Consider the following 40,961-nt stretch of genomic DNA (forward strand, 5'->3'; position numbering starts at 1 on the left):
GTTAAGCCTGCCTGCGCCGATGGTACTGTTACTTACGGGAGAGTAGGTCGTCGCCAGTTTTTATTAAAAGCCTCAAGTGAACAACTTGAGGCTTTTTTTGTGGGTATACTTTTTTGTAAAATGTACAAAGTAAAATGTAAGCTACCACATCTCCAGACTATGTTTTATAAAACAAGAAGCTTGCTTTCATCCAACAAGAGCTTCTAATTAGTCAACTAGAAGCTTCTTCTTGATAAAAAGGAAGCTTCCTTTTTGCAACTAACTCAGAACTTACAACCAGCGTTAGGGAGAGTAGTCTAAATCCTTTTGTAGAAATTGGATTTTCTTACTTGTAATAGAATTTTATTCTACAAAAGATTGCAACGGATAGCCCGACCGAGCGATTTACATTTCTTGTTATTGAATTATTAAGAGATAATTGAGGGAGATTGTATAAATACGAGGAATAGAGCGAGTGAATGCCCAAATAAATTTTTCAATAGAAATATACTTTTATTGATAGGTTCATACTTAAGTATATGTGGAATATGGATTTGATTTCATAAAAAAAATATAAAATATAAACTATGTTCAAAATTATTAGAAGTTTATCATTTGAAATTTAATAGCTTTACAGCTTAATATTACTTAATTGGATCAGAAAATATTAGATCACATTTTAGATAAGGATTGGGAACAGGCTTTTAAACTTCTTGTAAAAGATTATCATCAGAGAGTTTATTGGCAAATTCGTCGTATGGTTTTGATTCATGAAGACGCAGATGATATTGCTCAAAATGTTTTTATAAAAATCTATCAAAATTTGAATTCATTCAAAAATGAATCAAAATTATCGACATGGATTTTTAGGATTACTTATAACGAAACCATCAATTTTATTCATAAAAATGCTAAAGAACAAAATGTTTCGTTTGAAGATTATTCGATGAATATTGCAGATGATTTATCTACGGATGAGTATTTTACAGGTGATGAAATTGAGTTGAAACTACAAAAAGCGATTGCAAGTTTGCCAGAAAAGCAGCGCGTAGTATTTATGATGAAATATTATGATGAAATGAAATATGAACAAATTTCTGAAATTTCAGGAACATCTGTTGGTGCGCTAAAGGCGTCTTATCATCATGCAGTTACAAAAATTAAAGAATTTTTAGAGGATGAAGATTAAACCTTTTTAACTTTTTTTTGTCTTATGAATGATATGAAAGAAAATGGATTAAAAAATAATTTTAAGGTTCCAGAGAATTATTTTAAGAATTTAGAAGATGAAATTTATTTTAAAAGCTTAAAACAAAAGGAAAATTATACAACCCCTACTAATTATTTTGACGATTTAGAACAGTCAATTTTATCGAAAACTATTGATAAAAAAGAAACAAAAGTTGTACATTTCAATATTTGGTGGGCTGCTGCTTGTATATTGCTATTAGCATTGGTTGTAACTCCTTTTGTGATTAATTCTACAGAAAAATCTACAGAAGTTGTGGATACAAAAACAGAAAATCATGTTTACGAGAAGATCTATGATTCGTATATAGTGAGTGATCAAAACAAAAAATCGTCCAATGTAACATTAGACGATTCTGATTTTGCTTTATATGATTATTAAGAAATTCTAAATAATTTCTGCACTTAAACCTCGGTTCAATAATTCTGTGCATCGAGGTTTTAAATCTTCTAATTCACCCGTCAAGACTTCGCATTTACCTTTGTAGTGAATCAAAATAGAACATTGTTCCGCTTGCTCTGGCGTGTGTTCACAAACATCAATCAACGATTCGATTACCCAATCAAAAGTATTCACATCATCATTGTAAACAATAATTTGATATTTGTGTGATTCCTGTTCCAATACATCAACAGCCGAATCTTTTTCCGTTTCCCACATGGGTTGCGTTGCGTATTTTGTCATATCATTTTATTTTTTGAAATGTAGCGCAATCCACTCATTTCGTTGTTTTTTAGATACAAATTTCAAACCATTTTCTGTACAAAAAGCTAAGATATCATCAAAATCTTGCTCCATCAATCCACTTAAAAATAAATCACCATTTTCATTCAAAACATTGATGTAAGAAGGAATTTGACTGATTAAAATATTTTTGTTGATATTCGCTAAAATAATGTCAAACTGTTTGCTTCCCAAAAGTGAATTATCACCCATTTTCGCATCTAAACTAACACCATTTCGTTTTCCATTTTCGATAGAATTTTCCACAGCCCACTCGTCAATATCGATACATTCTGCATAATTTGCACCACGTTTCATTCCTAAAATTGCAAGAATTGACGTTCCACAGCCCATGTCCAAAATATCTTTTCCTGTAAATTCAGTTTCCAAGATATATTCTACCATCAAATGTGTTGTAGAGTGATGTCCAGTCCCAAAAGACATTTTTGGTTGAATGATAATTTCGTACGGAATATTTTCAACTGTTTCGTGAAATTCTGCACGAATCAAACATTGGTCATTCACTAAAATTGGCGTGAAATTTTCTTCCCAAGTTGCATTCCAATTTTGTTGTTCAATTTCTTGACGCGTATAAGAAAAATCAATATTCTCGATAGAATCAATCACTTCTTTTACTTGGTCAATATTTTCGTCAGTTTTTGGCATGTAAGCATCAAAACCTTCTTCGTTTTCAACAAAACTTTCAAAGGGTAGTTCAGAAATCATTGCAATAATAATTTCATTAAAAGGCTCTACTTCCGCAACTTTAAATTTATATTCGATATAATTTGTCATAAAAAAATGTAGAAAACATCAAATTGTTTTCCAGCGCAAATTTACGATTTTTATAATTAATGATAAAGGAGATTATTTATCAAATGGAAAGTCCTTCAAACCAACCATCATTTCACGTTTTCCTGGAGGCCCAGGACGTTTTTGTACAATATAGCCCAAATCTTTCAAACCTCTTTTTATGGTTCCTTTCGCTGCATAAGTGGTAAAAATGGCAGATTTTTTAGTTAAAGAATCAACAATTTCTAACAATTCTTTTTCCCATAATTCTGGTTGAACACGAGAACCAAATGCATCAAAATAAACTAAATCAAAATTATTTTCGTTGATATTTTTCAGATTGAAAAAATCTTCTTCCACTTTCTTAACTTCAAAATATGGAGAAATTTTATTCCAATTTTCCCAATTTGAATGAAATAATTGTTGATAATAATCTAAAAACTCTTCTTTTCGATGTTCAAATTCCGGATAAAGTTTGAAAACATTTTCGAAATAATTCACCAATTCAAATTCTTCATCAGAAACTGGAAATTTTTCAATTCCAACATATTGCACTGGAGTTTTATGTTTTTCAGCTTCCATCAAAGTAATGAAAGAATTAAGTCCCGTACCTAATCCAATTTCTATAATTTTTATAGGATTTTTTGTTTCTGTAAAATGATGAAATCCATTTTTTATAAATACATGAAAAGCCTCTTGTACAGCGCCATGCTTAGAATGATAAGATTCATCCCAATCTTCAATATAGATAGTTTTAGATCCATCTTCCGTTTCTTGAATAATTCTTTTCATCGTCGAAAGTTATGATATTTATTATGAAAAAGTGCAAATAAAATGTACCTTTGATAAGCACAAACAAAATATATCATAAAATGATTATAGAAAAAATTGCTGAATCAAAATTTAACGATTCAGTTTTTAACTCTACTACTTTTGGGAAAGAGTTTACAGATCACATGTTGATCGCGCATTACAAAGATGGTAAATGGGATGAGCCAAAAATTGTTCCTTACGGACCAATTTCAATGACTCCAGCAGCGATGTCTTTCCATTATGGTCAAACAATTTTTGAAGGAATGAAAGCCTACAAAAATGATAACGAAGAAGTGTTTATTTTCCGTCCAGAGAAAAACTTCGAGCGTTTTAATTTATCTGCGGCACGTCTTAATATGCCTCAAATTCCGAAAGAAATTTTTATTGATGGTTTAGAAGCTATTATTGATATCGATCGTCAATGGGTACCAAAAGATTACGGAACGTCATTATATATTCGTCCAGTAATGTTCGCAACAGAAGAAGCAGTTTCTGCTAGGGCATCTAACGAATATATTTTTGCTATTTTATTAGCTTATGCTCCTAATTATTACGATAAACCTTTATCAGTAAAAATTGCTGATTATTATAGTCGTTCAGCTCAGGGAGGTGTTGGTTTTGCAAAATGTGGAGGAAACTATGCTGGATCTTTCTTTCCAACTTCTGAAGCTCAAAAAGATGGTTATGATCAAGTAATTTGGACAGATTCTATCGAGCATAAATACATTGAAGAAGCAGGAACAATGAATGTGATGGTACGTATCGGAAATAAAATTTTAACAGCGCCAACGTCTGAGCGTATTTTGAACGGAGTAACACGTGATTCTGTTTTAACTTTAGCAAAAGATAGTGGATATGAAGTAGAAGTACGTCCTGTAGAAGTACAAGAATTGTATGATGCTTACAAATCAGGAGAATTAAAAGAAGTATTTGGATGTGGAACTGCTGTTGTAATTACACAATACGATGCAGTTGGATTTGGTGAAGAGCGTGCTCAATTACCAACTTTAGCTGAAGAAGATTCTTTTGCATTACAATTGAAAAAGAAATTAAAAGATATTCAATACGGATTAGCAGAAGATCCTTATGGATGGAGAATTAAAATCGAAAAACAAGCTTAATTTTGTTTAAGTAAATTTTTTGAAAATATAAGCTGACAATTTGATTGTCAGCTTTTTTTGGCACGATATTTAATAATATGTTATACAAAGTACTATATTTGCAAAATGAATGGACTACAGAAATTTTTAATCATCTGTTCAGGGAGTAGTCTTGAACTCTTGAAAAAAACACCAACAGATATCAACAAACATGTTGGTATTGGAGGTGTCATATTATTTACAGGAATTTTGGCGGCTTTGTCTGCTGGATATGCGCTGAATACTGTTTTTGATAATATATATGCAGCAACAGGTTTTGGTTTGTTGTGGGGATTAATGATTTTTAATCTTGACCGATATATTGTCACATCAATGAAAAAGTCAGGTGGATTTTTTCGTCAGTTTTTTATTGCTTTGCCACGTATTTTGGTTGCAATTTTATTAGGTATTGTGATTTCGAAACCGTTAGAATTAAAAATTTTCGAGAAAGAAATTAACAAGCAATTAAATATTATTGTCAATCGAAATAAAACGGAATTACAAAAAGGAATTGATGCGCGTTATGCTGAATTGGGAACGCCTTTTTCGAATGAACGAAAAGAAATTTATGCAGAAATTGATAAATTAAGAAATGAGTATAATTCAGCTTCTACCGAGTTGGAAAAAGAAGTTGTTGGTACACAAACTGAAACAACAACTGGACGCGAAGGTTATGGACCAAATGCGAAACGAAAAGCAGAATTGAAAAAACAAAAAGCTGCCGAAATCGAAACTTATATTCAACAATCTGCGCCTCGTTTAGCTGAAATTAATAAAGAATTAGATCGATTGAATGTTGCAAAAGAAAAAGAAATTGATGCGGCTAAACCAACCGAAGAGAATTACAATGGTTTTGCTGCACGTATGCAGGCTTTAGACGAATTGTCAGTTAATAATCCAATTTTAGGGACTGCAGCTATTTTTATAGCTCTTGTGTTTATCTCGTTAGAAACTGCGCCAGTTTTAGTGAAATTAATTGCACCAAAAGGACCTTATGATTTTCTCTTAGAAAAACATGAACATTCGTTCAAGATTTTTAGCAAAGAATCGATTCAGGTTATGGATATCAAATCTGAAAAACGTGTGAAACATGAGTTAGAAAAAGTATAAAATTGTAAAAAAGTAACTTCCGTTTGAAGTTACTTTTTTAATTTTGTAATAGATATGGAAACTTATAAAATAGAAATTTACGGAGAAGACGAAAACCAAATTCAACGAATGGAAGAGGTGATTGCTCCAATAAAAGATATACAGGATTATTTTTGGAAAATTCTTTGGGTTGATGGTGAAAGTGAAACGGACGAATATTCGGTTTTCGAATTGCAAGAAGTGATTGATCAACAAGACGGAATTTTTGTGGAATATGATCAGTTAGAAAGTTTGTGTTATAAAATGGAACATGTAACGGAGGCGTTGATTATTGGAGATAGAAAAGAAAATAATTTGCATGTAAATATTGAGGATGAAAATTTATACGACAACGAAGTTGTGTTTGAATTTGTGAAAGATTCACATTGGCAAATTTTGACTTCGGATATCAATATTGTTGATACGTTCAAAGTTTTCTTTCCAAATAGTAAAATCATTGATTAAAAATAAAAGCCTTTTTAGTGGCTTTTATTTTATATTTGATTCAATTTCTGAAAAATTTGTAAGGTTTCTTTTGCTTCTTTTACATCGTGAACACGCAAAATTTTTGCACCTTTTTGTAACGCAACCATATTTAGTACAGAAGTTCCGTTTAAAGCTTCTTGCGGAGTTGTTTCGAATAAATTATAAATCATCGATTTTCGCGAAATTCCGACTAATAAAGGAAAACCTTCAAAACCTAAAGCTTCCATTTTACTGAATAATTCGTAATTATGATCCAATGTTTTTGCAAATCCAAAACCAGGGTCCAAAATAATATCATTTACTTTTGCAGCTTTTAATTGAGCAATTTTCTGCGAAAAATATTCGTTTACTTCCAGCGTAATATCTGCATATTCAGGATTATTTTGCATCGTTTTCGGTGTTCCTTTCATGTGCATCAAAATGTACGGAACTCGAAGTTCTTTTATTGCATCAAACATGTTTTCGTCCAATTCCCAACCCGAAACATCATTTATAATAGCAGCGCCAGCTTTTACAGCTTCGCGTGCCACATTTCCTCGAAAAGTATCAATCGAAATAATCAATTCTGGATATTCTTCAATAATTTTTTCGATAATTGGTGCAGTTCTATCAATTTCTTCTTGCTCCGAAATATTTTCTGCTCCAGGTTTTGTAGAATAACCACCAATATCAATCATATCAGCACCTTCGGACAAATGTTTTTCAACTTTTTCTAAAATCAAATTCATCGATTGATTACTGCCTCCATCATAAAAAGAGTTTGGCGTTGTATTCAAAATTCCCATAATTTTAGGCTCGTTCAAATCAATCAAACGACCATTACAATTAATTGTCATATCTTAGAAGTTCTTTAAGCAATTTCAATTATTTTTGAAATCGAAACGAAATTATGAAAAATACCTCAATTCAATTTAAAGAAATCATCTCTGTTTGTCGAGATTTATATACAAAAAAATTACAAGATTACGGTCCGGCTTGGCGTGTATTGCGTTTACCGTCTTTAACAGATCAAATTTTTATCAAGGTAAACCGTATTCGTACGTTGCAAGAAGCAGCGGAGCGTTTGGTTGATGAAGACGAAGAAGGAGAATTTGTGGCAATCGTTAATTATTCGATTATGGCATTGATTCAGTTGGAACTTGGTTTTGCAGATCAGCCAGATTTGACAGACGAACAAGCTATCGAATTTTATGATAAATATGCAACAATTGCGCACGATTTGATGATGAAAAAAAATCATGATTACGGTGAAGCTTGGAGAGATATGCGTGTAAGTTCGATCACAGATTTAATTTATCAGAAAGTTTTGCGCACAAAAAGTATAGAAGATAATAAAGGAAAAACAATTGTGTCTGAAGGTTTAGATGCAAATTATTTGGATATGATTAATTATTCGATTTTCGCAATGATTTTAATTAACGAAAAGAAAGCTTCATGAGGTATTTAGTTCAATTTGCCCGAATTATAGTTGGAGTTATTTTTATAATTTCTGGATTTGTAAAAAATGTAGATCCAATTGGGTTAAGTTTCAAATTAGAAGAATATTTTTCGCCAACAGTTCTTAACATTCCATTTTTAGAAGGTTTGAGTTTGCCTTTGGCAACTTTCTTTTCACTTTTTGAAATAGTTTTAGGCGTTTTATTATTGCTTGGCGTTTGGAAAAGATTTACAACAATAGCTTTATTGTTAACGATTATTTTCTTTACATTTTTGACATTTTATTCAGCTTATTTCAACAAAGTAACCGATTGTGGATGTTTTGGTGATGCACTAAAGTTAGAACCTTGGACATCATTTTACAAAGATGTTGTGCTTTTGGTGTTGATCATTATTTTAGTGATTGGTCAAAAATATATCAAACCATTATTTGTCGAAAAAGCGAATTACGTAATCAATTTTATAACAATTTTAGGTTCTGCAATTATTGCTTATATCGGAATTAATCATTTACCAATTATCGATTTTAGACCTTATGCAGTTGGCAAAAATTTAATTGAAGGAATGAAATCTCCGCAAGAGTTAGGTTTGAAACCAACAACGTATAAAACGATTTACACCATGAGAAATAGTGTAGATGGAAAAGTGGTAGAAATTGATGATGCGCAATATATTGCCGATGATAAGTGGTATAAACATGGAACGCCTTGGGTGATTGAAGCGGATAAAACACGTACAATTGTAGAGAAAAAAGGGTACGAACCACCAATTCATGATTTTAATTTTGATTGCAATGGTGTTGATAAAACGTCTGAAATTTTAAATGCCCCGAAAGCGATTGTTTTTGTCATTCCATTTGTTGAAAAAATAAATGATAAACAACTTGTGAAATTAAATACTTTAGGAAAAGAAGCGAAAGCAAAAGGTTTTATTGTAACAGCGGTTTCGAATAATCCAATTAAAGGTTTAGAATTGGAAAATTGTTTTATGGATCAAACGACGATGAAAACAATTATTCGTTCAAATCCTGGAGTGATGATTTTAGAAAAAGGAACCGTAAAAGCGAAATATCATGACAACGATTTTCCTTCAATTAATCAATTAGAAGAATTATTTTAAAAAAGTGATTAATTATATTTTAAATAAAATTTTCTACGGATTTCTGACACTTTTTGGTGTAGTGACTGTAGTTTTTCTATTGTTTTCGGTTCTTCCTGGCGATCCTGCGCGTATGATGCTTGATCAAAAAGAAGATCCTGAACAATTGGCTCAAATTAGAAAAAACTTAGGTTTAGATCAACCTTTGTGGAAACAATATGCTTTTTATATTAATGATTTGTCACCGATTTCTTTTCATAATATTGACGAAAACAATACAACATATACTTCAATAAGTTCTGATAAATACAATTACACAAAATTGATGGATTTCGGAACAAATGAAATGGTTTTGAAAACGCCTTATTTACGTGAATCTTTTCAAAAACAAGGAAAAAGCGTCAGTACAATTATTGGCGAAACTTTACCAAATACAATGGTTTTGGCAATTGCAGCCATCATTATTGCAACGATAATTGGTGTTGCGTTGGGAATTGTTTCTGCTTTGATGAAAGATACATGGATTGACAGAGTTTTGTTGGTAGTAACAAGCTTTGGTATGAGTATTCCGTCTTTCTTTTCGGCAATTATCATTGCCTATATTTTTGCTTTTTTGATGCACGATATTACAGGGCTGAATATGATTGGAAGTCTATATGAAGTGGATGATTTGGGAGAAGGAAAACATTTGATGTTGAAAAATTTAATTCTTCCAGCAATTACATTAGGTTCGCGTCCGTTAGCGGTTTTTACGCAATTAACACGAAATTCGTTGTTAGAAGTTTTGAACCAAGATTATATCCGAACAGCTTTTGCAAAAGGACTTTCTAGAAAAACGGTGATTACAAAACATGCATTACGAAATGCACTTAATCCAGTTGTTACAGCAATTTCGGGTTGGTTCGCTTCCATGTTGGCAGGTTCTGTTTTTGTGGAATTTGTTTTTGGCTGGAATGGTTTAGGAAAAGAAATAGTAAATGCACTAAATACATTAGATTTACCAATTGTGATGGGAGCTGTTTTAGTTATTGCGGTGATGTTTATTGTAATTAATATTCTGGTTGATATACTTTACGGAATTCTAGATCCGCGCGTTCGCATAAAATAAATCAGGTATAATTTCGCAAGAAATAATTATCTTGCAATAAATATTAAAACCAAAATCAAATAAAATACACTTTTTTATGCGTGATAGAATAGTAGCAGGAAACTGGAAAATGAACTTAAATTATGAAGAAGCAATTCATTTAGCAACAAACCTTAATGCTTGGGTGGCAGATAATCATCCAATTGCACAAGTTATAATTGCGCCTTCTTCTATTTATTTACAAACATTGTTAGAAGCTGTAGATGAGCAATATGTTAAGATTTCTTCGCAAGATATTTCTGCTCACGAAAAAGGAGCGTATACAGGAGATATTTCAGCAGAACAATTGGATAGTATCGGATTAGATTTCGCTATTATTGGGCATTCTGAGCGTAGAGAATATCAAGGAGAAACAGATATTGTAATTGCTGAGAAATTAAAACAAGCTTTTAAACATCAAATTAATCCAATTCTTTGTGTAGGAGAAAAATTAGAAGAACGTGAAGCTGAGAAACATTTTGAGGTTGTAAAAACCCAATTAATGGATGCTTTAGTTGCTCAAAAACCAGAAGATCTTTCTCGTTTGATTATTGCTTACGAACCAGTTTGGGCAATTGGAACTGGAAAAACAGCTACACCAGAGCAAGCGCAAGAAATTCATGCATTTATTCGTAAAGTTTTGAATGATGAATTTGGCGTAGAAGTCGCGAATGATACAAGTATTTTGTACGGAGGAAGTGTAAATGCACAGAATGCGAACGAAATTTTTGCTCAACCAGATATTGACGGCGGTCTTGTTGGTGGTGCTTCATTAAAATATGATGATTTTGTGCAGATAATTGCTGCATGTAAATAATATAAAAGCTCAACTTAGTTGAGCTTTTTTTATGTTTTATATTTTCTAAATTTTGAAAAATAATAAATTTAACTCCTCTGAATCCCTTATAAAATAAGTCAATTAAGAAAACTATAACATTTATTAGGATTAATTAAGAGTTTTCGGAACAGTGTCTGCAAAGTTCTAAAATGTACTAACTATTTAAAAAGTATCATTTTTAAACAAAACACATTTATTATGAAAAAATTGACGCAAGTATTAGGAGTCGTAGCAATAGGGTTAGTTTCTTTCTCTTTTACTACAAAAAATGAAATAAAAGTTCCTACAACAGAAATTACAAATAAAGTTGTAGAAGATGCACCAAAAGTTGTCATTTTAGATATTGTAGATAATATCGCTGTAGAATCAGGAACAAATATCGCATCAGAATTTAAAACAAAGTTAGAATCTTTGAATAAAGAAAATGTTCAGGTTCTTTTATGGAAAGATTTAACGAAAGGATTAAAAGATGAAGAGAAAAGATCAATCATCGATAGTTTAAAACCTGAGTTAATCATGACATTAAATTTTGAAAAAACTGATGATAATACAAATAAAGTTGCCGCAGTTGTTTTTAAACAAAATGTTGCATTTAACGAAACAGTTAAAGTAGCAAAAGAGTTAACAGAAAACTTAAATTCAACAGCTGTTAAAAATGACGGAGTTTATCAAAACGAATCAAATTATATTCAAGATAATGCTGCACCATCAATTTTCTTAAGCGTAAAAGTGAAGAATGAACCAACTTCTAACGCAGAAATTGTTGATAAACTTTCTAATTTCATCGAAACAGCGAAAGTTGAAGATGGCACAACTCCAGTTGAAATAACATCAGAAGTAGTAGTAGATTCAGCGGCAGCTACGGTAGACTCAGCTACAACAACAATAGAAGCGGCGGTACAAGATGTAAAAGCAGCTACGAAAGATGCAAAAACAAAAGTAAAAAAATCTAAAAAATAGAATCCGTTTTTTCGAATATTTCATTTTTATTAATGAAGAAAAAGTAACATTTTGTAATGAAATGTTACTTTTTTTTGTTTTTAATTACAGATAAGTTAAGTTTGCTCAAACACTTCCAATTCAATGTCAAAACAAGGTTATATCGCGCGTTATTTCAATATTGTTCGTAAATTATCACAACAAAAATATTGTTCTTATGAAGATTTAGAGCGTTTTTTGGAACGAGAATTTGAAATGCTTCAACTTAATGATGATACATTAGAGTTTAATTTCTCTAAACGTACATTACAGCGCGATATTCAAGAAATCAGAAATATATTGGGAATTGATATAATGTATAGTCGCAGTCAGCGTGGATATTATATTATTCAAGACGATTATAGCTCTGATTTATTTCTGAAAACTTTAGAAGAAATTAATAGTTTTTCTGCTTTGAAATTGACAAATTCGCTCGAATCTATTGTGTATTTGGAAAAAAGAAAGCCAAAACGCGCCGAATTTTTACCAGATATTGTACAAGCAATTCAAGGAAAAAAGAAAATTGAATTTCATTATCAAAAATTTGGAGAGGAAAAAGAAACGATTCGTAAAGTTTCGCCAATTGCAATTAGAGAGCACAATAACCGATGGTATTTGATTGCGGATGATAAAGGAATTGTCAAAAATTTTGGTTTGGAACGAATGAATAGAGTTTCGATTTTTAGAGATAAAATTGACGATAATATCGAGTTTAATTACAATGATAAGTACAAATATTCGTTCGGGATTATTGTTCCAAGTTCAGAAAAACCAGAAAAAATAGTGCTTTCTGTGACCAAAAAACAAGCAGCGTATTTAGAATCTTTGCCTTTGCATGAATCCCAACAAATTTTAGAAATTAAAAACGATGAAGTTTTAATTGGATTAGAATTATTTTTGACCGAAGATTTTATCAGCGAAATTCTTTCTATGAGTCGTTCAGTTACAATTATCGAACCTAAAAAATTGAAAGAAAAAGTCAAAACAATTTTAAAAGAAACGTTGGAGAAATATAATTAGCGAGTTTCGAATTTCGAAACTCACTTTATTTTTTTACATTTCTTCAAATTCTAAATCGAAATTCATTCCCAAAATAGCTTTACCAGTAACTTTTTCTCCATTTTCAGGATTGATTAAGCCAGCCATTTTTCCAGTTTTTTGTTTGGTTAACAAATCCAAAATTTGTTTATCAGTTAATTTTTTACCCATAAACTCGAACGGAATTTTGAATCCACATGCTGCAAAGTTTGCACAACCATAAGCGGCTTTTCCTTTGACTAATTTATGTGTTTTACATTTTGGACAAGTTGCATCTTCCAGATTAATTTCTTCTTTCGGTTTACGTTCCTTTTTAGGTTTTTCAGCTATTTGAACTGAATTCTGATGAGAAGCGATTGGTCTGAAGTAACTATTTTTTACATCAAATGTTAGTTTCGAAACCATTTCAATCAATTCTTGCTTAAATTGTTCTAATTCGTATTCACCTTTTTCAATCAAACGAAGTTTTCGTTCCCAAACACCTGTCAATTCAGGAGATTTTAATAATTCATTTTGAATGGTATCAATCAAATCAATACCAGTTTGTGTGGCGATAATATTACGTTTTTTCTTTTCGATGTATTTTCTACGAAACAAGGTCTCGATAATATTTGCACGCGTTGAAGGTCGACCAATTCCATTTTCTTTCATCAATTCGCGCATTTCTTCATCATCTACTTGTCGTCCAGCAGTTTCCATTCCTCGTAATAGAGTCGCTTCTGTATAATGTTTTGGCGGAGTTGTTTTTCCTTTGTGAATAAATGGTTCGTGAGGACCTTTTTCACCAATCTCAAAAATCGGCATTATCTTTTCCTCATCTTTTTCGTCTTCCTTTTTATCTTTTGCATAGACTTCGCGCCAACCCATTTCGAGAATTTGTTTTCCCGTTGCTTTAAAATTTATAGCAGAAAGTTGACCGTCTTTTCCATTATTTTCAACTTTTCCTTCGACAGTTGTGTTGGCAACTTTACATTCTGGATAAAAAACAGCAATAAAACGTCGTGCAACCAAATCATAGATACGTTTTTCTTCGTTCGATAAACCTTGTGGAAAGATTTCGGTAGGAATAATAGCGTGGTGATCGGTTACTTTTGTATTATCAAAAACTGCTTTTGACATCGGAATTGGTTGCGTCATCAAAGGAGCAATCAAATTTTGATAAGCGGTTAATTTATTTAAAATTCCAGGAACTTTAGGGTGAATATCTTCCGAAAGATAAGTGGTATCAACACGAGGATAGGTCACAAATTTTTTCTCGTAAAGACTTTGTATATATTTTAAGGTATTTTCTGCCGAAAACGCATATTTTTTATTCGCTTCTACTTGTAAAGCAGTTAAATCGAATAGGCGAGGATTTTTTTCACGACCCTCTTTTACATCGAAATCAATGATTTCAAACTCTCGATTTTTGATGAAATCTAAACCTTGTTTGGCTTTTTCTTCAGATTTTAAACGAGGTATTGTCGCATTAAACTCTACTTCTTTGAAAATCGTTTTCAATTCCCAATATTCCTCAATAATAAACGCATTGATTTCTTTTTGACGCTGTACAATCATTGCTAATGTAGGTGTTTGCACACGACCAATAGAAAGAACTGTTTTTGGCGGCGCAAATTTTTTGGTAAATAATCGTGTAGCGTTCATTCCTAGTAACCAATCGCCAATTGCACGCGCTTGTCCTGCAGAAAAAAGATTGAAATATTTTTCTCCATCTTTCAAATTATCAAAACCTTCTTTAATTGCTTCTTCTGTCAACGAAGAAATCCATAAACGCTTCATTGGCGCTTTAGCACGCGCTTTAAGTAAAACCCAACGTTGTATCAATTCTCCTTCTTGACCAGCATCACCACAGTTTATAATCTCTTCAACTTGACTAGCTGTTACAAGTCTTTTGATAATATTAAATTGTTTCGAAACTCCTTTGTCAGCGATTAATTTTATTCCAAAACTTGACGGAATCATAGGTAAATAATTCAGATCCCAACTTTTCCATTCGGGAGTATAATCTTGCGGTTCCTTTAATGTACATAGGTGACCAAAAGTCCAAGTAACTTGAAATCCGTTTCCTTCATAGTATCCATCATGCTTCTGATTAGCACCAATTACTTTGGCGATATCTTTAGCAACACTTGGTTTTTCGGCAATACAAACTTTCATAGCAATTATAATATTGAAGTGCAAAAGTCAAAATAATAATTTAATTCTTAAAAAAAAATATAAATATGTATAAATATTGAATAAATTTGCGATAGGTTAATTTTTGTGAAGATTGAATATTTTTCAAAATTTATAAAGTTGTGAGGTTTTATTAGAACTGATGAGATAAAAAATAAATTATCATTTCGGTGAAAAATACTATTGATTTCAAATAAATTCGAAATTTAACGTCATAACAACATAAAAAATTTAGAAGATTTAAAAAATTTTCACTTAATTTACACCCACATTAATAAAAATCATAATATTTAAAAGAATTAGTAAATGGAAAAGAATGTAACAGTACCAGCTAAAACTAAAAAGGGAGGTCTTAACCCTGTGATTACTATGATCATTTTAATTGCTATCGCAATGGGGATCTTTTATGGTGTTTTTGGTCAACCAGGTAACTTTGAAGGAGGAGATACAGAAAGAGGAAATCCTTTAAACTTTTTAGGAATTATTTTTAAAGGAGGGGTAATTATTCCATTCTTAATCTCGTTTTTCTTTATGGTATTGGTATTCTCTATCGACCGTGTTATCGCTTTAAACAAAGCAAAAGGAACAGGATCTGCTGAGAAATTTGTAAACGACATTCGTGCTTTATTAAACAAAAATGAAATTAACAAAGCAATCGAATTATGTGACAAACAAAAAGGTGCCGTAGGAAACGTAGTGAAAGAAGGTTTGACAACTTACAAAGCGTTAGAAAACGACACAACTTTAAACAAAGAGCAAAAATTAGCTCAATTAGGTAAAACGTTAGAAGAAGCGACTACATTAGAAATGCCAACGTTAGAGAAAAACATGACAATTATTTCTACAATTGCTTCTGTTGGTACGTTAATTGCCTTAATGGGTACTGTAATCGGGATGATTAAAGCATTCTTCGCATTAGGTGAAGGAGGAGGATCTCCAGATGCTGCACAATTATCAGTAGGTATTGCTGAGGCCTTAATTAATACAGGTATGGGGATTGGTGCTTCTGCATTCGCTATTATTATGTATGCTTTCTTAACTTCTAAAATTGATGATTTAACATTCAAAATTGACGAAGTAGGAATGAGTATTCAACAATCTTTCTCTGCTCACAATTAATATTCATTGACGAAGCCTTAGAAGGATAGTATAAGGAAAAATCAAACAACAAACAATTTAGAATATTAATTAATAATACAGAGAAAATGGCAAGAGTAAAACCAAAAAGAAGAGGTCCTTCGATGGACTTAACAGCTATGTCTGACATGGCTTGGCTTTTGTTAACTTTCTTTATTTTGACATCTAACTTTAGAGAACCTGAAGTTGTTCCTGTCGTAACACCGACATCTGTTTCGAACCAAAAAATGGCTACAGAAAACATGATGATCATTAAAATTGATGATAAAGGAAAATTCTTATTCGGATTAGAAGAAAAAGATCGTATTCCTACATTAGAAAGAATGGGTGATAAGTACGGAGTGAAGTTTACAGATGCTGAAAAGAATGCATTCAAAAGCATAGTAGAGTTTGGTGTACCAATGAATGAAATGAGAAATTATTTGAATCAGCCTGCTGATAAACAACAATCATATCATCCAGGTATTCCATTAGATACGATACCGAATAAAAATCAAGAATTAATTGATTGGGTATTTGAAGCAAAAGAAGTGAACCCAGATATTTTCTTAGCAATTAAAGGTGATCAAAAATCTGAATACAAAAAATTCAAAACTTTGATTCAACAATTGCAAATGAAAAATATGAATAAGTTCCAGTTAATTACATCTCAAGAATAATTATTAAGAAATTAGAAAATGGCACAAATAGAAAGTCACGATGACGGTGGCGGAAAGAAAGTCCGTTCCAAAAAGAATTCGACGAAAGTCGATATGGCTCCTTTGGTTGATTTAGGTTTCTTATTAATTACTTTCTTTATGTTTGCGGCGACATCGATCAAACCAAATGTAATGAACTTGAATATGCCTCCAAAAATTGACAAATTAGATCCAACTGATAAACCAGAAATAAAATTGAATAATTCTATATCAATTTTAATTGGAAAGGATAATAAGTTATTTTGGCATCAACAAGATCAGGCAGGATTAAACGGAGGAACTCTAAATGAAACTGACTACTCTAAAATTCGTGATGTTATTACAGCAGCACAAGGTAGAGCAGATAAAGATAAGTTTACTGTAATTATCAAACCTATGGATGATGCTACGTATGATAATTTAGTAACTATCTTAGATGAAATGGAAATTACAAAGTCTACTCGTTACGGAATCGTACCTGTTGCACCTTTTGAACAAAAAGTGTTCGACGAAAAAGTAGGTAAATAATTAGTTTAATTGTTAAATTTAAAAGAATTAAAATGTCAGAAAATAACAACAAACTAAAATCCTTAGACGAGATTGTATTTGAAGGTAGAAATAAAGCGTATGGAGCTTATGACATGAGAATGTCTGAGAAGAGTACATTATTGAAAGCTTTCATTCGTGGATTTATAGTAATTGCGATTTTAGCTTTTGGTCTTATTGCTTCTGCAACAGGTTTGTTTGAAAGTAAAAAGTCAGAAGACGTAGTCGTAGATGTTCAGCTTGAGGATTTGAATATTCCTGAGCCTCCAAAAGAGGAAGAAGTGGTTGAACCAGAGCCACCAAAGCCAGAGCCAGAACAAAGATATCAAGAAGAAACAGCTCAGGTTAGAGTGGTTATGCCAGAACCTAAAGCTCAGCCTAAAAAAGAAGAGCCTATTGTCGAAGTAAAGGAAATGGCCGATAAAGATTTAGGTTTAGTAGATAGAGAAGGGCCAAAATCAACAACACAAACTGGAGGTGCTAATGAAGTAAATACTAAAAAAGAAGCACCAAAGGATACACCAAGTACTCCTAATCCAGGGAAAGGTACAGAACCTGCTGCTCCATCTACAGTAACTGCTCGTACAGCGGCTGTAATGGCGGTATATCCTGGTTGTGAGAAAGATGCTGCAAAAGGTAAACAAGCTGCAACAGATTGTTTATCTAGAAAGTTATCACAAGATTTAACTGATGAGTTGCAAGATTTTGCAAATGACGCTGCTGGTCAAGGTTTATCTGGTGTAGTAGCTGCTAAACTTTCTTTCCAAATTGACACTGAAGGTAGAATCGTTGGAATTTCTCCAATGGGTGATGCTAAGTTAGGTCCTGAAGCTAAAAAAGCTTTAGAGCGTATTACACAACGTCAACAAAGAAGAGGGAAAACGATCAAACCTGCTCAAACAGAAGATGGTCGTGCTGCGAAGTTGAATTTCAACATTCCAGTTAAAATGCAAATTGAGTAAAACTTAATTTCATATATAAAAAAAGAGGCTAAAATTAATTAGCCTCTTTTTTTGTGTTTAATTTTTAGACATATATTTATAATAAAATCTTCGTAGGTTTTAATTATCAGTTTTGATAAAATTAAAAAGCATCTTCAATTGTATGAAGATGCTTTTTTGATTATAAGAGTTTATTCTTAATTTAAAACGTAAAATCTTTTAATAAACTTGTATATCGTTCAATCCCGTGTTCTATTTCGGATAAATAAATATATTCGTCAGGTGTATGAGAACGAGCTGAATCTCCAGGTCCCATTTTTACCGTTTCAAAATTCATCATTGCTTGATCTGACATTGTTGGTGAACCATAAGTTGTACAACCTAATTCGATTCCTTTTTGTACAATTGGATGATTTTCTGAAATACGTGAAGAATTTAAACGTAACGAACGGGCTTTAACTTCTGCTTTAGGCAAACAACTTGAAATAATATCAACGACTTCTTGATTCGAGTACAATTCGTTTACACGACAATCTACAACCAAACGACATTCATCTGGTACAACATTGTGTTGCTTTCCTGCTTCGATTTGTGTAACCGTCATTTTTACTGGCCCTAACATATCAGAAACTCTTTCGAATTGATAAGTTTTGAACCAATTCATCACATCAATCGCTTCGTAAATTGCATTTACACCTTCGTTTCTTGCAGCATGTCCAGTTTTTCCTTTTACAATTACGTCCATTACAACTAAACCACGTTCTGCAATTGCCATGTCCATTTGCGTAGGTTCCCCTACAATTCCCAAATCGATTTTTGGTAAATTAGGTAAAATACTTGCAACATTTAATTGCCCTGAACTTTCTTCTTCAGCTGTGATTGCGACAATCAGATTAAATGGTAAATCATCATTCAAAAAATTGATATAAGTAGCTAATAAACTTACCGCAGAAGCTCCTGCATCGTTACTTCCTAAACCTACTAATTTATCACCTTCGATTGTAGCTTTCAATGGATCATATGTCCAAGAAGAGCCAAATTTTACAGTGTCGTGATGAGAGTTTAATAAAATTGTTTTTTTGTTCTCATCAAAATTTGGATGAATACTCCAAACATTGTTATTCTGACGATGAGCCGTAGCACCATGATCAGTTAAAAACTTGAAAATAATATCGGCCGTTTTATCTTCTTCGCTCGAAAAAGATTGAGTTTCGATTAATTGACACAACAAATCGACAGCTTTCTTTTTGAGAACAGCTAATTCTAACATAAAATTGTTTTAATCTCTGAGTTAATGTTGCGCGCGTGCACCAAACATACATTTTTTACACCCGCATTGATTACTTTGAATGAATTGTCTAATTTTGGAATCATTCCTTCGAAAATTACACCTTCTTCTTTTAACTGCAAATATAAAGTTTCGTTAATTTTTGGAATCAATGTTGTGTCATCATTTACATCGCGAAGTACACCAATTTTATCAAAACAGAAATTTAATTCTACTTCATTTTCTTGTGACATAGCAACCGCAATTGTAGAGGCAATAGTATCTGCATTGGTATTCAACAATTGTCCATCTCCATCATGTGTAATCGCACAAACTACTGGTGTGATATTGTTATTAATTAATAATTGAAATAATTCTTTGTTTACGCTTTCATCATTCAAATCTCCAACAAAACCATAATCGATAGTTTTCACAGGACGCTTAGAACCTTTGATTGCATTACCATCTGCACCAGATAATCCTAATGCATTGCATCCAAATTCTTGTAATTTAGAAACGATAGATTTGTTCAAATTTCCAGCATATAATCCTGTCACAACATCCAATGTTGGTTTGTCTGTAATGCGACGACCTTCGATCATTTTTGGTTCGATTCCCAATTGATTTAACATCTTCGAAGCACCTTTTCCTCCTCCATGAACCAAAATTTTAGGTTCTTTAATTTCGGAAAACGTTTGTAGGAATTGTTCTAATTCTTGCTCTTTATCGATAATTCCGCCTCCTATTTTAATAATTTTCAACATTTTAATAAATATGTAAATTTTGTTTGCTTTTTTTTGGTGATACAAAAATATAATATTTAACTTTGCATCTCAGTATAATAACTGAATATCTTGTTGATTAATGGAAGAAATTACTGAAATTGTTCTTCTCAATTATGAGAGTGGCTTTCGCAATGAAAGCGCACCTTTTGGTTCTCATATTTTACTTAAGTGTGATGACAAAAGGTCATCTTTTCTCAATTCCTCTTTATTAATCGACTTTCCCTTAAATTATGTATGTTAGAATAGCAAATGCAGATGATGCCAAGTACACAGAATTGTTGTGCGAATGGTACGAAGAATCAGCTCGTATGAGAAAAACGGGTATTGCTAAACGAAATCCAGTTTATCTTGAACGCAAAATGCGTAATGGAAATGCTGTGATTGCTTTTGATGATGATGATCAAATAGCAGGGTTTAGCTACATAGAAACGTACGAAGAAGAAAAATTCGTCGTAAACTCAGGTTTAATTGTTCGTACAGATTTAAGGAGTTCAGGAATTGGACGCGAAATAAAACAGGCTGTTTTTGAATTGTCACGTACAAAATTCCCGAAATCAAAAATCTTTAGTATTACAACTTCTTTAGCTGTAATGCGTATGAACACAAAATTAGGATACAAGCCAGTAACATTTTCGGAATTAACACAATCTGATGAATTTTGGAATGGATGTAAAAGTTGTAAAAACTATCACATCTTGATTGAAAATGATCGCGAGCGTTGTATTTGTACAGGATTGGTTTATGATAACCTTGATGACGAGTACGCTAAGCGCGCATTAGAAAATCAATCAAAAAAAGAAGATGAATAAATATACGAACTAAGGTTTTTTTTTGTCTAAAATGAGTATATTTGCATGAAATTCCGAATAAATATTCAAAATGAGTAATAAAAAATACAGATTCCAGATTATAAAAGATTTAATAACAGATCAAGAAATAAGTAATCAAGACGAATTATTAAAAAAATTAATCGATTTAGAGATCACAGTTACTCAAGCCACTTTATCGAGAGATTTGCGCGAATTGAAAGTTTCAAAAGTTCCTAATAGTTCGGGACAATACATCTATCGCCTTACAGAAAGTGATGTTCCAACGGCAACCGTTACACATAACGAAAATGCAAGTTTGATTTTCTCTAAAAATTTGGGAGTTATCAAAACAAAACCAGGTTATGCAAACAGAATTGCTTTTGAGATTGACAACACACATTTCAATACAATAATTGGAACAATTGCTGGAGACGATACGGTATTAATCGTAATGAAAGAAGAGAGTAGCCGAGAAGAGGTTACCAATGAATTAAGAAGAATTATTCCCAATATAAACAAATAAACAAACAATGAGCAACAAAGCAGTTTTAGCTTACAGTGGAGGTTTAGATACATCGTACTGTTTGGTTAACTTAACAAAAGATCAAGGAATGGAAGTGCATACAGTAATTGTAAATACTGGTGGATTTTCGGCAGAAGAGTTAAAAGATATCGAAGAACGTGCCTACGAATTAGGATCTTCTAAACACGTTACAATTGATATTACAGACAAATATTACAACGATTGTGTTCGCTACTTAATCTACGGAAACATCTTGAAAAATAACACTTACCCATTATCAGTAAGTGCAGAACGTATGTTTCAGTCAATTGCAATTGCTCAGTATGCAAAAGATGTAGATGCAGAATACATTGTACATGGATCTACAGGAGCAGGAAATGATCAAATTCGTTTTGATGTTGCTTTTGCAGTTATCTCACCACAATCTAAAATCATTACACCAATTCGTGACGAAAAATTATCTCGTCAACAAGAGGTTGAATATTTACAAGCAAATGGTGTAAACTATAGTTGGGAAAAAGCTAAATACTCTATTAACAGAGGGATTTGGGGAACATCTGTTGGTGGAGTTGAAACATTAACATCTAACCAAGCGTTGCCAGAAGATGCTTATCCAACACAATTATCAAGAACAGAACCATCTGTTATCGAAATTGAATTTGAGAAAGGTATTCCAACTGCTTTAGATGGAGAAAAATTATCTCCAGTAGCTTTAATTCAAAAATTAAACGAAATCGGAGGTGAATACGCAATTGGTCGCGACATCCACGTAGGAGATACAATTTTAGGTATCAAAGGACGTGTAGGTTTCGAAGCGCCAGCAGCTTATTTATTAATCAAAGCACACCACTTATTAGAAAAACATACACTTACAAGATGGCAATTGTTGCACAAAGATTCGTTATCAAACTGGTACGGAACTTTATTACACGAAGCTCAATACTTGGATCCAGTAATGCGTGATATCGAAGCATTCTTAGAATCTTCTCAAAATCATGTAACAGGAAAAGTGAAAGTACAATTAAATCCTTATCATTTCTCAATGATTGGAATAGAATCGCCTTATGATATGATGCAATCTAAAGTCGCTACTTATGGAGAAGAAAACGAAGCTTGGGACAGTAGAGATGCAAGAGGTTTCATCAAAATATTCGGTAATCAATTAAAGATTGTTCATAGTTTCGATTAATTGATTCTTTAAAGTGGATTCCAACGAGTCCACTTTATTTTAGAAATATAGTATAGGTATTATACCTTAAAAAAAACACGCGCAAAACATAACAAATGACAAACAAAATTAACGTAAGCATTGTAGGAGGTGCTGGCTACACAGCAGGCGAACTGCTAAGAATATTGATACATCATCCGATGGTTAATATTTCGTCTGTGTACAGTACATCAAATGCAGGCAACCCCGTTACCAAAGTGCACGACGATTTGTTTGGAGAAACTGACATCGTATTTTCGAATAAAATAGACGAAAATGCTGATGTCGTTTTTTTATGCCTTGGTCACGGAAAATCGGCAGAGTTTTTACAGAACAATAAATACTCAGCGAACACAAAAATTATTGATTTGAGTAACGATTTTCGATTAAATGCGAACCACATTTTCGAAGATAGAACGTTTGTTTACGGTTTACCAGAATTAGACCGCGAAGCAATCAAAACAGCTCAAAATATTGCAAATCCAGGTTGTTTTGCAACAGCTATTCAATTAGCATTGTTACCATTGGCAGCGAAAAATGAAATCAAAAATGATATTCATATCAATGCTGTAACGGGTTCTACAGGTGCTGGACAAAGTTTATCAGCTTCTACGCACTTTAGTTGGCGAAACAATAACGTTTCTTTCTACAAAGAATTTACGCATCAACACGAAGGAGAAATTTACCAAACATTGAATCAATTAGAAAAAGATTTCAATAACAAAGTATATTTCTTACCAATGCGAGGAGATTTTGCGCGCGGAATTTTAGCAGGTGTTTATTTAAAATCTGATTTATCAGAAGAAGAAGCAAAAAATATCTTCAACGAATATTACAAAAACGAACCTTTTACACATGTTTCTGACGCACCAATTGCATTGAAACAAGTCGTAAATACCAACAAATGTTTTTTACATATCCAGAAACAAGACGATGTATTGTTAATCACTTCTATCATCGATAATCTAACAAAAGGAGCTTCTGGACAAGCCGTAGAAAACATGAACTTGATGTTCGGTTGGGAAGAAAACTTAGGACTTAATCTTAAAACGGTGGCGTTTTAAAAAGTTGTGAGTATTGAGTTATAAGTTTTGAGTATGCAAGATTATAGAAAATTACAAGTTTGGAATCGTTCACATCTCTTGGTTTTAGATTTATATAAAATTGTAAATCAATTTCCAAAAGAAGAACAATTTGGATTAATTTCTCAAATTAAAAGAGCATCATCTTCTATACCAGCAAATATTGCAGAAGGTTGTGGAAGAAACTCAAATAAAGACTTTGCTCAATTTTTAAATATTTCTTTAGGCTCTTTGAATGAAGTCACATATTTTATTTTGCTAGCTAAAGATTTGAATTATATAAATATTGAAGAATATTCAAAATTAACAGATGAGTGTAATGAAATTAAAGCAATGCTAATTGGATTAATAAATAAAATTAGAACAATAGCTTAACTCATTACTCAAAACTCATCACTTAAAACTTATTAAATGAAACTATTCGACGTATATCCATTAATGAATGTAACTCCGGTAAAAGCTAAAGATTGTATTCTTTGGGACGAAAACGGAAAAGAATATTTGGACCTTTATGGAGGTCACGCAGTGATTTCTATCGGTCACTCTCATCCATATTATGTTGAGAAATTAACAGAACAAATTAATAATATCGGGTTTTATTCAAACTCAGTTAATATTCCGATTCAGCAAGAATTGGCAGAAAAATTAGGTAAAGTATCAGGTTATGAAGATTATACTTTATTCTTGATTAACTCTGGAGCAGAAGCTAACGAAAATGCAGTGAAATTAGCGTCTTTTCATACAGGAAAAGATCGTGTAATTGCGTTCAAAGATGCTTTTCATGGACGTACTTCTGGAACAGTTGCGTTAACAGATAATCCAAAAATTGTAGCACCTTATAATGCTCATCACAAAGTATCTTTCGTAGAATATAATATTGATGAAGTGAAAGAAGTAATTGCTGGAGGAGATGTTGCTGCTGTTATTTACGAACCAATTCAAGGAGTTGGAGGAATCATTTTACCTTCTGACGAATTTGTACAAGAATTAAGAAAAGTTTGTACAGAAAACGGAGTGGTTTTAATCGCAGATGAAATTCAATGTGGTTATGGACGCTCTGGGAAATTCTTTGCGCATCAACATTCAGGGATCAAAGCAGATTTGATAACAATGGCAAAAGGAATGGGGAACGGATTTCCAATCGGTGGAGTTTTAATCTCTCCAGAATTTAAAGCTTCTTACGGATTATTAGGAACTACTTTCGGAGGAAATCATTTAGCTTGTGCTGCTGCAGTGGCCGTTTTAGATGTGATTGAGCAAGAAAACTTAATCGAAAATGCAAAAGAAATTGGAGAATATGTTGGAATCCAATTGAATAAATTTCCAAAAATTAAAGAAGTTCGTGGACGTGGTTCAATGATTGGTATCGAGTTTGATTTCCCAATCGGCGAATTAAAAAACAACTTAGTTACAAAACACAATATTTTTGTAGGCTACGCAGGTACAAACGTTATTCGTTTATTGCCACCTTTAACAGTAACAAAACAATACATAGATAAATTCATATCAGCTTTAGAAACTGAAATTAACATTATCATCAATGGATAAGACAGTAAAATTAGTATTCCAAGACGGATTAGAAATCGAAGGAAAATCTTTCGGTGCGTATACTTCTGCCGCAGGAGAAGTAGTATTCAACACAGCTTTGGTTGGATATAATGAAAGTTTGACTGACCCTTCTTACAAAGGTCAGATTATGGTGATGACAGCTCCAATGATCGGTAACTATGGTGTTCCTGATGATAAAGCAATGATTAATGAAATTGAAGCTTGGATGGAATCGAACCAAATTCAAGTAACTGGATTGGTTGTTTCTTATTATGCTGATGATTATTCGCATTGGAACGCTATTCAAAAATTAGGAACTTGGTTAGAAAGTCAAAATATTCCTGGTATTTATGGAGTTGATACACGTATGATTACAAAAAAATTACGTGAGCAAGGTTCTACTTTAGGAAAAATTGTTGCTGATACAGATGTTGCATATTACGATCCAAACGAAGATAATTTAGTAGATCAAGTTTCTTGTAAAGAAGTAATTCGTTACAACGAAGGTGCTGATATCAAAATTGTTTTGATTGATTGTGGAGTGAAAAATAACATCATCCGTTGTTTTGTAAATCGTGATGTTGAGGTAATTCGAGTTCCTTGGGATTATGATTATTCAACATTAGAATATGATGGATTATTTATCTCGAATGGACCTGGTGATCCAGCTTTGTGTGTTCCTACGATTAATAATATCAAAGAATCTTTGAAAGCAGATAAACCAATTTTCGGAATTTGCTTAGGTAATCAGTTGGTAAGTTTAGCGGCTGGTGCATCTACTTTTAAATTAAAATACGGACACCGTTCGCACAATCAACCTGTACAATTAGTTGGAACTAAAAGATGTTTTATTACATCTCAAAACCACGGTTTCGCAGTAGATGATTCTAAATTACCAGAAGGATTCAAAACATTCTTTACGAACTTAAATGATGGTACGTGTGAAGGAATTCGTCACGAATCAAAACCAATTTTTACAGTTCAATTCCACCCAGAAGCAATGGGAGGACCAGTTGATACAGAATATTTATTTGATGAGTTCATCGAAGAAGTAAAAAAATATAAAAACGCTAACGCATAATCAGAATCACGATGTTAAAAAAAGATATTAAAAAAGTATTAGTATTAGGATCAGGAGCATTAAAAATTGGTCAAGCTGGTGAGTTTGATTATTCTGGTTCGCAAGCGTTAAAAGCGTTAAAAGAAGAAGGAATTAAAACAGTTTTAATTAATCCAAATATTGCAACTGTTCAAACTTCTGAAGGAATTGCAGACGAAGTTTACTTCTTACCTGTAACGCCTTACTTTGTGGAAGAAGTCATTAAAAAAGAAAAACCAGACGGAGTTTTAGTTGCCTTTGGAGGACAAACAGCTTTAAACTGTGCGGTTGAATTAAATAAAGAAAATATATTCGAGAAATATGGTGTTGAGGTTTTAGGAACTCAAATTCCAGTAATTGAAGCAACGGAAGATCGTGATATTTTCATCGAAAAATTAGACCAAATTGGTGTTTTAACTGCTCGTTCAGAAGCAGTAGAAACTGTAGAAGACGCAATGGCAGCTGGTAAACGCATCGGTTTCCCATTAATCATTCGTGCGGCGTACGCTTTAGGAGGTTTAGGTTCTGGTTTCGCAAATAACGAAGAAGAATTATTAGATTTAGTTGAAAAAGCATTCAATTATTCTTCTCAAGTTTTAGTGGAAGAGTCATTAAAAGGATGGAAAGAAATTGAGTACGAAGTAGTTCGTGATTCTTACGATAACTGTATCACAGTTTGTAACATGGAGAACTTCGATCCGATTGGAGTTCATACTGGAGAGTCAATCGTTATTGCACCTTCTCAAACTTTATCAAATTCAGAATATCATAAATTACGTGAAGTTGCCATTCGCACAATTCGCCATCTTGGTGTAGTTGGAGAATGTAACATTCAATATGCTTTCGATACTGTTTCAGAAGAATATCGTGTAATCGAAGTTAACGCTCGCTTATCTCGTTCGTCAGCTTTGGCGTCAAAAGCAACAGGTTATCCTTTAGCTTTCGTGGCTGCTAAATTAGCTTTAGGTTATTCTTTAGATGAGTTGAAAAATAGTGTAACGCAAACGACATCTGCGATGTTCGAACCTGCGTTAGATTATTGTGTAGTGAAATTGCCTCGTTGGGATTTAAATAAATTCTACGGTGTTCGTCGTAACATTGGTTCTGCAATGAAATCTGTTGGAGAAGTTATGGCTGTTGGACGTTCTTTCGAAGAAGCAATTCAGAAAGGAGTTCGTATGTTAGACATCGGACACAGAGGTTTCGTAGCAAACGGATTTAAGATTCCAGAAGGTGAATCTTTGGATACGTGGTTAGCTGAGCCAAATGACGAGCGTTTATACGCGATTACTGAAGCTTTCAAAGCGGGATATTCGATTGAAAAAATTCACGATTTAACAAAAATCGATTTATGGTTTTTACAACGTTTAGAAAGAATTTTTAATGTATCAAAAGAATTTGAAGCATTAGAAAGATTTGAACAAGTTGAAGCAGATTTAGTAAAACGTGCAAAATTATTAGGATTCTCGGATCAACAAATTGCAGTTTTAGTAAAAGGAGATCAAAACGTACACAGAAACGAATTAACAGTTCGTGAATTACGTAAAAACTTCGGAATTAAACCTGTTGTAAAACAAATTGATACGTTAGCAGCAGAATTCCCAGCACAAACAAATTATTTATATGTAACCTATCACGGAACTGAAAATGATTTGGAGCCAGAAACTGAGAAAGCAGTTTGTATTTTAGGATCTGGAGTTTATCGTATTGGTTCGTCTGTAGAGTTTGACTGGTGTTCTGTAAATGCAGCGCATACAGCATCAAAAAATGGTTACAAAACAATTATCATCAACTATAATCCAGAAACGGTTTCGACAGATTATGATGAGTCAGATCGTTTATACTTCGAAGAATTGTCTTTTGAACGTGTAATGGATATTTTAGATTTTGAACAACCTAAAGGAACAATTATTTCGACAGGAGGTCAAATTCCGAATAACTTAGCGATGAAATTGTACGATCAATCAATTAATATTTTAGGAACTTCTCCTTTAAGAATTGATGATGCAGAAAATCGTCACAAATTCTCAGAAATATTAGATGAATTAGGAATCGATCAACCACGTTGGAAAGAGCTTTCTTCTTTAGAAGCGATTCACAAATTTGTGGAAGAAGTTAATTTCCCAGTGTTAATTCGTCCTTCTTATGTCTTATCTGGAGCTGCGATGAACGTAGTTTCGAATACACATGAGCTAGATGCTTTCTTGAAATTAGCGAAAGAAGTTTCTCCTGATTATCCAGTTGTAGTTTCAGAATTCGTACAAGGAGCAAAAGAAATTGAGTTGGATGCAGTTTGTCAAAATGGAGAAATTGTAGATTACGCAGTTTCTGAACACGTAGAATTTGCGGGAGTTCACTCAGGAGATGCAACAATGTATTATCCACCACAAAAAGTGTACATCGAAACAATTCGTCAAATGCGTAAAGTTGCAGCGAAAATTGCAAAACGTTTCGAAATTTCTGGACCAATGAACATTCAGTTTTTATCAAAAAATAATACAGTTCGTGTTATCGAAACTAATATTCGTGCTTCTCGTTCGTTTCCATTCGTATCGAAAGTTGCAGGAAATAATTTAATCGAAAAAGCAACAAAAGTTTTATTAGGATTAGAAGTAGAAAAAGGACATTCAGAAGTCGTTTACGATTTAGATTATGTAGGAGTGAAAGCTTCTCAGTTCTCATTTACACGTTTAGCAGGAGCTGACCCAGTTTTATCAGTTGACATGTCTTCGACAGGAGAAGTAGGGTGTATCGGTGATACAGCAGAAGAAGCTTTATTAAAATCAATGTTATCTGTTGGATATGAAATTCCTGAGAAAACCGTTTTAATTTCTGGTGGACCAATTGCTTCTAAAGTTGCTTTATTAGAGCCTGCGAAACAATTAATCGCAAAAGGTTACAAAATTTATGCAACAGAAGGAACGCACAAATTTTTTACAGAAAATGATGTGTATTCTACGCTTGTTTACTGGCCTTCTGATAAAAAAGAGCCAAATGTAATGTCTTATTTACATGACAAGAAAATTGATATGGTGATCAACATTCCGAAAAACTTAACAAAAGCGGAATTAGACAACGATTATCAAATTCGTCGTACAGCTGTAGATTTCAATATTCCGTTGGTAACAAATGCACGTTTAGCTTCGGCTTTCATTAATGCATTTACAAAATTATCGATGGATGATTTAAAAATCAAAACTTGGAATGAATACCGTAATAAATAGAAATTAGAATCTAGATATTAGAAGTTAGAAAGCCTCGCATTTGCGAGGCTTTTTTTATGTTATTTTTTTGAATTTGTCATTCCGACAAAAGAAGGAATCTAAATTTAATGCGAAGCTGAAACGAGTTCAACTTAAGTTATCCTGAACTTGTTTCAGGAACACATCATACGTGATTGCCTAATAATCTTGATTAAACATGAAGAAATGAATACATAATAATTCCAATAACAATTATTGAGAAAATAAACGTATTAATTCCTAAAAGTATAGCACCTTTAATTGTTGTAATGATAAATCCTTGGTTATAGAGTTTTTTCAATGCAAGGAAAAAGTAAACAATAATATATAAAACAATCAATGTATTAATCAAAGCTATTATGGCTGATACAGCATTACTATCAATATAATTTGAAAGTTTATTCAAAAGAAAAATTACTAAAATAGATAAAAGAATTACCGTAAAATAATGCAGTGTAAAAATTCCGTGATCAAAATACCACCATTTCTTTTTGTTGTAAAAAATCCATAAGAAGAAAGCAAACAAAGGCATGTATACAAACAAAACTTTCGGAATGACATGCAAAGATTTCTCAACAATAGCTTCTCCTAATTGATCGTCAGAAACCTTTCTTTTTCTCAACTCTTGGTATTTTTCAATAAAGGGAGATAATATTGGAACGTTATTTTTTACTTTAGATTGCAAGTTTTCAATAGATTCCTCGTTCAAATCTTCTAAAGAGTTTGCATTTTTATTTTTTTCAACTTCAGATTTTATTTTTGCACTTTGCTCGACAGTTGTCAATCCTTTGTTCTGTAAAGTGTCTATTGTAGCATTAAGTGCTTTTTGAATTTTTTCAGTATTTTCTATTGATATAGGTTCATTGGAACTATCATTATATTCAGTTTTATGAGAAGGAAATATAGAAATAAGGAAAAACGTTACAAAACTGACAAAAATGTACATTTTAACAGGATTAACAGAACTATTTCGTTTACCACTCAAATATTCTTTGGTTAAAACTCCAGGTTTCAAAAATAGTTTTTTGATTGTTTGCCAAAAACTTCCATCGTAATGAACAAAATCTTCGATAAAGTGAGTAAATAAAAAGTGAAACGGTTGACGTGTTTCTACATTTTCTTGTCCGCAATGTGTGCAATAATGTTCTTCTACGTAATGTCCACAATTTTGGCAATTATGATCTTCTCTTAGTTTTCCGTGACTCATGTGTTAATTAAATAGTTATAAAGCTATAAAAAGATTATTTATTTTGAAAAACACACGTTTGAAAAAATTGAAATTATTTTAAAATTTAGAATGAAATTTATTAAGTATACAGAATATTGTATTTTAGTAGAAATCTATTAGGAAATTTTATGTTTAAATCTTTACAGCTTAAAACTGATGTAACAAAACAATATCAAACAGAATGCGAGGAAAATAATTTGAATAATCTTTCTAAAATTAACATTTTTATCGGACCTAATAATTCTGGAAAAAGTCGTTTTTTGAGAGATTTGTTCTCAATTGAAGAAATCAGATATAATCTAATTCAATTAAAATTAATTGAGTTAAGCGAAATTTATGATGAAGTATCAATTAATATAAAAAATCTGAAGATAAATTATCCATATGAAGTTGATAATAGGCTTAATGTAGATAATTTTTATATTAAAGATGAATATGATAAAGAAGAATTAGTGATTTTGTTCGATGAATACAATAAAATTGATTTAAATAAACAATATTCAAGTTATCATGGAATTAATAAAGATATATATAATAATTTAAAATCTTTAAAGGATAATTTTAATAAAGTTGATTTTAATAATAATCTTTTAAAATTAGATTTTTCAAACAAAGCAATATATATTCCAATTCTTCGTGGTTTAAGAAGCATTAATTATCAAAATGAGGAATTTACGAGAGAAGATTTTTATTTTGAAAGAACAAAAAATGATTATTTTAAAGATGCGAAACTTGAGTTTAATACAGATGAATCTATTAAATCTATTTTTACAGGTTTATCTTTTTATGATGATGTTCAAGAATTATTACTTGGAAATTACGAGCAAAGAAAGTTAGTAAAAGATTTTGAAATATTTTTGAGTCAAACATTCTTCCAGAATAAGAAGATTACCATTATTCCAAGATTAAAAGAAAAAGATGTTTACATTAATATCGAAGGTGAAGAAGATAGACCAATATATAATTTAGGGGAAGGCGTACAAGCAATTATTATTCTTACTTATCCTTTATTTTTTAATAAAGGAAAAAACCTTAAGATTTATATTGAAGAACCTGATGTTTATTTACATCCAGGTTTCCAACGTATTTTAATTGAAACTTTATTGAACACGAAAGGTTTTGAAGAGTTTCAATATTTCTTTACAACTCATTCTAATCATTTTTTGGATATGACATTAGATTATAAAGAAATTTCTGTTTACAAATTTACTAAGGAAAAAGAACAATTTTTTATACATAATATTGATAATCCAGATATAACTTTATTAGAACATTTAGGTGTTAAAAATTCATCTGTTTTTCTAACGAATTGTACAATTTGGGTAGAAGGAATAACAGATAGAATTTATATCAGAAAGTATTTAGAACTTTATCAAGAAAGTTTATCAAAAGAATCTAAAAAATATTTTGAAGATATTCATTACTCTTTTGTAGAATATGGAGGAAATAATATTACACATTGGAGTTTTTTAGATACTTCTGGTATTAATGTAGAGCGTTTGTGTGGTAAATTATTTCTTTTAACAGATAGCGATAATGCTAAATCAGGCGCTAAATATGAAAGGTTTACTAAACTTCAACAAAAATTAGGAGATCAATATTATTGTCTGCAAGCTAAAGAAATAGAAAATTTATTAACTAAAGAAATTTTATTAGAAACTTTAAAATTAATTGATAAAACGAAAGATAAAGAAAGTATAAAATTTAAGGATAAAGCAAAGTTTAATCCTAACACTGCAATAGGTACTTTTATAGATAATCATATTGAAGGACTAAATAAAATGTATAAAAATGAGAGTGGAACAATAAAAGAAAAAGTCCAATTTGCTCAAGGTGTAGTGAATGTTCTTTTAGACTTTAATCAACTTACAGATGAAGCTCAAAAATTAACAATGAAAATTTATAATTTTATCAAAGAAAATAATTAAAACAAAAAATCCACTTCTCTCGAAGTGGATTTTATATTTCTCGTAAAAATAATTTTCTTAAAACTCAGCAAAAAAAGCTTCTACTTTTTCTACGCCGTTTGCGTCTAAGGCTTCAACCAATTCTTTTTTGATTTCTGTTAATTCTTTCTTTTTCGCTTTTTTCAAAACTGGTTTTGCAGTTTCCAAAAAGTTTTCGATTTGTTCTAAACCACGAGAACTTAAGAATTTTTCGTCTGTTTTTTTCAATTTAGCGTAAACTTGTACCAACATTCTACATTGTTCCAAAGCCAAAACGTATTCTTTTACAGTTTCTAACGTAATCATATAATGCAACATCAATTGTACTGAAGGCATATTACGTTGATGACCAAATTTCGTGTATTTTTCTAATGCAATTCCAAAAGATTCTTTACTACGTTCGATATTTTTATTTAAAGCTGCAGAAATGACAACATTAAACCAATCGTCTGAATTATCAGAGTTTTGAGCGATATCGAAAAATGCATTATCCGCATTCTCAAAATCTTGTAAACTATAATATGATAAAGCAATTAATTTCTTAGCATCGTACAATTGTTTTGGGTCTTTCGCATCCAATAAACCTTCACAAATTTTGATACACATCTCGAAATTGCTGTTTCCAAATAAATCTCTCGCAGTGTTCAACAACGAATTAGTCGCATTCTGTTCCAACGCTTGCTCGTACATAAATTGACGTGCTCTCAAAACATCCTCGTATGTGATATAATCGTAATTGATTTTCATTTTTTTCGTCTCTTTGTTAATTCGCAACTAAATTAATTAAATCTTTAAGAAAGTACTTAATTATTTATCTTTTTTTAATAAATGTCGAATCACCGTTTCTGCCGCATGCAACCCGAATAAACCAGGCATCCACGAATTAGTTCCGTAAAACGATTTTTTATAATTTTTTCCATCCGTTAATTTAACCGAAGATTCATCAGGAACTTCTGTCGAAAAAACAGCTTTTACACCTTTATTAATTCCTTCTTTTTTTAATCGTTTTCTAACATTTTTTGCCAAAGGACAAACATCTGTTTTACTAATATCACGCACTTGTACTTTGCTTGCCAAATATTTTCCTCCAGCGCCCATATTGCTGATTACTTTAATTTTTTTGCGTTTTGCAGCTAAAATCAAATTAATTTTTGGTGTAACAGAATCGATGCAATCTAACACATAATCAAAATCTGGTGTGACGATTTCGTGTGTACGTTCTGGACTCAAAAATTCGTTGATACGCGTTAATTCTAATTCAGGATTAATGTCCATTAAACGATCGCCAACGATGTCTACTTTGTTCATTCCAACAGTTGAGTGTAAAGCGGGTAATTGTCGATTAATATTTGTAATATCAACAGTATCACCATCAACAATTGTCATTTTTCCAACTCCTGCGCGTGCGATAAATTCTGCGGCAAAAGAGCCAACTCCACCTAAACCAACAACTAAAATGTTCGAATTTTTTAGGATTTCTAAACCTTCTTCTTTGAATAATAATTCAGCTCTTTCTTGCCAAACTGCCATTGAAATGTATTTTAATTATGATTGAACTTCGTAACCGAAAACTGCTTTCCAATTTTTCGCTTGTTGAAGTTGTAATTCCTCGATTGTAATTTTTCTCAAATCCGCTGCAAAAGTATAAATTTCTTCAATAGAAATTTCGCTTGCATCATTCTCCAAAAAGAATTGATTCGCAGAAAGATTTGCAAATATAATTTGTAAGTTTTTGTTTGATAGAAGATTTTTACCAAAAGATGCAAAACAATTTTGCGCAATAATTTGATTGAGTAACTGTTCATTCTTATTGAAACCATGAAAAATAAACGGAATCGTCAATTTCATTTGTTTTCGAATCTGTAAAATTTCTTGATAAGCACGAACCGAATGTATAATGACTGGAAGTTGATATTGCATCGCAATTTCTAACTGTTTTTTAAAAACGTTGATTTGTAATTCAAAATCTGTTTCGCACAATTTATCTAATCCAATTTCACCGATTGCTAAACAGTTTTTATTCGAAATAGTTTGATTAATAATTTCGATTTCTTCCTTTATTGATGAGGTTTTGATGTAAGCTGGATGAATCCCAATTGAAAATAATTTAGCTTCATTATTCAACTCATTTGGAAACTGATTATACAGTTCCAAAACATCTGTTTGATCGGATAAATGATGTGTATGCGCGTTGAGAAACATAGTTCAAATTTAATCTTTTTCAATGATTTTTCGAAATGTTAAAATAGGAATAGAATTTGCTATAGGAATTTGAATGAATTCAGATCATATTTTAAGTCCAAAAATGTTGAAGTTTTTGCCATGGCTTGGTGCGATGGCAATTTTTATGCAAGCTTTGGACGCTACAATTTTAAATACATCTTTACCTACAATTGCAAAAGAATTAGGAAAATCGCCTTTAGAAATTCAGTCGATTATTGTTGCGTATACGTTAACAATCGCTTTGTTAATTCCTTTGAGTGGTTGGCTTTCGGATAAATACGGAACGAAAAAAGTTTTTCAATCTGCTATACTGATTTTTACACTTGGATCCACACTTTGCGCATTTGCCACAACTTTACCTTTTTTAGTCATTTCACGCGTTATACAAGCGATTGGAGGATCGATGATGGTTCCTGTTGTACGTTTAGCAATTTTATATGCTTATCCAAAAAGTGAATTATTAAAAGTAATTAATTTTATCACCATACCAGGGTTAATAGGACCACTTTTAGGACCAACAATTGGAGGTATTTTGGTTGAAACTTTATCATGGCATTGGATTTTCATCGTGAATATTCCATTCGGAATTATTGCACTTTGGATGACAACTTTTGCGATCCCCGATTTTAAACATCCAGTTTTTAAATTTGATATCAGAGGTTTGATTCTTTTTAGTGGAGGAGTTACTGTCTTAACATTGATTATGGAATTGACATCTTCTCGTGTGATTGGCCTGCAAACTGTATTGGCATTGACTGTAGTTTCTGCCTTTTTGATTGGTTTGTATATTTATCATGCAAAACATAAACAACATCCTTTAATCGATTTGAATTTGTTTAACATTAGAACTTTGCGAATTGGTATTATAGGAAATCTTATTACACGATTAGGAATTGGAGGAATACCTTTTCTTATTCCGCTTTTATTGCAAGTTGGTTATGGATATTCGGCTACTGTAGCGGGATTAATTATGATTCCATCTGCAACAAGTAACATTATTGCAAAATCGTTTGTTGTGCCAATTGTGAATAAATTTGGTTATCGAAATATGTTGATTTCCAATACAATAACTTTAGGATTAATCATTTGTATGTTTTTCTTTTTAGAATCGAAATCACCAATTTATTATATCATTCCGTTAATGGTTTTGAATGGATTTTTTAGTTCAATTCAATTTACGGCGATGAATACCTTGTCTTTAGCAGATTTGGACGAAAATACATCCAGCGAAGGGAATAGTTTATTATCGGTTACACAACAATTATCACTAACATTTGGAATTTCTGTAGCTGCATTAATTTTAGGTGTTTTTAGACAAGCAGGATTTGTAAATGGAGTGGAAGTACAAGCTTTTCGTTATTCATTTTTGACGATGGGCGTGATGACAATTTTATCAACTTACATCTTTTTCAAATTAAGAGAATCTGATGGCGCTTCAATGTCGGGGAAGAAATAAAATTTAGAACATAAAAAAATCTCTACCAAGTAGAGATTTTTTTCGTTTTATATTATTTTGATTTAATCATTGTAAAAATGATGGCGAAGTTCACCTTTCAAGTTTGCTTCGTATTGCGTTTTGAATTCTTCTTTCGAAAGGTTTTGACCTAATAAATAAATGGCTTTGGTAATTGCAGCTTCCATTGTCAAATCATAACTCGAAATTGCGCCCATATTTAGTAACGCATCACTTGTAGCATAACGTCCAAGTTCTACCATTCCGCCAGCACATTGCGTGTTGATGATAAGATGAACTCCTTTATTCGTTACTTCTTCCAGCAATTCAATAAACCAACTATCGGTAAAAATATTTCCTGTTCCGAAAGCCTCAATAATAAAAGCTTTCATGTTCGGAGCGTTTAAAACACTTTCGATAAAAGAACGATTCATTCCAGGGAAAATCTTCAAGACACCAACATCAGCATTTAGATTTTTGTTGATCGAAAGTTTATCCGTAACAACATTTTTTAACAATAAATCTTCTTTCACTTCCAGATGAACACCGGAAACTCCAATTACTGGATAATTCGGCGACTCGAAAGCATCAAAGTTTTCTGCATTAATCTTAGTTGTTCTATTCGCACGAAACAATTTATATTCAAAATACACACAAACTTCCTTGATAATTGGTTTGTCATTTTTACGTAACGAAGCCAATTGAATCGAAGTAATTAAGTTTTCTTTCGCATCTGTGCGCAAATCTCCAATTGGTAATTGTGAACCAGTGAAAATGACAGGTTTCTCGAGGTTATCAATCATAAAACTCATTGCAGAAGCTGTATACGCCATTGTATCTGTTCCGTGCAAAACAACAAAACCATCATAGTTTTCGTAGTTTTGTTGAATGGTTTCGGCAATTTCTATCCAATATTTAGGTTTCATATCAGACGAATCTATAGGCGTATCGAAACTATGATAATCGAAAGAACAATCTAGAAGACCTAACTCTGGAATTTGTTTTAACAAATTATCAAAATTGAAAGGTTTCAAGGATTGGTCGCCATAATCTTTCGCCATTCCGATTGTTCCTCCTGTATAGATTAATAAAATTTTTGTTTGCATGCGGTTTGATTAATTTCTGGTTAAAATTAATGATTCTAAAAAATCTGTACAACATCTTTTCTTAAACTCCGATATTTTGTAAATTGGATAAATAATTGTGAACATAAATTTAAACTATCAACTTGATGAAACTATTACTTTTAGCCATTACAACTTTGTTAACATCAGCTTATGTTAATGCACAATCTGATGAAGGATTGTTTGAAGTTGAGTACGAAATGAACGGACAAGAACTGAAATCTTTTGCTTTTTCTACGGATAATTGTGCGCAGAATTTGATTGTGAAATCGTGGGAAAATTGGGTAACGAACAAAGAAGGTTCTTCTGCTTTTTTGAAAAAACACGAAGCGAGTAATATCAAGTTCAAAAATTCGCAAGATGTGTATAAATCTGTGATTAGTTTGGTTGATGAAGAAAATGGAAAAACGACCGTGATTAATACATTAACAGATCAAAATGGAATGACGTTTAATAGTAATTCGGCAGAGTTTGATAAAATTTATGCGCAATTGCAAGATTTAGCGACTAAAACGAAACAAGGTTGTGTACGAAATGAGTTGAGGTTAGCGAACGAAAATATGATTCGATTGACAAAAGATAACGCTGATGCACAATTGAAAAAAGGAAATTCGATCAAATCATATCTAAAAGATAATAACACCTTATTGAAATTAGAAAGTAAAAAGCAAGCTTTGGGTGATAAATTGGATTTGGTGGTGAATCAATTGGAAAGAGAATCAAATGATAAAGTAACTGATGGCTTGATGAAGAAAAAGATAAAAACAGAAAATTCTTTGCGATCGATAGAAGATCAAGTAGTAACATTGAGCGGAAAAATACAAACTGCTGAAGAGAACGATAAAGGTTTAGACGCAAAAATTAATCAATTAACAAGTCAAATTCAGCAACAACGCTCGATTACAGAAAATTTAAAAAAGAAATATTCATCAATTGCACGATAATTGTTAGAGAAATTATATATTTACTAAATATCAACAAATAAATATTATTAAAATCAACTCGTTATGGGATTATTTTCATTTATCAAAAATGCCGGAGAAAAAGTCTTCGGAGGTGCAGAAACACCAGAAGAAAAAGCAGCTAAAGTACAAGAACAAGTTGCAAAACAAGGATTTGATTTGTCAGGAGTAACTTTTTCTGCTGATGGAAATAAAATTGTAGTAGCTGGACAAGCGTTGGACATCAACGAGAAACAAAAAATTTTAGCAACAGCAGGTAACATTGATGGAGTGGAAGGAGTAGAAGATCAATTAACATTGAAAACACCTTTGAGAATTGAGATTCCAGATTTATCTAAGACAATGTATACTGTAAAAAGTGGAGATTCTTTATCTAAAATTGCAAAAGAAGTTTATGGAGATCCAATGCAGTATCCAAAAATTTTCGAAGCAAACAAACCAATGTTAAAACACGAAGATAAGATTTATCCAGGTCAGGTTTTATATATTCCTCAGGATTAATACAATAGAAATAAAATATTAAGGTTAAAACTCCTACAACCAAATGATTGTAGGAGTTTTATATTTTTACAGCATGGTTTTTGCAGAATATATACTCGCAATAAAAAATAATAACATATATTCGTATAACTGAAATAAAAAAAATAATTATGAAAGTTTCAATTTTGCCAGTAGCGGTTATCGCTGCTTCAACTTTATTTAGTTGTGTGAGTCAGAAGAAGTATGATGAATTACAAAATAAATTCAATTCTGCTTATTCTGAGAACCAAGGATGTCAAACAGAATTGGCTGTAGCGAAAGCTAAATTAGCTAATTTTGAATCTAACCAAGGTCAGTACGAAAACACAGTTCAGAGTGAAAGAAATCAAATTAAACAATTACAAGAACAATTGAAAAATTGTATTAATGGTGGTTCTAAAAACGTTTCTGAATTAGTGAACGAAATCAATCAGTCTAACAAATACATCAAACATTTGATCGATGCGAAAAGCAAATCGGATAGTTTGAATATGGTTTTAACAAACAACTTAACGCGTTCTTTATCTAGCAATGAAGCAAAAGATGTTGATGTTAAAGTATTAAAAGGTGTTGTTTACATCTCGTTAGCTGATAACATGTTGTACAAATCTGGTAGCTACGAAATTTCACCTGCTGCAGGAGAAACTTTAAGTAAAATTGCGAAAATCATCAACGATTATAAAGATTACGATGTATTGATTGAAGGTAACACAGATAATGTGCCAATTTCTAAACCAAACATCCGTAACAACTGGGATTTATCTGCTTTACGTGCATCTTCTGTTGTACAAGCATTACAAAACCAATACGGTGTTGATGGTAAACGTTTAACAGCTGGTGGACGTGGAGAATATAACCCATTAACTACAAATGCTACTGCGGAAGGAAAATCTAAAAATCGTCGTACACAAATTATTATCTTACCTAAGTTAGATCAATTTATGGATTTAATTGGGCAAGCTCCAAAAAACTAATTTTGATAAAAAAATCAAATTTATAAAAGACACTGTACCAAAAACTGTGTAAGTATAAAATTCTGCTTGGGTTAAAATCGAGCAGAATTTTTTTTATACATTTAATATTTACATATTTTTGGAAACAAAAGACCTATTTCCGGATGATTTTTTCAAACAGTTTAAAACTGGCGATGAACTCCAAAACTTTCTCAAAGACTTACAAAAGCGAGGGATTGAAAAAATGTTAGAAGGTGAGTTAGATGCTCACCTGGATTACGACAAGTATGATTTACGCAAGCAAGAAAATGCGCGTAATGGTTATTCTAGCAAAAAGATAAAAACGAGTTATGGCGAAGAAGAAATAAAGGTCCCTAGAGATCGTGATGCTAGTTTTAATCCGATGCTTATCCCTAAACGAAAAAGCATGGTAGAAGGCTTAGAAAACGTTATTGTATCGCTTTACGCCAAGGGAATGTCCGTTTCTGATATTGAAGAACAGATCAGAGAGGTCTACAATTTTGACGTTTCTCAATCCACGATTTCTCGTATAACAGATGCTATCACCTCTGACATTATAGCTTGGCAAAATCGTCCATTAGAACCTGTTTATTTAATCGTTTGGATGGACGGAATTGTTTTTAAGGTTAGAGAAGGTTCCAAAGTAATTAATAAAACCATTTATATCGCA

Annotated in this window: 42 protein-coding genes; 30 read left to right on the plus strand and 12 right to left on the minus strand. The window is 32.0% G+C overall.

The window, feature by feature from the left end:
- From HXZ69_RS11330 to HXZ69_RS11340, 3 genes are all read left to right on the plus strand, one after another.
- The coding region (locus HXZ69_RS11330; protein ID WP_286496042.1) for a hypothetical protein at window positions 1-207 on the plus strand (207 nt) is incomplete at its 5' end.
- Between the two features lie 424 nt (window positions 208-631).
- A complete protein-coding gene (locus HXZ69_RS11335) occupies window positions 632-1,168 on the plus strand; it encodes an RNA polymerase sigma factor (protein WP_125350308.1) in 537 nt (178 codons plus the stop codon).
- 24 nt (window positions 1,169-1,192) lie between these two features.
- Complete coding sequence (locus tag HXZ69_RS11340; RefSeq protein ID WP_125350307.1) at window positions 1,193-1,609, plus strand: hypothetical protein; 417 nt, start codon at window positions 1,193-1,195, stop codon at window positions 1,607-1,609.
- Window positions 1,610-1,615: 6 nt separating this feature from the next.
- Here HXZ69_RS11340 and HXZ69_RS11345 read toward each other — a convergent pair whose 3' ends face one another.
- The 3 genes from HXZ69_RS11345 to mnmC2 form a co-directional block, all read right to left on the minus strand.
- Entirely contained in the window at window positions 1,616-1,912 is a 297-nt protein-coding gene (locus HXZ69_RS11345) for an ATP-dependent Clp protease adaptor ClpS (protein ID WP_180905936.1), read from the minus strand.
- A 6-nt stretch (window positions 1,913-1,918) separates the two neighbouring features.
- Window positions 1,919-2,746, minus strand: coding sequence for a 50S ribosomal protein L11 methyltransferase (prmA, locus tag HXZ69_RS11350; protein WP_038336885.1), 828 nt, complete (start codon window positions 2,744-2,746; stop codon window positions 1,919-1,921).
- A 72-nt stretch (window positions 2,747-2,818) separates the two neighbouring features.
- The gene (gene mnmC2, locus HXZ69_RS11355) at window positions 2,819-3,535 is read right to left on the minus strand and encodes a tRNA (5-methylaminomethyl-2-thiouridine)(34)-methyltransferase MnmC2 (protein WP_114999065.1); all 717 of its coding nucleotides are present in this window, start codon (window positions 3,533-3,535) and stop codon (window positions 2,819-2,821) included.
- 80 nt (window positions 3,536-3,615) lie between these two features.
- On the opposite strand from mnmC2, the gene HXZ69_RS11360 reads away from it, so the two are divergent.
- From HXZ69_RS11360 to HXZ69_RS11370, 3 genes are all read left to right on the plus strand, one after another.
- Window positions 3,616-4,677, plus strand: coding sequence for a branched-chain amino acid aminotransferase (locus HXZ69_RS11360; RefSeq protein WP_280038161.1), 1,062 nt, complete (start codon window positions 3,616-3,618; stop codon window positions 4,675-4,677).
- Between the two features lie 105 nt (window positions 4,678-4,782).
- Window positions 4,783-5,805, plus strand: coding sequence for a DUF4407 domain-containing protein (locus HXZ69_RS11365; protein ID WP_286496044.1), 1,023 nt, complete (start codon window positions 4,783-4,785; stop codon window positions 5,803-5,805).
- Window positions 5,806-5,859: 54 nt separating this feature from the next.
- Window positions 5,860-6,288, plus strand: a complete 429-nt coding sequence (locus HXZ69_RS11370; RefSeq protein WP_125350302.1) for a hypothetical protein — start codon at window positions 5,860-5,862, stop codon at window positions 6,286-6,288.
- Between the two features lie 29 nt (window positions 6,289-6,317).
- Here the strand turns inward: HXZ69_RS11370 and folP are convergent, their stop codons facing one another.
- Entirely contained in the window at window positions 6,318-7,145 is an 828-nt protein-coding gene (folP, locus tag HXZ69_RS11375) for a dihydropteroate synthase (protein ID WP_286475847.1), read from the minus strand.
- 53 nt (window positions 7,146-7,198) lie between these two features.
- Here folP and HXZ69_RS11380 point away from each other — a divergent pair, with 53 nt between their 5' ends.
- From HXZ69_RS11380 to HXZ69_RS11405, 6 genes are all read left to right on the plus strand, one after another.
- Complete coding sequence (locus HXZ69_RS11380) at window positions 7,199-7,747, plus strand: DUF1599 domain-containing protein (RefSeq protein WP_038336876.1); 549 nt, start codon at window positions 7,199-7,201, stop codon at window positions 7,745-7,747.
- A complete protein-coding gene (locus HXZ69_RS11385) occupies window positions 7,744-8,865 on the plus strand; it encodes a BT_3928 family protein (protein WP_286496045.1) in 1,122 nt (373 codons plus the stop codon). Before HXZ69_RS11380 ends, HXZ69_RS11385 begins: the two co-directional genes overlap by 4 nt.
- A gap of 4 nt (window positions 8,866-8,869) precedes the next feature.
- Window positions 8,870-9,952, plus strand: a complete 1,083-nt coding sequence (locus HXZ69_RS11390; protein WP_286496046.1) for an ABC transporter permease — start codon at window positions 8,870-8,872, stop codon at window positions 9,950-9,952.
- 76 nt (window positions 9,953-10,028) lie between these two features.
- Window positions 10,029-10,787, plus strand: a complete 759-nt coding sequence (tpiA, locus tag HXZ69_RS11395; RefSeq protein ID WP_180905945.1) for a triose-phosphate isomerase — start codon at window positions 10,029-10,031, stop codon at window positions 10,785-10,787.
- Window positions 10,788-11,006: 219 nt separating this feature from the next.
- Window positions 11,007-11,768, plus strand: a complete 762-nt coding sequence (locus HXZ69_RS11400) for a hypothetical protein (protein ID WP_286496047.1) — start codon at window positions 11,007-11,009, stop codon at window positions 11,766-11,768.
- 123 nt (window positions 11,769-11,891) lie between these two features.
- Window positions 11,892-12,806 carry a helix-turn-helix transcriptional regulator gene (locus tag HXZ69_RS11405; RefSeq protein WP_286496048.1) on the plus strand — a complete coding sequence of 305 codons (915 nt, stop codon included), beginning with the start codon at window positions 11,892-11,894 and terminating at the stop codon, window positions 12,804-12,806.
- Between the two features lie 33 nt (window positions 12,807-12,839).
- Here the strand turns inward: HXZ69_RS11405 and HXZ69_RS11410 are convergent, their stop codons facing one another.
- The gene (locus HXZ69_RS11410; RefSeq protein ID WP_286496049.1) at window positions 12,840-14,981 is read right to left on the minus strand and encodes a type IA DNA topoisomerase; all 2,142 of its coding nucleotides are present in this window, start codon (window positions 14,979-14,981) and stop codon (window positions 12,840-12,842) included.
- 324 nt (window positions 14,982-15,305) lie between these two features.
- Between HXZ69_RS11410 and HXZ69_RS11415 the strand changes: the two genes are divergently transcribed.
- The 4 genes from HXZ69_RS11415 to HXZ69_RS11430 all read left to right on the plus strand — a co-directional run bounded on the left by HXZ69_RS11415 (window position 15,306) and on the right by HXZ69_RS11430 (window position 18,321).
- Window positions 15,306-16,118: a MotA/TolQ/ExbB proton channel family protein gene (locus HXZ69_RS11415; protein WP_188319171.1), complete on the plus strand. Its 813-nt coding sequence runs from the start codon at window positions 15,306-15,308 to the stop codon at window positions 16,116-16,118.
- Window positions 16,119-16,204: 86 nt separating this feature from the next.
- On the plus strand, window positions 16,205-16,795 hold the full coding sequence (locus tag HXZ69_RS11420; protein ID WP_286496051.1) for a biopolymer transporter ExbD: 591 nt from the start codon (window positions 16,205-16,207) through the stop codon (window positions 16,793-16,795).
- Between the two features lie 18 nt (window positions 16,796-16,813).
- Window positions 16,814-17,341, plus strand: a complete 528-nt coding sequence (locus tag HXZ69_RS11425; RefSeq protein WP_038336863.1) for an ExbD/TolR family protein — start codon at window positions 16,814-16,816, stop codon at window positions 17,339-17,341.
- Between the two features lie 32 nt (window positions 17,342-17,373).
- Window positions 17,374-18,321, plus strand: a complete 948-nt coding sequence (locus HXZ69_RS11430; RefSeq protein WP_286496052.1) for a hypothetical protein — start codon at window positions 17,374-17,376, stop codon at window positions 18,319-18,321.
- A gap of 181 nt (window positions 18,322-18,502) precedes the next feature.
- Here the strand turns inward: HXZ69_RS11430 and HXZ69_RS11435 are convergent, their stop codons facing one another.
- Both HXZ69_RS11435 and argB read right to left on the minus strand, forming a co-directional pair.
- Window positions 18,503-19,570 carry a M20 family metallo-hydrolase gene (locus tag HXZ69_RS11435; RefSeq protein ID WP_286496053.1) on the minus strand — a complete coding sequence of 356 codons (1,068 nt, stop codon included), beginning with the start codon at window positions 19,568-19,570 and terminating at the stop codon, window positions 18,503-18,505.
- Entirely contained in the window at window positions 19,564-20,331 is a 768-nt protein-coding gene (argB, locus tag HXZ69_RS11440) for an acetylglutamate kinase (RefSeq protein ID WP_286496054.1), read from the minus strand. Before argB ends, HXZ69_RS11435 begins: the two co-directional genes overlap by 7 nt.
- 251 nt (window positions 20,332-20,582) lie before the next feature.
- On the opposite strand from argB, the gene HXZ69_RS11445 reads away from it, so the two are divergent.
- The 8 genes from HXZ69_RS11445 (at window position 20,583) to carB (ending at window position 29,844) form a co-directional block, all read left to right on the plus strand.
- Complete coding sequence (locus HXZ69_RS11445) at window positions 20,583-21,161, plus strand: GNAT family N-acetyltransferase (RefSeq protein WP_286496055.1); 579 nt, start codon at window positions 20,583-20,585, stop codon at window positions 21,159-21,161.
- 70 nt (window positions 21,162-21,231) lie between these two features.
- Entirely contained in the window at window positions 21,232-21,684 is a 453-nt protein-coding gene (locus tag HXZ69_RS11450; RefSeq protein ID WP_286496057.1) for an arginine repressor, read from the plus strand.
- 7 nt (window positions 21,685-21,691) lie between these two features.
- Entirely contained in the window at window positions 21,692-22,873 is a 1,182-nt protein-coding gene (gene argG, locus HXZ69_RS11455) for an argininosuccinate synthase (protein WP_286496058.1), read from the plus strand.
- A 95-nt stretch (window positions 22,874-22,968) separates the two neighbouring features.
- Window positions 22,969-23,955, plus strand: a complete 987-nt coding sequence (gene argC / locus HXZ69_RS11460) for an N-acetyl-gamma-glutamyl-phosphate reductase (RefSeq protein WP_286496059.1) — start codon at window positions 22,969-22,971, stop codon at window positions 23,953-23,955.
- 33 nt (window positions 23,956-23,988) lie between these two features.
- A complete protein-coding gene (locus tag HXZ69_RS11465; RefSeq protein ID WP_219034924.1) occupies window positions 23,989-24,348 on the plus strand; it encodes a four helix bundle protein in 360 nt (119 codons plus the stop codon).
- 36 nt (window positions 24,349-24,384) lie between these two features.
- Window positions 24,385-25,521: an aspartate aminotransferase family protein gene (locus HXZ69_RS11470; RefSeq protein WP_286496061.1), complete on the plus strand. Its 1,137-nt coding sequence runs from the start codon at window positions 24,385-24,387 to the stop codon at window positions 25,519-25,521.
- Window positions 25,514-26,602: a glutamine-hydrolyzing carbamoyl-phosphate synthase small subunit gene (gene carA, locus HXZ69_RS11475; protein WP_286487181.1), complete on the plus strand. Its 1,089-nt coding sequence runs from the start codon at window positions 25,514-25,516 to the stop codon at window positions 26,600-26,602. Before HXZ69_RS11470 ends, carA begins: the two co-directional genes overlap by 8 nt.
- 11 nt (window positions 26,603-26,613) lie before the next feature.
- A complete protein-coding gene (gene carB, locus HXZ69_RS11480; protein WP_219034921.1) occupies window positions 26,614-29,844 on the plus strand; it encodes a carbamoyl-phosphate synthase (glutamine-hydrolyzing) large subunit in 3,231 nt (1,076 codons plus the stop codon).
- Window positions 29,845-30,034: 190 nt separating this feature from the next.
- Here carB and HXZ69_RS11485 read toward each other — a convergent pair whose 3' ends face one another.
- The gene (locus HXZ69_RS11485; RefSeq protein ID WP_280037735.1) at window positions 30,035-31,069 is read right to left on the minus strand and encodes a DUF3667 domain-containing protein; all 1,035 of its coding nucleotides are present in this window, start codon (window positions 31,067-31,069) and stop codon (window positions 30,035-30,037) included.
- A gap of 149 nt (window positions 31,070-31,218) precedes the next feature.
- Here HXZ69_RS11485 and HXZ69_RS11490 point away from each other — a divergent pair, with 149 nt between their 5' ends.
- Entirely contained in the window at window positions 31,219-33,018 is a 1,800-nt protein-coding gene (locus tag HXZ69_RS11490; protein WP_221854621.1) for an ATP-dependent nuclease, read from the plus strand.
- A 57-nt stretch (window positions 33,019-33,075) separates the two neighbouring features.
- On the opposite strand, the gene HXZ69_RS11495 is transcribed toward HXZ69_RS11490, so the two are convergent.
- Genes HXZ69_RS11495 through HXZ69_RS11505 form a run of 3 tightly spaced genes read right to left on the minus strand, consistent with a single transcriptional unit; the run spans window position 33,076 to window position 35,238 of the window.
- Window positions 33,076-33,783, minus strand: a complete 708-nt coding sequence (locus HXZ69_RS11495) for a hypothetical protein (RefSeq protein ID WP_125350289.1) — start codon at window positions 33,781-33,783, stop codon at window positions 33,076-33,078.
- A 60-nt stretch (window positions 33,784-33,843) separates the two neighbouring features.
- The gene (locus tag HXZ69_RS11500) at window positions 33,844-34,566 is read right to left on the minus strand and encodes a tRNA threonylcarbamoyladenosine dehydratase (protein ID WP_038336843.1); all 723 of its coding nucleotides are present in this window, start codon (window positions 34,564-34,566) and stop codon (window positions 33,844-33,846) included.
- Window positions 34,567-34,581: 15 nt separating this feature from the next.
- Window positions 34,582-35,238, minus strand: a complete 657-nt coding sequence (locus HXZ69_RS11505; RefSeq protein WP_221854622.1) for a TatD family hydrolase — start codon at window positions 35,236-35,238, stop codon at window positions 34,582-34,584.
- A gap of 73 nt (window positions 35,239-35,311) precedes the next feature.
- Here HXZ69_RS11505 and mdtD point away from each other — a divergent pair, with 73 nt between their 5' ends.
- Window positions 35,312-36,715, plus strand: a complete 1,404-nt coding sequence (gene mdtD / locus HXZ69_RS11510; protein ID WP_219034956.1) for a multidrug transporter subunit MdtD — start codon at window positions 35,312-35,314, stop codon at window positions 36,713-36,715.
- A 62-nt stretch (window positions 36,716-36,777) separates the two neighbouring features.
- Here mdtD and HXZ69_RS11515 read toward each other — a convergent pair whose 3' ends face one another.
- The gene (locus HXZ69_RS11515; protein ID WP_180905964.1) at window positions 36,778-37,818 is read right to left on the minus strand and encodes an asparaginase; all 1,041 of its coding nucleotides are present in this window, start codon (window positions 37,816-37,818) and stop codon (window positions 36,778-36,780) included.
- A 125-nt stretch (window positions 37,819-37,943) separates the two neighbouring features.
- On the opposite strand from HXZ69_RS11515, the gene HXZ69_RS11520 reads away from it, so the two are divergent.
- The 4 genes from HXZ69_RS11520 to HXZ69_RS11535 form a co-directional block, all read left to right on the plus strand.
- On the plus strand, window positions 37,944-38,780 hold the full coding sequence (locus HXZ69_RS11520; protein ID WP_038336839.1) for a hypothetical protein: 837 nt from the start codon (window positions 37,944-37,946) through the stop codon (window positions 38,778-38,780).
- 63 nt (window positions 38,781-38,843) lie between these two features.
- Complete coding sequence (lysM, locus tag HXZ69_RS11525; RefSeq protein WP_286496065.1) at window positions 38,844-39,299, plus strand: peptidoglycan-binding protein LysM; 456 nt, start codon at window positions 38,844-38,846, stop codon at window positions 39,297-39,299.
- A 149-nt stretch (window positions 39,300-39,448) separates the two neighbouring features.
- Window positions 39,449-40,291: an OmpA/MotB family protein gene (locus tag HXZ69_RS11530; RefSeq protein WP_181816279.1), complete on the plus strand. Its 843-nt coding sequence runs from the start codon at window positions 39,449-39,451 to the stop codon at window positions 40,289-40,291.
- A 118-nt stretch (window positions 40,292-40,409) separates the two neighbouring features.
- The coding region (locus tag HXZ69_RS11535) for an IS256 family transposase (protein ID WP_286496066.1) at window positions 40,410-40,961 on the plus strand (552 nt) is incomplete at its 3' end.

The sequence above is a fragment of the Empedobacter sp. R132-2 genome (assembly GCF_030324375.1).
GTDB classification, from domain to species: Bacteria; Bacteroidota; Bacteroidia; order Flavobacteriales; family Weeksellaceae; genus Empedobacter; species Empedobacter falsenii_B.

Coding starts and splice junctions, on each gene's coding strand:
- HXZ69_RS11340 (WP_125350307.1), top strand. CDS start 1,193: ATGAATGATATGAAAGAAAATGGATTAAAAAATAATTTTAAGGTTCCA.
- HXZ69_RS11345 (WP_180905936.1), bottom strand. CDS start 1,912: ATGACAAAATACGCAACGCAACCCATGTGGGAAACGGAAAAAGATTCG.
- prmA (WP_038336885.1), bottom strand. CDS start 2,746: ATGACAAATTATATCGAATATAAATTTAAAGTTGCGGAAGTAGAGCCT.
- mnmC2 (WP_114999065.1), bottom strand. CDS start 3,535: ATGAAAAGAATTATTCAAGAAACGGAAGATGGATCTAAAACTATCTAT.
- HXZ69_RS11360 (WP_280038161.1), top strand. CDS start 3,616: ATGATTATAGAAAAAATTGCTGAATCAAAATTTAACGATTCAGTTTTT.
- HXZ69_RS11365 (WP_286496044.1), top strand. CDS start 4,783: ATGAATGGACTACAGAAATTTTTAATCATCTGTTCAGGGAGTAGTCTT.
- HXZ69_RS11370 (WP_125350302.1), top strand. CDS start 5,860: ATGGAAACTTATAAAATAGAAATTTACGGAGAAGACGAAAACCAAATT.
- folP (WP_286475847.1), bottom strand. CDS start 7,145: ATGACAATTAATTGTAATGGTCGTTTGATTGATTTGAACGAGCCTAAA.
- HXZ69_RS11380 (WP_038336876.1), top strand. CDS start 7,199: ATGAAAAATACCTCAATTCAATTTAAAGAAATCATCTCTGTTTGTCGA.
- HXZ69_RS11385 (WP_286496045.1), top strand. CDS start 7,744: ATGAGGTATTTAGTTCAATTTGCCCGAATTATAGTTGGAGTTATTTTT.
- tpiA (WP_180905945.1), top strand. CDS start 10,029: ATGCGTGATAGAATAGTAGCAGGAAACTGGAAAATGAACTTAAATTAT.
- HXZ69_RS11400 (WP_286496047.1), top strand. CDS start 11,007: ATGAAAAAATTGACGCAAGTATTAGGAGTCGTAGCAATAGGGTTAGTT.
- HXZ69_RS11405 (WP_286496048.1), top strand. CDS start 11,892: ATGTCAAAACAAGGTTATATCGCGCGTTATTTCAATATTGTTCGTAAA.
- HXZ69_RS11410 (WP_286496049.1), bottom strand. CDS start 14,981: ATGAAAGTTTGTATTGCCGAAAAACCAAGTGTTGCTAAAGATATCGCC.
- HXZ69_RS11415 (WP_188319171.1), top strand. CDS start 15,306: ATGGAAAAGAATGTAACAGTACCAGCTAAAACTAAAAAGGGAGGTCTT.
- HXZ69_RS11420 (WP_286496051.1), top strand. CDS start 16,205: ATGGCAAGAGTAAAACCAAAAAGAAGAGGTCCTTCGATGGACTTAACA.
- HXZ69_RS11425 (WP_038336863.1), top strand. CDS start 16,814: ATGGCACAAATAGAAAGTCACGATGACGGTGGCGGAAAGAAAGTCCGT.
- HXZ69_RS11430 (WP_286496052.1), top strand. CDS start 17,374: ATGTCAGAAAATAACAACAAACTAAAATCCTTAGACGAGATTGTATTT.
- HXZ69_RS11435 (WP_286496053.1), bottom strand. CDS start 19,570: ATGTTAGAATTAGCTGTTCTCAAAAAGAAAGCTGTCGATTTGTTGTGT.
- argB (WP_286496054.1), bottom strand. CDS start 20,331: ATGTTGAAAATTATTAAAATAGGAGGCGGAATTATCGATAAAGAGCAA.
- HXZ69_RS11445 (WP_286496055.1), top strand. CDS start 20,583: ATGTATGTTAGAATAGCAAATGCAGATGATGCCAAGTACACAGAATTG.
- HXZ69_RS11450 (WP_286496057.1), top strand. CDS start 21,232: ATGAGTAATAAAAAATACAGATTCCAGATTATAAAAGATTTAATAACA.
- argG (WP_286496058.1), top strand. CDS start 21,692: ATGAGCAACAAAGCAGTTTTAGCTTACAGTGGAGGTTTAGATACATCG.
- argC (WP_286496059.1), top strand. CDS start 22,969: ATGACAAACAAAATTAACGTAAGCATTGTAGGAGGTGCTGGCTACACA.
- HXZ69_RS11465 (WP_219034924.1), top strand. CDS start 23,989: ATGCAAGATTATAGAAAATTACAAGTTTGGAATCGTTCACATCTCTTG.
- HXZ69_RS11470 (WP_286496061.1), top strand. CDS start 24,385: ATGAAACTATTCGACGTATATCCATTAATGAATGTAACTCCGGTAAAA.
- carA (WP_286487181.1), top strand. CDS start 25,514: ATGGATAAGACAGTAAAATTAGTATTCCAAGACGGATTAGAAATCGAA.
- carB (WP_219034921.1), top strand. CDS start 26,614: ATGTTAAAAAAAGATATTAAAAAAGTATTAGTATTAGGATCAGGAGCA.
- HXZ69_RS11485 (WP_280037735.1), bottom strand. CDS start 31,069: ATGAGTCACGGAAAACTAAGAGAAGATCATAATTGCCAAAATTGTGGA.
- HXZ69_RS11490 (WP_221854621.1), top strand. CDS start 31,219: ATGTTTAAATCTTTACAGCTTAAAACTGATGTAACAAAACAATATCAA.
- HXZ69_RS11495 (WP_125350289.1), bottom strand. CDS start 33,783: ATGAAAATCAATTACGATTATATCACATACGAGGATGTTTTGAGAGCA.
- HXZ69_RS11500 (WP_038336843.1), bottom strand. CDS start 34,566: ATGGCAGTTTGGCAAGAAAGAGCTGAATTATTATTCAAAGAAGAAGGT.
- HXZ69_RS11505 (WP_221854622.1), bottom strand. CDS start 35,238: ATGTTTCTCAACGCGCATACACATCATTTATCCGATCAAACAGATGTT.
- mdtD (WP_219034956.1), top strand. CDS start 35,312: ATGAATTCAGATCATATTTTAAGTCCAAAAATGTTGAAGTTTTTGCCA.
- HXZ69_RS11515 (WP_180905964.1), bottom strand. CDS start 37,818: ATGCAAACAAAAATTTTATTAATCTATACAGGAGGAACAATCGGAATG.
- HXZ69_RS11520 (WP_038336839.1), top strand. CDS start 37,944: ATGAAACTATTACTTTTAGCCATTACAACTTTGTTAACATCAGCTTAT.
- lysM (WP_286496065.1), top strand. CDS start 38,844: ATGGGATTATTTTCATTTATCAAAAATGCCGGAGAAAAAGTCTTCGGA.
- HXZ69_RS11530 (WP_181816279.1), top strand. CDS start 39,449: ATGAAAGTTTCAATTTTGCCAGTAGCGGTTATCGCTGCTTCAACTTTA.